General features: G+C 68.2%; 59 protein-coding genes and 2 pseudogenes. 28 read left to right on the forward strand and 33 right to left on the reverse strand.

The window, feature by feature from the left end; translation table 11 throughout:
• A pseudogene (locus tag A5681_RS27755) lies at positions 1 to 68 on the forward strand (hypothetical protein); the annotation flags it as partial.
• Here A5681_RS27755 and A5681_RS14990 read toward each other — a convergent pair.
• The 5 genes and pseudogenes from A5681_RS14990 to A5681_RS15010 all read right to left on the reverse strand — a co-directional run.
• A pseudogene (locus A5681_RS14990) lies at positions 66 to 302 on the reverse strand (lipoprotein LpqH); the annotation flags it as partial. The pseudogenes A5681_RS27755 and A5681_RS14990 overlap by 3 nt on opposite strands.
• Before the next feature lie 13 nt (positions 303 to 315).
• Positions 316 to 1,149, reverse strand: a complete 834-nt coding sequence (locus tag A5681_RS14995; protein ID WP_067276061.1) for an SDR family oxidoreductase — start codon at positions 1,147 to 1,149, stop codon at positions 316 to 318.
• 6 nt (positions 1,150 to 1,155) lie between these two features.
• A complete protein-coding gene (locus tag A5681_RS15000; RefSeq protein ID WP_197498611.1) occupies positions 1,156 to 1,629 on the reverse strand; it encodes an SRPBCC family protein in 474 nt (157 codons plus the stop codon).
• Between the two features lie 38 nt (positions 1,630 to 1,667).
• The gene (gene rpfC, locus A5681_RS15005; protein WP_197498608.1) at positions 1,668 to 2,078 is read right to left on the reverse strand and encodes a resuscitation-promoting factor RpfC; all 411 of its coding nucleotides are present in this window, start codon (positions 2,076 to 2,078) and stop codon (positions 1,668 to 1,670) included.
• A gap of 132 nt (positions 2,079 to 2,210) precedes the next feature.
• Positions 2,211 to 2,786: a chorismate mutase gene (locus A5681_RS15010; protein WP_156737994.1), complete on the reverse strand. Its 576-nt coding sequence runs from the start codon at positions 2,784 to 2,786 to the stop codon at positions 2,211 to 2,213.
• On the opposite strand from A5681_RS15010, the gene A5681_RS15015 reads away from it, so the two are divergent.
• The gene (locus A5681_RS15015) at positions 2,785 to 3,465 is read left to right on the forward strand and encodes a hypothetical protein (protein WP_231996318.1); all 681 of its coding nucleotides are present in this window, start codon (positions 2,785 to 2,787) and stop codon (positions 3,463 to 3,465) included. The two genes, A5681_RS15010 and A5681_RS15015, sit on opposite strands and share 2 nt — an antisense overlap.
• A gap of 73 nt (positions 3,466 to 3,538) precedes the next feature.
• Here the strand turns inward: A5681_RS15015 and ag85B are convergent, their stop codons facing one another.
• The gene (gene ag85B / locus A5681_RS15020; RefSeq protein ID WP_067276075.1) at positions 3,539 to 4,531 is read right to left on the reverse strand and encodes a diacylglycerol acyltransferase/mycolyltransferase Ag85B; all 993 of its coding nucleotides are present in this window, start codon (positions 4,529 to 4,531) and stop codon (positions 3,539 to 3,541) included.
• A gap of 613 nt (positions 4,532 to 5,144) precedes the next feature.
• Here ag85B and A5681_RS15025 point away from each other — a divergent pair.
• Positions 5,145 to 6,248 (forward strand): DUF7159 family protein, encoded by a 1,104-nt coding sequence (locus A5681_RS15025; RefSeq protein ID WP_067276078.1) that lies wholly within the window; start codon positions 5,145 to 5,147, stop codon positions 6,246 to 6,248.
• An 11-nt stretch (positions 6,249 to 6,259) separates the two neighbouring features.
• Here the strand turns inward: A5681_RS15025 and A5681_RS15030 are convergent, their stop codons facing one another.
• Genes A5681_RS15030 through A5681_RS15040 form a run of 3 tightly spaced genes read right to left on the reverse strand, consistent with a single transcriptional unit; the run spans position 6,260 to position 9,129 of the window.
• Complete coding sequence (locus tag A5681_RS15030) at positions 6,260 to 6,808, reverse strand: YceI family protein (RefSeq protein WP_067276082.1); 549 nt, start codon at positions 6,806 to 6,808, stop codon at positions 6,260 to 6,262.
• Between the two features lie 13 nt (positions 6,809 to 6,821).
• Positions 6,822 to 7,835, reverse strand: a complete 1,014-nt coding sequence (locus A5681_RS15035) for an alcohol dehydrogenase (protein ID WP_067276085.1) — start codon at positions 7,833 to 7,835, stop codon at positions 6,822 to 6,824.
• Positions 7,836 to 7,845: 10 nt separating this feature from the next.
• Entirely contained in the window at positions 7,846 to 9,129 is a 1,284-nt protein-coding gene (locus A5681_RS15040) for a cytochrome P450 (protein ID WP_067276087.1), read from the reverse strand.
• A 211-nt stretch (positions 9,130 to 9,340) separates the two neighbouring features.
• On the opposite strand from A5681_RS15040, the gene A5681_RS15045 reads away from it, so the two are divergent.
• Genes A5681_RS15045 through A5681_RS15055 form a run of 3 tightly spaced genes read left to right on the forward strand, consistent with a single transcriptional unit; the run spans position 9,341 to position 10,322 of the window.
• Positions 9,341 to 9,739, forward strand: a complete 399-nt coding sequence (locus tag A5681_RS15045; RefSeq protein WP_067276090.1) for a hypothetical protein — start codon at positions 9,341 to 9,343, stop codon at positions 9,737 to 9,739.
• A gap of 11 nt (positions 9,740 to 9,750) precedes the next feature.
• Positions 9,751 to 10,041 (forward strand): hypothetical protein, encoded by a 291-nt coding sequence (locus tag A5681_RS15050; protein ID WP_067276093.1) that lies wholly within the window; start codon positions 9,751 to 9,753, stop codon positions 10,039 to 10,041.
• A 56-nt stretch (positions 10,042 to 10,097) separates the two neighbouring features.
• Positions 10,098 to 10,322, forward strand: a complete 225-nt coding sequence (locus tag A5681_RS15055) for a hypothetical protein (RefSeq protein ID WP_067276097.1) — start codon at positions 10,098 to 10,100, stop codon at positions 10,320 to 10,322.
• Between the two features lie 8 nt (positions 10,323 to 10,330).
• Here A5681_RS15055 and A5681_RS15060 read toward each other — a convergent pair whose 3' ends face one another.
• Both A5681_RS15060 and A5681_RS15065 read right to left on the reverse strand, forming a co-directional pair.
• A complete protein-coding gene (locus A5681_RS15060) occupies positions 10,331 to 11,461 on the reverse strand; it encodes a nitronate monooxygenase (RefSeq protein WP_067276101.1) in 1,131 nt (376 codons plus the stop codon).
• A gap of 138 nt (positions 11,462 to 11,599) precedes the next feature.
• Complete coding sequence (locus A5681_RS15065; protein ID WP_067276104.1) at positions 11,600 to 12,064, reverse strand: hypothetical protein; 465 nt, start codon at positions 12,062 to 12,064, stop codon at positions 11,600 to 11,602.
• 149 nt (positions 12,065 to 12,213) lie between these two features.
• Between A5681_RS15065 and A5681_RS15070 the strand changes: the two genes are divergently transcribed.
• The 3 genes from A5681_RS15070 (at position 12,214) to A5681_RS15080 (ending at position 16,658) form a co-directional block, all read left to right on the forward strand.
• Positions 12,214 to 13,581, forward strand: a complete 1,368-nt coding sequence (locus A5681_RS15070; RefSeq protein ID WP_067276108.1) for an HNH endonuclease signature motif containing protein — start codon at positions 12,214 to 12,216, stop codon at positions 13,579 to 13,581.
• Positions 13,582 to 13,690: 109 nt separating this feature from the next.
• On the forward strand, positions 13,691 to 15,622 hold the full coding sequence (locus tag A5681_RS15075; RefSeq protein ID WP_067276111.1) for a flavin-containing monooxygenase: 1,932 nt from the start codon (positions 13,691 to 13,693) through the stop codon (positions 15,620 to 15,622).
• A 10-nt stretch (positions 15,623 to 15,632) separates the two neighbouring features.
• Positions 15,633 to 16,658, forward strand: a complete 1,026-nt coding sequence (locus tag A5681_RS15080) for an alcohol dehydrogenase catalytic domain-containing protein (RefSeq protein ID WP_067276114.1) — start codon at positions 15,633 to 15,635, stop codon at positions 16,656 to 16,658.
• Here the strand turns inward: A5681_RS15080 and A5681_RS15085 are convergent.
• Together A5681_RS15085 and dtd are read right to left on the reverse strand one after the other, a co-directional pair.
• Positions 16,655 to 17,566 carry a class I SAM-dependent methyltransferase gene (locus A5681_RS15085; protein ID WP_067276116.1) on the reverse strand — a complete coding sequence of 304 codons (912 nt, stop codon included), beginning with the start codon at positions 17,564 to 17,566 and terminating at the stop codon, positions 16,655 to 16,657. The genes A5681_RS15080 and A5681_RS15085 overlap by 4 nt on opposite strands.
• Before the next feature lie 61 nt (positions 17,567 to 17,627).
• Positions 17,628 to 18,059, reverse strand: coding sequence for a D-aminoacyl-tRNA deacylase (gene dtd / locus A5681_RS15090; RefSeq protein WP_067276120.1), 432 nt, complete (start codon positions 18,057 to 18,059; stop codon positions 17,628 to 17,630).
• A gap of 52 nt (positions 18,060 to 18,111) precedes the next feature.
• On the opposite strand from dtd, the gene A5681_RS15095 reads away from it, so the two are divergent.
• Complete coding sequence (locus A5681_RS15095; protein ID WP_067276123.1) at positions 18,112 to 18,417, forward strand: MTH1187 family thiamine-binding protein; 306 nt, start codon at positions 18,112 to 18,114, stop codon at positions 18,415 to 18,417.
• Positions 18,418 to 18,557: 140 nt separating this feature from the next.
• Entirely contained in the window at positions 18,558 to 19,829 is a 1,272-nt protein-coding gene (locus tag A5681_RS15100) for a competence/damage-inducible protein A (RefSeq protein WP_067276127.1), read from the forward strand.
• 22 nt (positions 19,830 to 19,851) lie between these two features.
• Here the strand turns inward: A5681_RS15100 and A5681_RS15105 are convergent, their stop codons facing one another.
• Positions 19,852 to 21,135: a sialate:H+ symport family MFS transporter gene (locus A5681_RS15105; protein WP_156737996.1), complete on the reverse strand. Its 1,284-nt coding sequence runs from the start codon at positions 21,133 to 21,135 to the stop codon at positions 19,852 to 19,854.
• Positions 21,136 to 21,397: 262 nt separating this feature from the next.
• On the opposite strand from A5681_RS15105, the gene A5681_RS15110 reads away from it, so the two are divergent.
• The 3 genes from A5681_RS15110 (at position 21,398) to A5681_RS15120 (ending at position 23,302) form a co-directional block, all read left to right on the forward strand.
• On the forward strand, positions 21,398 to 22,465 hold the full coding sequence (locus tag A5681_RS15110; protein WP_067276130.1) for an amidohydrolase family protein: 1,068 nt from the start codon (positions 21,398 to 21,400) through the stop codon (positions 22,463 to 22,465).
• 141 nt (positions 22,466 to 22,606) lie between these two features.
• On the forward strand, positions 22,607 to 22,846 hold the full coding sequence (locus A5681_RS15115; RefSeq protein ID WP_067276134.1) for a hypothetical protein: 240 nt from the start codon (positions 22,607 to 22,609) through the stop codon (positions 22,844 to 22,846).
• A gap of 57 nt (positions 22,847 to 22,903) precedes the next feature.
• Positions 22,904 to 23,302, forward strand: coding sequence for a phage holin family protein (locus A5681_RS15120; RefSeq protein ID WP_067276138.1), 399 nt, complete (start codon positions 22,904 to 22,906; stop codon positions 23,300 to 23,302).
• 4 nt (positions 23,303 to 23,306) lie between these two features.
• Here the strand turns inward: A5681_RS15120 and A5681_RS15125 are convergent, their stop codons facing one another.
• From A5681_RS15125 to A5681_RS15160, 8 genes are all read right to left on the reverse strand, one after another.
• Positions 23,307 to 24,089 (reverse strand): enoyl-CoA hydratase/isomerase family protein, encoded by a 783-nt coding sequence (locus A5681_RS15125; RefSeq protein ID WP_067276141.1) that lies wholly within the window; start codon positions 24,087 to 24,089, stop codon positions 23,307 to 23,309.
• Entirely contained in the window at positions 24,086 to 25,069 is a 984-nt protein-coding gene (locus A5681_RS15130) for an FAD-dependent oxidoreductase (protein ID WP_067276145.1), read from the reverse strand. Before A5681_RS15130 ends, A5681_RS15125 begins: the two co-directional genes overlap by 4 nt.
• Before the next feature lie 43 nt (positions 25,070 to 25,112).
• Positions 25,113 to 25,718, reverse strand: coding sequence for a hypothetical protein (locus tag A5681_RS15135; RefSeq protein ID WP_067308849.1), 606 nt, complete (start codon positions 25,716 to 25,718; stop codon positions 25,113 to 25,115).
• Positions 25,719 to 25,811: 93 nt separating this feature from the next.
• A complete protein-coding gene (locus A5681_RS15140) occupies positions 25,812 to 26,306 on the reverse strand; it encodes an SRPBCC family protein (protein WP_067276148.1) in 495 nt (164 codons plus the stop codon).
• Positions 26,306 to 26,935, reverse strand: a complete 630-nt coding sequence (locus A5681_RS15145; RefSeq protein ID WP_067276151.1) for a nitroreductase family protein — start codon at positions 26,933 to 26,935, stop codon at positions 26,306 to 26,308. The genes A5681_RS15140 and A5681_RS15145 overlap by 1 nt, the downstream gene beginning before the upstream one ends.
• Before the next feature lie 13 nt (positions 26,936 to 26,948).
• Positions 26,949 to 27,431: a carboxymuconolactone decarboxylase family protein gene (locus tag A5681_RS15150; RefSeq protein ID WP_067276153.1), complete on the reverse strand. Its 483-nt coding sequence runs from the start codon at positions 27,429 to 27,431 to the stop codon at positions 26,949 to 26,951.
• Between the two features lie 132 nt (positions 27,432 to 27,563).
• A complete protein-coding gene (locus A5681_RS15155) occupies positions 27,564 to 28,541 on the reverse strand; it encodes an NAD(P)H-dependent flavin oxidoreductase (protein WP_067276155.1) in 978 nt (325 codons plus the stop codon).
• A complete protein-coding gene (locus tag A5681_RS15160; protein WP_067276157.1) occupies positions 28,538 to 28,930 on the reverse strand; it encodes a tautomerase family protein in 393 nt (130 codons plus the stop codon). Before A5681_RS15160 ends, A5681_RS15155 begins: the two co-directional genes overlap by 4 nt.
• 94 nt (positions 28,931 to 29,024) lie before the next feature.
• On the opposite strand from A5681_RS15160, the gene A5681_RS15165 reads away from it, so the two are divergent.
• Positions 29,025 to 29,894: a LysR family transcriptional regulator gene (locus tag A5681_RS15165; protein ID WP_067276160.1), complete on the forward strand. Its 870-nt coding sequence runs from the start codon at positions 29,025 to 29,027 to the stop codon at positions 29,892 to 29,894.
• Positions 29,895 to 29,973: 79 nt separating this feature from the next.
• On the opposite strand, the gene A5681_RS15170 is transcribed toward A5681_RS15165, so the two are convergent.
• Positions 29,974 to 30,573 (reverse strand): TetR/AcrR family transcriptional regulator, encoded by a 600-nt coding sequence (locus A5681_RS15170; protein ID WP_067276163.1) that lies wholly within the window; start codon positions 30,571 to 30,573, stop codon positions 29,974 to 29,976.
• Positions 30,574 to 30,679: 106 nt separating this feature from the next.
• Between A5681_RS15170 and A5681_RS15175 the strand changes: the two genes are divergently transcribed.
• Complete coding sequence (locus A5681_RS15175; protein WP_067276164.1) at positions 30,680 to 32,242, forward strand: phytoene desaturase family protein; 1,563 nt, start codon at positions 30,680 to 30,682, stop codon at positions 32,240 to 32,242.
• Between the two features lie 3 nt (positions 32,243 to 32,245).
• Here the strand turns inward: A5681_RS15175 and A5681_RS15180 are convergent, their stop codons facing one another.
• From A5681_RS15180 to A5681_RS15200, 5 genes are read right to left on the reverse strand one after another with little or no spacing between them, the layout of a single operon-like run.
• Positions 32,246 to 32,842, reverse strand: coding sequence for a YbhB/YbcL family Raf kinase inhibitor-like protein (locus tag A5681_RS15180; RefSeq protein WP_067276168.1), 597 nt, complete (start codon positions 32,840 to 32,842; stop codon positions 32,246 to 32,248).
• A gap of 50 nt (positions 32,843 to 32,892) precedes the next feature.
• Complete coding sequence (locus A5681_RS15185) at positions 32,893 to 33,339, reverse strand: SRPBCC family protein (RefSeq protein WP_067276174.1); 447 nt, start codon at positions 33,337 to 33,339, stop codon at positions 32,893 to 32,895.
• A 35-nt stretch (positions 33,340 to 33,374) separates the two neighbouring features.
• Entirely contained in the window at positions 33,375 to 34,379 is a 1,005-nt protein-coding gene (locus A5681_RS15190) for a synaptic vesicle VAT-1 family membrane protein (protein WP_067276179.1), read from the reverse strand.
• Positions 34,380 to 34,397: 18 nt separating this feature from the next.
• Positions 34,398 to 34,808 (reverse strand): SRPBCC family protein, encoded by a 411-nt coding sequence (locus A5681_RS15195; protein ID WP_067276183.1) that lies wholly within the window; start codon positions 34,806 to 34,808, stop codon positions 34,398 to 34,400.
• Positions 34,805 to 35,119, reverse strand: coding sequence for an ArsR/SmtB family transcription factor (locus A5681_RS15200; RefSeq protein WP_197498610.1), 315 nt, complete (start codon positions 35,117 to 35,119; stop codon positions 34,805 to 34,807). The genes A5681_RS15195 and A5681_RS15200 overlap by 4 nt, the downstream gene beginning before the upstream one ends.
• Before the next feature lie 89 nt (positions 35,120 to 35,208).
• Between A5681_RS15200 and A5681_RS15205 the strand changes: the two genes are divergently transcribed.
• Positions 35,209 to 35,931 (forward strand): MBL fold metallo-hydrolase, encoded by a 723-nt coding sequence (locus A5681_RS15205; RefSeq protein WP_067276185.1) that lies wholly within the window; start codon positions 35,209 to 35,211, stop codon positions 35,929 to 35,931.
• Here A5681_RS15205 and A5681_RS15210 read toward each other — a convergent pair.
• On the reverse strand, positions 35,928 to 36,302 hold the full coding sequence (locus A5681_RS15210) for a hypothetical protein (protein ID WP_067276188.1): 375 nt from the start codon (positions 36,300 to 36,302) through the stop codon (positions 35,928 to 35,930). The genes A5681_RS15205 and A5681_RS15210 overlap by 4 nt on opposite strands.
• A 323-nt stretch (positions 36,303 to 36,625) precedes the next feature.
• Between A5681_RS15210 and aceA the strand changes: the two genes are divergently transcribed.
• The 5 genes from aceA to A5681_RS15235 all read left to right on the forward strand — a co-directional run bounded on the left by aceA (position 36,626) and on the right by A5681_RS15235 (position 41,842).
• Positions 36,626 to 38,917 (forward strand): isocitrate lyase ICL2, encoded by a 2,292-nt coding sequence (gene aceA / locus A5681_RS15215; RefSeq protein WP_067276191.1) that lies wholly within the window; start codon positions 36,626 to 36,628, stop codon positions 38,915 to 38,917.
• A 405-nt stretch (positions 38,918 to 39,322) separates the two neighbouring features.
• Positions 39,323 to 39,526, forward strand: coding sequence for a hypothetical protein (locus A5681_RS27150; protein WP_156737997.1), 204 nt, complete (start codon positions 39,323 to 39,325; stop codon positions 39,524 to 39,526).
• Between the two features lie 154 nt (positions 39,527 to 39,680).
• Complete coding sequence (locus A5681_RS27155; protein ID WP_067276261.1) at positions 39,681 to 40,082, forward strand: hypothetical protein; 402 nt, start codon at positions 39,681 to 39,683, stop codon at positions 40,080 to 40,082.
• Between the two features lie 184 nt (positions 40,083 to 40,266).
• The gene (locus A5681_RS15230) at positions 40,267 to 41,430 is read left to right on the forward strand and encodes an LLM class flavin-dependent oxidoreductase (protein WP_067276198.1); all 1,164 of its coding nucleotides are present in this window, start codon (positions 40,267 to 40,269) and stop codon (positions 41,428 to 41,430) included.
• A 73-nt stretch (positions 41,431 to 41,503) separates the two neighbouring features.
• The gene (locus tag A5681_RS15235; protein ID WP_156737998.1) at positions 41,504 to 41,842 is read left to right on the forward strand and encodes a hypothetical protein; all 339 of its coding nucleotides are present in this window, start codon (positions 41,504 to 41,506) and stop codon (positions 41,840 to 41,842) included.
• Between the two features lie 12 nt (positions 41,843 to 41,854).
• Here A5681_RS15235 and A5681_RS15240 read toward each other — a convergent pair whose 3' ends face one another.
• Positions 41,855 to 42,322: an SRPBCC family protein gene (locus A5681_RS15240; RefSeq protein WP_067276203.1), complete on the reverse strand. Its 468-nt coding sequence runs from the start codon at positions 42,320 to 42,322 to the stop codon at positions 41,855 to 41,857.
• A gap of 155 nt (positions 42,323 to 42,477) precedes the next feature.
• Between A5681_RS15240 and A5681_RS15245 the strand changes: the two genes are divergently transcribed.
• The 5 genes from A5681_RS15245 to A5681_RS15265 all read left to right on the forward strand — a co-directional run bounded on the left by A5681_RS15245 (position 42,478) and on the right by A5681_RS15265 (position 48,245).
• A complete protein-coding gene (locus A5681_RS15245) occupies positions 42,478 to 43,548 on the forward strand; it encodes a serine hydrolase domain-containing protein (protein ID WP_067276208.1) in 1,071 nt (356 codons plus the stop codon).
• 102 nt (positions 43,549 to 43,650) lie between these two features.
• Positions 43,651 to 45,486, forward strand: a complete 1,836-nt coding sequence (locus tag A5681_RS15250; protein ID WP_067276210.1) for a fatty acyl-AMP ligase — start codon at positions 43,651 to 43,653, stop codon at positions 45,484 to 45,486.
• A gap of 69 nt (positions 45,487 to 45,555) precedes the next feature.
• The gene (locus tag A5681_RS15255; protein ID WP_067276211.1) at positions 45,556 to 46,788 is read left to right on the forward strand and encodes a serine hydrolase domain-containing protein; all 1,233 of its coding nucleotides are present in this window, start codon (positions 45,556 to 45,558) and stop codon (positions 46,786 to 46,788) included.
• 27 nt (positions 46,789 to 46,815) lie between these two features.
• Positions 46,816 to 47,475, forward strand: coding sequence for a hypothetical protein (locus A5681_RS15260; protein ID WP_067276224.1), 660 nt, complete (start codon positions 46,816 to 46,818; stop codon positions 47,473 to 47,475).
• Positions 47,472 to 48,245: a YqjF family protein gene (locus A5681_RS15265; RefSeq protein WP_067276226.1), complete on the forward strand. Its 774-nt coding sequence runs from the start codon at positions 47,472 to 47,474 to the stop codon at positions 48,243 to 48,245. Before A5681_RS15260 ends, A5681_RS15265 begins: the two co-directional genes overlap by 4 nt.
• 1 nt (position 48,246) lies before the next feature.
• On the opposite strand, the gene A5681_RS15270 is transcribed toward A5681_RS15265, so the two are convergent.
• On the reverse strand, positions 48,247 to 49,017 hold the full coding sequence (locus A5681_RS15270) for an SDR family oxidoreductase (protein WP_067276228.1): 771 nt from the start codon (positions 49,015 to 49,017) through the stop codon (positions 48,247 to 48,249).
• A gap of 58 nt (positions 49,018 to 49,075) precedes the next feature.
• Between A5681_RS15270 and A5681_RS15275 the strand changes: the two genes are divergently transcribed.
• Positions 49,076 to 49,552, forward strand: coding sequence for a nuclear transport factor 2 family protein (locus A5681_RS15275; protein ID WP_067276231.1), 477 nt, complete (start codon positions 49,076 to 49,078; stop codon positions 49,550 to 49,552).
• 24 nt (positions 49,553 to 49,576) lie between these two features.
• Here A5681_RS15275 and A5681_RS15280 read toward each other — a convergent pair whose 3' ends face one another.
• The gene (locus tag A5681_RS15280) at positions 49,577 to 50,314 is read right to left on the reverse strand and encodes a DJ-1/PfpI family protein (protein WP_067276236.1); all 738 of its coding nucleotides are present in this window, start codon (positions 50,312 to 50,314) and stop codon (positions 49,577 to 49,579) included.
• Positions 50,315 to 50,343: 29 nt separating this feature from the next.
• Positions 50,344 to 50,637 (reverse strand): helix-turn-helix domain-containing protein (locus tag A5681_RS15285; RefSeq protein WP_231996319.1); only part of this gene is annotated, 294 nt, incomplete at its 5' end.

A 50,637-nucleotide genomic window follows, 5' to 3' on the forward strand; every position in this document is an offset into this window, starting at 1 on the left:
TGCCCGAGCGAGACCGGCCCCGCGTGCTGGAGTTCGGTGAACTCGCCGCACCGAGCCTCGACATCGGGCATGACCCGGTAACCGCTGGTGAGCATCACGGCCTCGACGGCGCCGTCGCGATCCTTGATGTCGATGGTCCGGTACTGCTGGTTCTGGCTGCACGACGGCGGCCGGGTGCTGTGCGTGGCGCCGTCGATGGTCAGGCGGGCCGCTTTGCGCGGCGTGGTCTGGGCCTGGCCGCACCCCGCGAGGCCGACGCCGGCGATCACGAGGAAGACAACCGCGAGTAACCGGTTTCGCACCGGTTCACCTCCTTCACTGCCGATCCGGCATCATCCTGGGCAGGGACTTGACGATGCTGCGTCGCACGAACTCCGGACTCAGGCCCTTGAACAAATCGATCAACCGAATGCCCTTGGGCACATACCAATGCAACCGCTTCGGGTTGTGGTAAGCCTGCCATGCGGTGTCCGCGACGCTGCTTGCCGGCATCAACCGGAGGATGCCCTTCTTGGGCGCGGTGGCGCGCAACTGCTCCGCGGTCATCGGCGCCCGGCCGTCGTTGGAGTGGTTCGTCGTCGTGGTCAGGATGGCGGTGTCGATCAGACCGGGCAGCACGTCGGCGACGCGGACCCCGTGTCGCTGCCACTCGACGCTGAGCGCCTCGGTCAGGCCCTTGACCGCGTGCTTGGTCGACGAATAGACGGCGAGGCGCGGCATGCCGTAGGTCGCGGACGAGGACGACGTCGAAAACATCAGGCTGCCCGGCGTTTTCTTCAAATACGGCAACGACGCGTAGGCGCCGGTCAGCACGGCCTTGTAGTTGATGTCCACGACGCGCATGGCGGCCTCGTAGGGCACGTCCTCGAACCACCCGGATTCGCCGATGCCGGCGTTGTTCCACATCATGTCGAGCCCGCCGCCGGTGTTGCCGGCGCAGAAATCGGCCAGGGCGCCCTCCAAGGCGGCCTTGTCCGTCACGTCGACGCGGCGCGTCCACAGCCGGTCGGCGCCCAGTTCGTCGCGCAGCGTGGCCAAGCCGTCCTCGTTGCGGTCCACGGCACCGACCCGCCAGCCCTTGGCGTGGAAGAGCTTTGCGCCCTCGCGGCCCATGCCGCTGCCCGCGCCGGTGATGAAGACCGATTTCACGGCGCGTCAGCCCGTCTCGACCACATCTTTGATGCGGTTCAGCGTCTTGGTCATGTCGCGGACGTTGCGGCGCTTGCGCAGGAAGCCACCGAACAGCCAGTAGAGGCCGAGCCACGGCGCGGGGCTGAGCCGAAACGACTCGGTCACGTCCGTGCCGCCGCCGCTGGGCGCCAACCGGTAGTGCCAGTTGTTGACCGCCCGATCACCGAGCAGCACCGCGAAACCGAATTCACGGCCGGGTTCGCACGCGGTAACTTCACACGTCGTCCAATACACCGGTCCGACCTCGTTGCGCCTGACGTGCCCGCGGAATTTGGCGCCGAGGGCCGGGCCGCTTGCGTCGCCCAGCCACTCGGCTTCGAACACTTCCGGGGAGAACCGTCCGATATTGCGAACGTTCGCGATGAGATCCCAGATCTTGTCCGCGGACGCCGCCATATGAACAGTGGCCGAACCTTCCATGCGCTGATCCAAACACAGCTTCCCGCTCGGTCATAGACCGCGACGGTGGTTGATCGTCAGTGCGGAGCCGCCGCCTGGATCAGCCCGTTGATGATCTCCTTGATGCCCTGCGCGGGGTGCGAGTACCAACCGATCGGCAGGCCCGACTGCGCGCCGCACTTCGGCCACGCTTCCACGCCTTGGTCCGCGAAAACCCGGTTGGCCACGGCGATTTGCTGCTCCCTGGTCGCGGCCGCCGGGTTGCCGACACCGCCGTATGCGGCCCAGGTGGCCGGCTTGAATTGGAGTCCGCCGTACTCACCGTTGCCGGTGTTGGCGTGCCAGTTGCCGCCGGACTCGCACTGGGCGACCGCGTCCCAGTTGGGCGTCGGGGCGGACGTGGCGATACCGGTGGACGAAGCTATCGACGCTGCAACGAACCCGCCGACCGCCAGGGACTTGACGAGAGGCTTGCAGAGAATTTTCATGTGATGGATTTCGGCCGCTGTGGCCAAAGCGTTACCTATTCGAAAATGGTGCGAGATATGCCTTCCAGCTGCGGAAATGCCCTTATTGCGGCACGCGAAGAAAGTGTTAGAAACCGATGAGGAAAAAATAAATTATTGCTGGCAATATGACTGAGTGGCTAACGCCAGCGCACGTTGATACAGGGGGTCCAGCCCGCGCGTGCGCACGACGCCGCCGCGGGCGAGGTCGAGCTGCGCGGGGCAGGCCGGCGAATGCAGCAGATCCCAGTCGGCCACCATTTGGTTCAGCATCGTGTGGTTGAGGTCGTCGATTGCCGACCGGGACGCCGCCAGGTCCGCCGACTGGGTCGGCGCGCCCGCGGGATCGAGCTTCCAATCCGCGAAACGGCTGTATTCGATGCCCTCGGTGGCGCGGATCTGGTCGCCGAACACCTTCGTGACGTAGTCGGGGTCGACCCGTTGGGAGGACGCCTCGGTGGCCAACTTCGCGAGTTCTTGCCGGACGCGGTCGGGGTCTTCGATAGGCCCGTGCGCGTGCCACTTGAACGCGGCCACCGGCTCGGCGATCTGTAACCGCTGCGCGGCGGCGTCGACCAACCCGGTCAGCGCGCCGGAGTCGTCCGCCGCCACCGGCGACGCGACCAGTACCGCCACCGCGCCGACGACGCCCCCGCAGCGCACGGTCAGCGTGATGCGGCGGCCGGTCATGCCCATGATTCTGCGGCAGTCCCGGGCGCGCGGGCACCTCGGAGTTAGCCTGAAAGTGCTGATGTCGTCGATGATGGGCAGCCGCGGCCCGCAGCGCATAGCCGGGGATCGCGGAAAGTCGTTGCGTTCGAAGCGGATTCGGGCGCTGATCGCGGCTGCACTGGCCGTCCCGCTGTTGCTGGGTGCGGCGATCCTGATGCTCGACCGCCTGCATTCGACGCCCGCCGACGCGCTCGAGCATCCAGCCAGCCCGGTGAGTGACGACCAGTCGAGGGCTCAGGTCGTTCAGTCGGCGCAGGACGTCGTCGCCGCGGCGGCCCTGCGGACGTCGTCGGCCGGCTACTCGCTGATGTCCTGCAAAAACCGCGACGACCCGCCGTATCAGGGCGCGGTCTACCTGACCTTCTCGGTGCCCGCCGCGACCCGGGCCGACACCTACTTCGCCCAAATCGCCGCAACGCTGACCGACCACGGCTGGACCGCGGGCCTACCGCCCAACAACCACGCCTTCGCCACGACGCTTACCAAGGACGCCGTCACGGTGATCGTTTACCGGCACGACGACGAGCCCAACGTGGGCGTGCTGCGCGTCTACGGCCAATGCCGGAACATGACCGATCACCGCGCGGACGCGACGGCCTGGACCGATATCACCGGCGAGTTCGCCCGGCCGGGCTGATCGGGCCGATAACGCACTACTGCGCCCGACGGCGTCGTCGTCGGGCGCAGTAGCGACCTCGGGGCAGGTGAGGCTATCCACCGCCGCCGGGCGTGGCACCCAGGGTGCCCTGCAGGTCCGGCTTCATGGCGTTGAGCTGAGCTCCCCAGTACTCCCAGCTGTGCGTGCCATTGGCGTTGAAGTTGAACACCGCGTTGTGGCCACCGGCCGCGTTGTACTGGTCCTGGAACTTCAGGTTGCTGCTGCGCACGAAGTTCTCCAGGAACTCGGCGGGCATGTTGGCCCCGCCCAGCTCGGACGGCGTGCCGTTACCGCAGTAGATCCACAGGCGGGTGTTGTTACCCACCAGCTTGGGGATCTGCAGCGTGGGGTCGTTGCGCTGCCACGCGGGGTCGCTCGAGGGCCCCCACATGTCGCTGGCCTTGTAACCGCCGGCGTCACCCATTGCGAGGCCGATCAGGGACGGGCCCATGCCCTGCGACGGGTCCATCAAGGCCGACAGCGAACCGGCGTAGATGAACTGGTTGGGGTGGTAGGCGGCCAGGATCAGTGCCGACGAACCGGCCATCGAGATGCCGACCGCGGCGCCGCCCGTGGACTTGACGCTCTTGTTGGAGGCCAGGTACTGGGGAAGCTCACTGGTCAGGAAGGTTTCCCATTTATAGGTGGAGCAGCCCGCCTTGCCGCAAGCCGGGCTGTACCAGTCGCTGTAGAAGCTGGACTGACCACCGACGGGCATGACGATCGACAGGCCCGACTGGTAGTACCACTCGAACGCGGGCGTGTTGATGTCCCAGCCGTTGTAGTCGTCCTGGGCCCGCAACCCGTCGAGCAGGTAGACCGCGGGGGAGCCGTTGCCGCCGCTTTGGAACTGGACCTTGATGTTGCGGCCCATACCCGCCGATGGCACCTGCAGGTATTCGACGGGCAGACCCGGTCGCGAAAACGCTCCCGCGGTCGGCGCGCCGCCGGCAAGACCGATCAGGCCCGGCAGCGTCACAGCCGCTGCCGCACCGACTAATAGCCGGCGCCCCCAGGCCCGGACCTTCTCGCTCAGTTCTGTCATACCTGCCCCTTGTCGTATGTGATGGCGGTCTCAGCAGGAATTTACCGGGTGAATAGGCCGAATGTCGATCGGGACGCGGGGACATCTCGATTTGGTATCGCTTTTCTTGCACCAATTTCGTGGCAGGGATAAGCGCACCGCCCACGTGCTGCCGGTGCTTCGTCACCCCGGACCACCACTCTCGGGCCGAAAACGCCTGGCAGCGGCGCCGGGCCCGGGTACAAAGCAAAGCACAAAGCCGCAATTTTCGGCCCAGCCAGGACGACAACCCGTTCCGCGGCGCCGAACCGCCGCCGGAAAAGCCGATTCCGTACCGAAGACCTTTATCGCCGCGTGAACGTGCGGTGGTTTCCCGGCGCCCGCGACTCATCGCTCATCGCTCATCAGCGCTTCCCGCGCAGTATCGGTGGTTCTCGGCCCGGGCGGGTGTCCGGGCGAAGCCGAACCGGCGCAGCCGGACTTGCGCCGACCGCGTAGGCTCTCACGGAGCAAGCCGATGGAGACCACGTTTTCCCGGTCCGTTCCGGCCTTCACGAACCACCTCACCAGGGGATTTACTGGTGCGCGTCGGTGCGGGTGAGGGTGTCGGAGGTCCGGGACCGATTGGGGAGTTTTGGACACGGTACTTGGGCTATCAGTGACGCCGACCGCCATTGGCTGGGTCCTCGCTGAGGGACACGGCGCGGACGGCACCATCCTGGACCACCGGGAGCTCACGCTGGACCCCGGCCGCGGGGTGCGCGCCCTCAGTACCGCGGAGCAAGTGGCCGACGAGGTTTTGCGGGTGGAAGCGCAGGCCGCCGCCAGCGAGCACCGGCTGCGGGTCGTCGGAGTGACCTGGAACGACGACGCGTCCGCGCAGGCAGCGCTGGTGCTGGAGGCGCTGACCAACGCGGGGCTCGACAACGTCGTGCCGGTCCGCGCACTCGACGCGATCGAAACCCTGGCGCAGGCCATCGCGCCGGTCATCGGCTACGAGCAGACCGCCGTCTGTCTCCTCGAACGTGAGGGGACCACCGTTGTCATGGTCGACACTCACCACGGGGAGACGCAGACAGCCACCAAGCAGGTGGGCGGCGGCCTCGACGGCCTGACCCGATGGCTGAGCGGCATGTTCGACCGCAATGGCTGGCAGCCGGGCGGGGTGGTCGTTGTCGGCGCGCATAGCGACGTCGACGGTTTCTCTTGGCAACTCGAAAAGACGCTTCCCGTACCGGTTTTCGTGCAAAACATGGCGCAGGTGACCATCGCGCGTGGTGCGGCGCTGACCGCCGCCCGAAGCACCGAGTTCACCGACGAGCAGTTGGTGACGCACGACAGCGCACCGCCCGCGACGCCCGCCGCACCGCGAAAGCTGTCGTACGCCGGTGCGGTCACCACGCTTGCCGCTGGTGTGGTCACGTTCGTCTCCTCGTTATCGCTCGCCGTGGGCATTCAGCTGGCCCCGGTCAGCAAGCCGGCCCCGCGGCACGCGGTCCAGCCGCCCACGCCACAAATCGCCGAAGCCGTGGCGCCGCCCCCGGTCGTCGCGCCGCTGACCCCGCAGGCGAAGATTCCCGCCGCCGAACCGATCACAGAAGCCGCCCCGGAGGTCCAGCAGCCCGACCCCGGCACCCGGCAGCCTTACCTGACAAGGGTTCTCGAGCACATACCGGCCGACGCCGGTGAGCCGACCGGCGACTCGGCGCCGCAGGCGCCCGCGCAGCCGCAGCCCTGACGCCGAGCCGCTCAGGAGCCCTTCGGGTGAGTCGCGGTGAAGGACAACGCCACGTCGTCGGCGACCTGGAGCGAACCCATCAGCAATGAGTAGGGCTTGACGCCATAGTCGGTCTGCCGGACCGTGGACTCGGCGGTCATGCGCCACTCGTCCCCGAGATCGTCTGTGCGCAACTCGATTTCGTGGGCCCGCGTCTTTCCCCGCACGGTGAGCTCGCCGCTGAGCCGATACCCGTCATCGGTCTTGTCGACGGCCCGTGCGACGAAGCGGATCTCGGGAAACCGGTTGGCGTCCAACGACTTCAGGGCGTTGGACCGGACCAACGCCTTCTCGGGCGCGGACAGTCCCTTGACGCCGCCCTCACCGCGCAGCACCTCCAGCGAATCCGTCTCGACCACAAGCTCCACGGCGGCCGGTTCGGAACCGGCCCAGCTCACGGTGGCATGCCACCGGGTCATCGCGATCGTGAGACGGTGACCCATCCTGGCGGCGCGGCCCTGGACTCCGGTGGCAAGCAGCAGTTCGCCGTCGGATGCGTCCAAGCTCCATTCGTCGGTCATAGGCCGACTGTAATCACATCGTCAGGACCGTGCGGTAGTGCGCGCGTCCTTGCTCCAACGCCGCATAGCCCTCGGCCGCCTGCGACAGCGGCATTTCCTCGATCCACGCCCGCACCCCGGACAGGACGGCGAAATGCATGGTGTCTTCAACGTCTTTCGCCGTGCCGGAGGGATGACCGACGATACTGATCCCTGGCGTGATGAGCTGAATGGGGCTGATCGGCAACGGTTCTGGCGTCACGCCGATCGTGACGAGCTCGCCCTGTGGCGATATCCCGCCGACGGTTGCCGCCATCGCCGGCGAGTTTCCGGCGGTCGCCAGCACGACCGCCGCCCCGCCCAGGGCCTTGAGGGCTTCCGCGGGATCGCTGGCGGTGGAGTCAATGTAGTGGTGGGCGCCCAACTTCCGGGCGTCCTCCTCTTTGCCGCTGCCGCGGGCGATGGCGATGGTCTCGAAACCCATGGCACGGGCGAACTGCACACCGAGGTGGCCGAGGCCGCCGACACCGAGGATGGCGACCCGGTCGCCGGGCAGAGCCTTGGTATGGCGCAACGCGTTGTAGGTGGTGACGCCGGCGCAGCCCATCGGCGCGGCTTCCGCGTCCGAGAGCCCTTCCGGTATGCGGGCGAGCGCGCTCCCGGGGACAGTGACCGATTCCGCATATCCGCCCGGATACTGGTAACTCGGCACCTTCCCGTTCTCGCAATGAATGAAGTGGCCTTTGCGACATTCATCGCAGTGGTAGCAGCACCCGCCGAACCACCCGACCGCGACGCGATCGCCGACGGCGAAACCCTCCACACCAGGACCGAGTTCGGCGATCGTCCCGGCGATTTCGTGCCCTGGAGTCAACGGCCACGTCATGCCAGGGAAGCCCCCAGCGACAAAGTGCGCGTCCGTGCCGCAGATTCCACACGCGGTGACGTTTATCCGCGCCTCGCCACGCCCTGGGGTCTCGGTTTCGACATCGACCAGTTCTAACGGTGCACCGGCCGACTTCACGTGAACTGCTCGATGGGTTGCCATGCAGTTGATGCTACTGTGCGGCAGCGGATTTCGCGCCGTCGGTGTGGTAGTCGACCTGCCAGTGCTTGATCCCGTTCAACCAGCCGGACCTCAGCCGTTCGGGCTTCCCCATCGATTCCAGGTTCGGGATTCCGTCGGCGATGGCGTTGAACATCAGGTCGATGGTCATCCGCGCGAGGTTCGCCCCGATGCAGTAATGCGCACCGGTGCCACCGAAACCCACGTGCGGATTCGGGTCGCGCAGGATGTTGAAGGTGAACGGGTCGTCGAAGACGTCCTCGTCGAAATTGGCTGAGCGGTAGACCATTACCACCCGCTGGCCCCTCTTGATCTGCACGCCGGACAGCTCGTAGTCCTCGAGCGCGGTCCGCTGGAATGACGTCACCGGGGTGGCCCACCGTACGATCTCGTCGGCCGCGGTGGCGGGGCGCTCCCTCTTGAACAGCTCCCACTGATCCGGAAAGTCGGTGAAGGCCATCATGCCCTGCGTGATGGAGTTGCGGGTTGTCTCGTTGCCGGCCACGGCCAGCAGGATGACGAAGAAGCCGAACTCGTCGTCGGACAGCTTGTGGCCGTCGATGTCGGCCTGGACCAACTTGGTGACGAGGTCCTCGCCCGGATTGTTCGTCCGGTCGGCGGCCATCTGCATGCCGTACATGATGAGTTCGACGGAAGCGGTGATGGCGTCGTTGTTGGCGAACTCCGGATCCTGGTCGCCGACCATCTCGTTGGACCAGTGGAAGAGTTTCTTGCGGTCTTCCTGCGGCACCCCCATCAGCCCGGCGATGGCCTGCAACGGCAACTCGCACGAGACCTGCTCGACGAAGTCGCCGCGTCCCTCGGCGGCCGCTTCGGCGACGATGCGCCGGGCCCGCTCGGCGAGGTCGTCGCGCAGGCGCTCGATGGCCCGAGGGGTGAAGGCCCGCGAGATGATCTTGCGCAGCCGAGTGTGTTGCGGCGCATCCATGTTCAGCAGCACGAACTTGCCGCGTTCGACCTGCTCGCCGACAGTTCCGTCCTTATAGCGCGGCAGCGCGGTGTTTTTCAGGCTGGAGAACACGTCGCTGCGCAGCGAGACCTCTTTGACGTCCTTGTGCTTGGACACCACCCAGAAGCCACCGTCGTCGAATCCGCCGGCTCCGATCGGCTGTTCGTTCCACCAGATCGGCGCGGTCCGCCGCAGTTCCGCCAGTTCCTCCACCGGCAACCGCTCGGCGTGGATGTCGGGGTCGGTGAAGTCGAATCCGGGGGGAAGGTTGGGGACCGGCTTGGCGGTTGGCTCGACGGTTGGCATGGCCCGCTCCTCGATGACGAAGTGGTCTAGTCGTCTTTGTGCAAATAAACCATTGCCGCACCACGGATGGGAAGCATTGACGGAAGATCGCCGGGCACAAATTGGAACGTGTTCCTCGTTCGCAGACCGCGCGGCCGATACGGTCTTGTGGCCGGCGCCTCGATGGATATGCTTTGGTGCAGGTCACCGGCGACGACAGGCGGGGTGGAACATGATTCGGGAACTGCTCAGCGCCGCTTCGATAGCGGGCATCGCGATTGGCATGGCGCCGTGCGCGGCGGCCGGGTACGACGGCGACGTCCCGGGCATGAACTATCAGGCGTCGTTGGGCGCGCCGTGCGACAACTACGAACGCTTCATCTTCGGTCGGGGCCCCAGTGGCCAGGCCGAGGCGTGCCACTTCCCTCCGCCGAACCAGTTCCCGGCGGCCACCACCGGGTATTGGGTCATCTCCTACCCCCTGTACGGGGTGCAGCAGGCCGGCGCGAAGTGCCCGGGGCCGCAGGCGGCGGCGCAGTCGGATCGCGGGCTGCCGATGCTGTGCCTGGGGGCGCAGGGCTGGCAAGAGGGTTGGTTCACCGGGGCGGGATTCTTCCCTCCGGCCGGATGAGCGGCTGAATCATGAACGACGGCCGGCCCGGCGAGACCCTCGTCCCGCGTTGGCTGCGGTTCGTCCTGGCGTCCGATCGTGCCGGCTCGGCGTGGTACATCGGGACGGGATTCTTTTTCGCACCGGTCCTCGCAGTGCTGTCGCCGTGGCCCGCGGTCACCGCCGTGCTGTGGGGGATCATCGGGGTGGCCGGGCTGTGGCTCGGCCTGCTGGGTATCGCGATGGCGGTCGGCCTGGCCCGAATCTTGCGCTCCGGGACGGAAATCCCCGAGGACTACTGGCGCACTCTGGTGAACTACTAGCCCGGCGCGACCGGGCTAGAGTCATAGCAACCGTCCTGCGACTAGAGGAGATCGAGATGGGCTTCACCCCGAAGGATGCGGTCGACGCGGCCAGGGACATCGCGACCAACGCGGTCGAAAAGGCCTCCGACATCGTCGAACACGCCAGCGACATCATCCGCGGTGACATTTCCGGCGGCGCCAGCGGGATCGTTCAGAACTCGATCGACATCGGCACGTACGCGGTGGACCGGACGCGGGAGATGTTCAGCGGCCGCGACGAGCCCGAAGACGAGGTGTAGGTCCGCCGTCAGACGGAGGCGGCCTCGTTGAGCTCGTCCAGCCGGTTGGTGGCTTCCAGGTACTCCTGGACCCAGCGCTCGATGACCGTGGCCGTCTTCTCGACCTTGGTGAACTGACCGACGACCTGACCGACCGGGTTGAACGCGACGTCCACGCTCTCGTTCGGGTACCTGTTGGTGGCCCGCACCGCCATGCCGGAGACCATGTACTGCAACGGCATACCGAGCGGCTTCGGGTTGTCCGGCTGCTCCCACGCCTCGGTCCAGTCGTTGCGCAGCATCCGCGCCGGCTTACCGGTGAACGACCGGCTGCGGACGGTGTCGCGGCTTCCCGCCTTGACGTACGCCTGCTGCTGAACCGGCGTGTTCGAGGACTCCTCGACCATCAGCCACTGCGAGCCGGTCCATGCCCCTTGGGCGCCGAGCGCCAACGCGGCCGCGATCTGCTGGCCGCTGCCGATACCACCGGCCGCCAGCACCGGCACCGGGGCGACTTCCTTGACCACCTGCGGCCACAACACGATTGAGCCCACCTCGCCGCAGTGGCCGCCGGCCTCGCCGCCCTGGGCGATGATGATGTCGACACCAGCGTCGGCGTGCTTGCGGGCCTGCGACGGCGAGCCGCACAGCGCCGCCACCTTGAGCCCGGCGTCGTGAATGTGCTTGATCATGTCGGCCGGGGGAGTGCCGAGCGCGTTGGCGATCATCTTCACCTTCGGGTGCTTGAGCGCCACCTCGACCTGGGGCGTGGCGGTCGCCTCGGTCCACCCGAGCAGCTGCAGGCTGTCGCCGTCGCTGTCCTCGATCGGCACGCCGTGGTCGGCGAGGATCTTCTTGCCGAAGTCGAGGTGTTCCTGGGGCACCATCTTGCGCAGCGTCTCGGCGAGTTCCTCGGCCGAGAGGTGCGAGTCCATGCCCTCGTACTTGTTCGGGATGACGATGTCGACGCCGTACGGGTGGTCGCCGATGTTCTCGTCAATCCAGTTGAGTTCGATCTCCAGCTGCTCGGGCGTGAAACCGACGGCGCCGAGGACGCCGAACCCCCCGGCCTTGCTGACCGCGACCACGACATCACGGCAGTGGGTGAACGCGAAGATCGGAAACTCAATACCAAGCTCATCGCAGATGGCGGTGTGCATGCCTACTCCTGGGGCGCGGAACCGATGCCAACAAATTGAAACGTGTTCTAGTTTAGTACGGACGGCATTGACGTGGCCAGCGGGTCCTGACCTGCGTTTTGTCACTACGACCCGTCACCGCGGGCGCCCACAGGCCGGTCAGACCACGGCGCTGTACACCACCCACAGCATCACGAACGCGAACATGCAGCCCGCGCAGACCAGATGATCCCGGCAGACGGAGCGCGCCAGGCGCGCCTGCTCGGGCGGACCGTCCGCGCGCCGGCCCAGCCGCACCGCGTCGGGGACCGTCTGCGTCAACGCCAGAATGATCGGAAGCACGGCGAGGACGGCCGACAGCACCAGCAGCCACCACGGTTCCGGCCCCCGCGCGGACTCGTAGGTCAACGCCACCAACAAAATCACCATCACGGCGGCGATCAGCCGGCCCATCGGGGCAGACGTGGTGGTCGCGCGATGGTAGTAAGCCGCGATGGAAGCGAGCACCGATTCGGGCAGATCGCTTGGCGCAGAACGGAATCGGAGTACCTGCACATCGAAGATCAAATCCATCCACAAGACGGCGAACAGGAATCCGGCGCAGGCCGTGAGTAACGAGGCCATGGCGCTCCTCCATCTCCGGCTCACCGCCATTTCCGGCCCACTGCGGGCACGCGTCGACGTGGACCCATTGTTTCCCGGCGCCGCGTCGAATTGGAGTCATTTCCGCTGGGCCGGTGGGACTTGTCGGTGGCCCGGCATACTATTCGAACATGCGTTCGAATAGTCGTGAGGAGATCGCCGCGGATTATGCCGCGCTGAGCGACGCCGTCTCCCGCGTTCTCGGCCACTCCTACGATGCGCTGACCACCCCGGAACGCTTCGCCCACCTCGAACTGCTCGAACGCGAGATGCGGCGGCTGCCCGTGGCAGGCCACCAGCTGATCAACCAAATCGACTGCCAGGCCACCCCGGCCGAACTCGGCGGCAAGTTCGCGCACGTGTTGGCCGACCGGCTGCGCATCACTCGCGGGGAAGCCAACCGCCGGATCACCGACGCCCGCGCCCTGGGCACGCGGCGGGCGCTGACCGGGGAGCCGTTGGCGCCGCGGTATCCGGCCGCCGCGGCCGCGCAGCGCGCCGGCCATATCGGCGCGTCCCACCTCACGGTCATCCACCGCTTCTTCGACGAGCTGCCCGGCTGGGTCGACGCGCCCACCCGCGAGGCCGCCGAGGCCGACCTCGCTCGCTGGGCCGGCGCTCACCGCCCCGAAAGTCTGCGCAAAGTCGCCGAGCGCATCACCTGCTACCTCAACCCCGACGGACAGTTCACCGACCAGGACCGCGCGCGGCGCCGCGGATTGACCCTGGGAACCCAAGACAGCGACGGCATGTCACGCCTCAGCGGCTGGCTGACCCCCGAGGCCCGCGCCACATGGGAAGCGGTGCTGGCCAAACTCGCCGCGCCTGGCATGTGCAACCCCGAGGACGACGCCCCGGTGGTCGACGGGCCGCCCAGCGAGGAAGCCGTGCAGCGCGACGCCCGCACCGGGCCCCAACGGAACCACGACGGCCTCAATGCCGCGCTGAGAGCAACGCTGGCGAGCGGCAGCCTCGGACAGCACAACGGCCTGCCTGCGGCCATCGTCGTGACCACCACGCTCGCGGAGCTCGAAGCCGCCGCGGGCAAGGGGTTGACCGGCGGGGGCACGATCTTGCCGATGTCCGACGTGATCCGCCTGGCCCGCCACGCACACCATTATCTGGCGATCTTCGACAAGGGCAAAGCGGTCGCGCTGTATCAGGCCAAACGGCTGGCCTCGGCGGGGCAGCGAATTGTCTTGTACGCCAAGGACCGTGGCTGCTCGGCGCCCGGCTGCGACGTCGCCGGCTACTACTGCGAAGTCCACCACGTCGAAGAGTGGGCCGCCACGCATCGAACCGACATCGACCAACTCACGCTGGCGTGCGGACCCCACCACCGGCTTCTCGAAAAGGGCTGGACCACCCGGAAACGCGCCAACGGCGACACCGAATGGATTCCGCCACCCCATCTCGAACGCGGCCAGCCCCGCACCAACGCCTTCCACCACCCCGAAAAGCTGATGTCGGACAACGACGAGGACGACGACCCGCCGTAGCGTTCACGCTATTGATCCGCTCCGTGGCCAGCGAGTAGCGTAGTGCTGCCAATTACGACACGGCACGTCGCGTAATTGGGGAGCCCCGTTCACCGAGAGGATCGGCTCGATGCGCAGCGCCTATGCCGGCCAACCCTTCACCACGTCCACGGCGGAGATTGAGGCCGCCTTAGCGGACGTCAGCATCCCGACGCTGTTGCTGTCGCTGGTGCACATCACCGGCGATCCGCGGTTCATCCGCGACTTCAAGCAGATGGGGGTCTTCCTCAACGAGATTCAGGGATTCATGTCCGAGGAGGACAAGGCGCGGGCCCGCGCGGCGGCCCTGCCCGTGATCGTCGACTATCGGGACCGCGGTTGCCCCGAGCCAAAGCCGCTGAGCCTCGACCTCATTCGGGAGATGATGGACTGGGCGGCCTGCGAGCATGTGACCGACGACTACCTGCAGCTGATTTTGGAAGAGATGGACCTCGACGGCGCCGATCCCCGTCGCCCGCATGCCCTGTCGGCCGAGAGCGCGGCGGACATCCCGGTCCTCATCGTCGGCTGCGGCGAATCGGGCATCCTTGCGGGGATCCGGCTCAAGCAGGCCAACATTCCGTTCACCATCGTGGAGAAGAACGCCGGCCCGGGCGGAACCTGGTGGGAGAACAGCTATCCCGGGGCCCGCGTCGACGTGGCCAACCACTTCTATTGCTACAGCTTCGAACCCAACAACGACTGGACGCATTTCTTCGCCGAGCAACACGAGCTCCAGGACTACTTCACCAAGGTCATGGCGAAGCACGACCTGGCCGAGCACGTCCTGTGGAATACCGAGGTGCTGGCCGCCGAGTGGATCGACGACGACGCCACCTGGAGCATCCGGCTGCGCGGCGCCGAGGGCCGGACCAGCACCGTGCGAGCGCGAGCCTTGATCACCGCCGTCGGCCAGCTGAATCGGCCGAACATTCCCCCCTTCGACGGCGCCGACAGCTTCGCCGGACCTGCGTTCCACTCCGCCGCCTGGGACCACTCCGTCGACGTGCGCGGCAAGCGGGTCGCGCTGATTGGCGCCGGCGCCAGCGGTTTTCAGATCGCCCCCGCCATCGCCCCGGAGGTCGAGCACCTCACCGTGTTTCAGCGGACCGCGCAGTGGATGTTCCCCAATCCGATGTATCACGACGAGGTCGGCGAGGGCATGCGGTGGGCGATGCGGCACCTGCCGTTCTACGGACGGTGGTACCGCTTCCTGGTCCTTTGGCCCGGGTCCGACAAGGGCCTGGACGCGGCGGAAAGCGACCCGGACTACGCCGACCAGGACCACGCCGTCAGCGACATCAACGCCGCCGCCCAGATGATGTTCGCCCAGTGGATCACCAGCCAGGTCGGCGAAGGGGACGAGCTGCTGAGCAAGGTGATGCCCGACTATCCCGCCTGTGGCAAACGGACCCTGCAGGACAACGGCAGCTGGCTGCAGACGCTGCAGCGCGACAACGTCGAACTGGTACGCACACCCATCCGGCGGATCACCCCGCGCGGCATCGTCACCGAAGACGGTGAGACGCATGACGTCGACATCATCGTGTACGCCACGGGATTCCGGCACACCGACGTGTTGTGGCCGCTGAAGATCACCGGCCGCGACGGGGTCGACCTGCGTGAGATGTGGGGGAGCCGCCCGTACGCCTACCTCGGCATTACGGTCCCGAAGTTCCCCAACTTGTTCATCATCTACGGGCCCGGGACCCACCTCGCCCACGGGGGCAGCCTGATCTTCCAGTCCGAGCTGCAGATGCGTTACATCGACCAGTGCCTGGCGCGGCTGGCCGAGGCGGACGTGCATTCGCTGGAGCCCAAGGCCGAAGCGGCCGCCGCGTGGCACGAGCGGACGCAGACCCAGATCAAGAAGATGGTGTGGGCGCACCCCGCGGTCAAACACTCCTACTTCAAGAACGCTGACGGCGAAATCCACACCGTCAGCCCGTGGCGCCTCAACGAGTACTGGGCCGCGGTACGTGAGCCCGACTGGTCCGATTTCGTGGTGCGGCAAGGGAAGTGAGCACGAAAATATGCGTACGGTAGTCGTCGACGGGCCCCACAGCATCCGGGTCGACACCCGGCCCGATCCCACCCTTCCCGGTCCCGATGGGGCGATCGTCGAGGTCACCGCCGCCGGAATCTGCGGGTCGGACTTGCATTTCTACGAGGCCGATTTCCCGATGCCCGAACCGATTGCGCTGGGGCATGAAGCGATCGGCACCGTCATCGAGGCGGGACCGCAAGTGCGCACCGTCAAGGTGGGTGACCTTGTCATGGTGTCGTCGGTGACGGGGTGCGGCGCCTGCGCCGGATGCGCCACCCGGGATCCGGTCATGTGCCACAACGGCTTCCAGATCTTCGGCGGGGGTCTGCTCGGTGGGGCGCAGGCCGATCTGCTGGCCGTGCCCGCCGCCGACTTCCAGCTGCTGAAGATGCCGGACGCGATCAGCACCGAACAGGCGCTGCTGCTCACCGACAACCTCGCCACCGGCTGGGCGGCGGCGCAACGCGCCGACATCCCGTTCGGCGGCACCGTGGCGGTCATCGGCTTGGGCGCTGTCGGGTTATGTTCGTTGCGCAGCGCGCTGTTCCAGGGCGCCGCAACGGTTTTCGCGGTCGATCAGGTGGACGGAAGGCTGGACCGCGCCGCCAAGTGGGGGGCGACGCCGCTCAAGGCGCCCGCCGTCGAGGCCATCCTCGACGCTACCGGGGGCCGGGGCGCGGACGCGGTGATCGACGCCGTCGCCACGGACGCGTCCCTGACGGACGCGCTGAACGCGGTGCGGCCCGGCGGCACCGTATCGGTTGTCGGTGTGCACGACATGAATCCGTTTCCGCTGAACGCCCTGGGCTGCCTGATCCGCAGCATCACCCTGCGCATGACGACCGCCCCGGTGCAGCGCACCTGGCCCGAATTGATCCCGCTGCTGCAGTCGGGGCGACTGGACGTCGACGGGATCTTCACGACCACACTGCCGTTGGAAGAAGCGGCGAAGGGCTACGCGACCGCCGCGTCGCGGTCGGGTGACGACGTGAAAATCCTGCTCACGCCCTAGCGCGTCGCCGTTATGTACTGGGACCGCATGAAACTGTCGATCTTGACGTCGACGTCCGGCGGCGTCATCCCGTAACCGGCCTGGAGATCGAGCGTGTTGCGGACGGGGTCGACCGACCAACCGTGGGAGGCCAGCCGTTCCGCCGGATCCGACAGTGGCTCGTAGGTCAGGGCGGAGAAGTCGACGTCGCCGGACAAGTTGACGCCGGGATGGGCCGTCTCCAGCGCCTCGAGTTGATCGTGGTCCAGGCGGGAACCGAGCGCGCCGATGGCGATTCGGCTGCCGGGCGCGCTGAGTCCGCTGATCCGGGTGAAGAGCGCGTTCTGGGCCTCGTCGGTCAGGTAGGGCAGCACTCCCTCCACCGACCAGGCGCTGGGTCGCTCCACGTCGAAGCCGGCGTCCTCCAGCGCTCTGGACCAGTCTGAGCGCAGGTCGGCGGCGACCTCGACCCGGGGCGCCTTGGGCTTGGCGCCGTGCCGGGCGAGCACGTCGGCCTTGAATTCCAGCACCTTCGGCAGGTCGACTTCGAAAATCCTTGTGCCCTGGACCCATTCGAGCCGATAGGCGCGGGAGTCCAGCCCGGCGGCGACGATCACCGCCTGGCGGATGCCCGCGGCGCCGGCCTCGACGAAGAAGTCGTCGAAAAACCGCGTCTGCACGCCGTAGAGGCGAGGAAAGGCCAGTTCGTCGTCGGAGGTTCCCGGGTTGGCAAGCTTGGCCGCCAGATACGGGTCGCGCGACGCTTCGATGAAAAGCTTGGCGTAGTCGTCCCGGACCAGCGGCTGCGGGCTCACCGCGTGAAGCGCGCGCCATCCGGCAACCAGCAACGCGGTGTAACCCACGCTGCTGACGATGTCCCAATGGTCGTCGTCGGAACGGAGCGACCCAAACTCGGGCGTCGGGCTCATGATCGCCCCTCCCATCAAACAATCGGCTGCGACAAGCGACGTGTCCAACCTACCTGTCGGTTCAGAGTTCGAGGAGCACGGTGACGGGACCATCGTTGACCAGTTCCACCTGCATGTTCGCGCCGAACACCCCGGTCTGGACGTCGGCGCCCAGCAGCTGCAGCGCGTCGGCGAACGCCGCGACCATCGGCTCGGCGACCGCACCGGGCGCGGCCGCGTTCCACGACGGGCGCCGGCCTTTGGCGGTGTCGGCGTACAGGGTGAACTGGCTGACTACCAAGATGGGCGCGTTGTCGTCGGCGGCCGACCGTTCACCATCGAGAATCCGCAAATACCAGAGCTTTTCGGCAAGCCGCCGAGCCTTGTCCAGGTCATCGCTGTGGGTGACGCCCACCAGGGCCAGCAGGCCCTGACCGTCCGGCCGGATGGCCCCCACGACTTCTCCGTCGACGGACACGGCCGCCGACGTCACCCGCTGCACCAGAACCCGCATGGGCCTTGATGCTGCCAGGCCGGGCCCGAACGGCTTGGGTAGGCTCGTTTGGGTGTCTGTGCTCGTCGCGTTCTCCGTCACCCCGATGGGGGTGGGCGAGGGCGTCGGCGAGATCGTCGCCGAAGCGGTTCGGGTGGTTCGCGATTCCGGCCTACCCAACCGGACTGACTCGATGTTCACCGTCATCGAGGGCGAAACCTGGGCAGAGGTGATGGCGGTCGTGCAGCGCGCCGTGGAGGCGGTCGCGGCCCGAGCGCCCCGGGTCAGCACGGTGATCAAGGCGGACTGGCGGGCCGGGGTCAGCGACGCGATGACGCAAAAGGTCGCCACCGTCGAGCGGTACCTCGAAGGCGGCTAGCCCCGAACGTCTCCCGGCCGCGTCGCCGTGGACGGCGCACCTCTGGCAGCCGGCCTCGAAAGTGGGCGTTGCGTCGCGCGTACAACTCGCCCAGGAGGCGGCCCGCCGCGGCTGATCCGGTCCGGCCGGTGCGTAGGCTCATGGCGGTGAGCGCTCGTGCAGGCATCGTCGTCACCGGAACCGAAGTCCTCACCGGGCGCGTCCAGGATGCGAACGGCCCCTGGATCGCCGATCGCCTCCTGGAGCTGGGCGTCGAGCTGGCGCACATCACGATCTGCGGCGACCGCGCGAAAGACATCGAGGCGCAGCTGCGTTTCATGGCGGAGCAAGGCATGGACCTGATCGTCACCAGCGGCGGCCTGGGTCCGACGGCCGACGACATGACGGTCGAGGTGGTGGCGCGGTTCTGCGGGCGCGACTTGGTGCTGGACGACGAGACCGAGAACAAGATCGCGAACATCCTCAAGAAGCTGATGGCCCGCTACGAGGGCGTCGACTTCGAAGCGGTGCGGGCCGCCAACCGCAAGCAGGCGATGATTCCCGCCGGAGCGCAGGTGCTGGACCCGGTGGGTACCGCGCCCGGTGTGGTCGTCCCCGGCAAGCCCACGGTCATCGTGCTGCCGGGGCCGCCGCGCGAGCTGCAGCCGATGTGGAGCCGGGCCATCGAGACGCCCGCGGCGCAGCAGGCGATCGCCGGGCGAACGCTCTATCGGCAGGAGACCGCGCGAATGTTCGGGCTGCCCGAATCGGGTCTGGCCGAGACGCTGCGGGAGGCCGAGGCGTCGGTGCCGGGCTTCGAGTCGCTCGAGATCACCACCTGCCTACGGCGGGGCGAGGTCGAGATGGTGACCCGCTACGAGCCGGACGCCGCAGCCAGCTACGCGAAACTCATGCAGCTGATGCGCGACCGGCACTCTCAGCAGCTCTTCTCCGAAGACGGCTCCACGGTCGACGACCTGGTGGCCCGCGCGCTGGCCGGTCGCCGCATCGCAACGGCCGAATCCTGCACCGCCGGGCTGCTGGCCGCGCGGCTGACCGACCGGCCCGGATCCTCGGACTACGTCGCCGGGGGAGTGGTGTCCTACTCGAACGATGCCAAGGCGGAGTTGCTCGGCGTCGACCCGGCGCTGATCGAGGCGCACGGAGCGGTGTCCGAGCCGGTGGCCGAGGCGATGGCGGCCGGCGCCATCGACCGCTTCGGCGCCGACACCGCCGTCGCGATCACCGGCATCGCCGGCCCCGGCGGAGGCACACCCGAAAAGCCCGTCGGGACGGTCTGTTTCACCGTGACCCTCGCCGACGGCCGCAAGGACACCCGCACGTTGCGGCTGCCCGGCAACCGCTCCGACATCCGGGAGCGCTCCACGACCGTCGCGATGCACCTGCTGCTGCGCCTGCTGAGCGGCACCTGACCCGGAGCCGTTTGGTCCGCGGTTACTTCGCTTCGGTTGGCAGGAAAGCGCTTTCGGCCGTGCCGAAGCGAATGCCGGTGGCGTCCTTGCCGATCAGCGTCAGGAACGCGACCGCTATCAGCACCGGCACGATCGTCGCCGCCAGAGCGAACGGATAACCGTGCGACTCCGCCAGGCGCTCCTGAATCGGTAGGTTGAACGCCGCCAACAGGTTTCCCAACTGGTAGGTGACGCCCGGGTAGAGGCCGCGGATGGCGTCCGGCGACATCTCGGTCAGGTGAGCGGGGATCACGCCCCACGCGCCCTGCACGAACAGCTGCATCAGGAACGAACCCAGACACAGCATCGCCGCCGTGCGCGAGTATGCGAACAGCGGCACGATCGGCAGACCGAGCAGCGCGCAGAAGATGATGGTGTAGCGGCGGCTGAACCGCTGTGACAGCGTCCCGAAGACAAGGCCGCCGATGATGGCGCCCACGTTGTAGACGATCACGATCCACTTGACGGTCGCGCTGGACAGGGCGGCGCCGTGATTGGCCGTCGAGGTCAAAAACGTCGGATAGACATCCTGCGTTCCGTGGCTCATCCAGTTGAACGCCGTCATCAGCAGCACCAGGTAGAAGAAGCGGCGGATGATCGCCCCGTCCCGCAGCACGTCGCGAATCCTGGTGCTGGTCAGTTTCATCTGGTCCTGCGCGGCTTCCCAGACCTCGGACTCTTCCACCCGGTAGCGGATGATCAGGCTGACCAGCGCGGGAACGATGCTCAACGCGAACAGCCACCGCCACGACAACCCGAGCCAGTTCATCACCACCAGCGAGGCAACGCTGGCCAACAGGTAGCCGAACGCGTAGCCCTCCTGCAGCAACCCGGAGAAGAACCCGCGTCGCTCGACGGGAACCTTCTCCATCGCGAGCGCGGCGCCCAGGCCCCACTCACCGCCCATGCCGATGCCGTACAGCAGCCGCAGGATCACCAGCACGGTGAAGTTCGGCGCGAACGCGCACAGGAAGCCGACTACGGAGTAGAACATCACGTCCACCATCAGTGGGAGCCGGCGCCCGACACGGTCGGCCCACAACCCGAACAGCAGCGCCCCGACGGGACGCATGATCAGCGTTGCGGTGGTGACGAATGCGACCTCGGCCTTGCTGTGGTGGAACGTCTTGGCGATGTCGGCGTAGACGAGTACGACGATGAAGTAGTCGAAGGCGTCCATCGTCCAGCCCAGCAACGCCGCGACGAACGAGTTCCGCTGATCGGCAGTCAGCTTGTTCCGAGGACTTTGTGTTGTCACGTTGAGCATCGTGGCCTACCGGGCGCACGATGGCGAGTCTTTCTGCCCGCGCGCCACGCGGCAGGTCGTCCCGCGCTCATCCCACCCACCTTTGCAGCCCTTGCCGGTAGGCGTAGAGGCCGTGGCGCCAGGTGGCACCGAGACCCTGTAGATCGCGGCGCCGGCAAGCTCGCAGGGGCCGCGCGGTCGCAGCGCGAAGGGGTGGGAATAGTTCACCACGCGGTAGCAGAGCCGTTTCAACATGCCATCCGCGAGAGTAAGTTCCGGATACATGCGCATCATCGACGCCGACGGACACGTCGCCGAGAATCCTTCGCTGGCGATCGAAGCGATCAAACGCTGGCCGCAGTACGTCAAGCCCAGCACCGACGGGCGGATGCGGTTGACCTTCGAGGGCCGCAACTACCCGGAGGACCAGGGCCCAGGGGCGGGGTGTCCACCGGAGCATGGCATCAGCAAGGCACCCGACATCAACTGCCGATCGACCGAGGGCGTGCTGGGCGATGCCGACCGCGACCACATCGACACGATGGTGTTGTATCCGAGCCTCGGCCTGTGCGCGCCCACCCTCGAGGATCCCGAGTTCGCGGCCGGGTTCGCCCGGCTCTACAACCAGTGGATCGCGGATTACTGCGCCCCGTCGGGCGGGCGGTTACGGGGCGTCGCGGTGACCCCGATCGAGCACGGCCAGGCGGCGATCGACGTCATGACCGAAGCGAAAGACCTTGGGCTGGTGGCGACCCTGGTCCCGCCGGCGCTCAAGACGCGTAATCTCGACCACCCGGACCTCGACCCGTTCTACGCCGCGGCGGTCGACCTGGAGATGCCGCTGGGCATCCACGGCGCCCCGGGCATTCACCTGCCGAAGATCGGGGTCGACCGCTTCACCAATTACATTCAGGTGCACTGCATCAGCTTCCCGTTCGACCAGATGACGGCGATGACGGCCTTGGTGTCCGGCGGCGTCTTCGAGCGTCACCCGCAATTGCGGGTCGCCTTCCTCGAGGCGGGCGCGGGTTGGGTTCCGTTCTTCATGGATCGCCTGCACGAGCATTACGAGAAGCGGGGCGATTGGGTCGAACGCGGCTGGCGCCGGGATCCGCACGACTACCTGGCCGCGGGCAACATCTGGGTGACCTGTGAACCCGAGGAACCCATCCTGCCCGGGGTGATCGACGTGCTGGGCGCCGACTTCATCATGTTCGCCAGCGACTACCCGCACTGGGACGGCGAATGGCCGGAAAGCACCAAGCACCTGAGGACCCGTCCGGATATCAGCGAAGAGGCCCGGGAAAAAATCGGGGGATTGAACGCCCAGCGCTTCTACAACCTGAATTAGGTTGTCCTGGCCGGCGACTGGTCGCGCCACCGAAGTCGACTCAATAAGCCCGCCAATGCGTCGCCTCCCGCGCTAAAGCTCGCGCAAACGACCCGATAACCTCGTCAGATACGGCAATTTTTCTTCGAGACGAGGATCTGCATGGCTGACAAATGGTTCTCCGACATCAGTGCGCCGGGACAATTGACGCTCGCGGACGTGTGCGACCAAATCGAGGAGAAGATTCACCTCAACGCGGACAACCAGAAACCTCCTCAGGATTTTCCCGACTGGCAGTCGTGTGTAGCGGACCGCGACGCCACCATCGCCAAGTTGAGCGCCGCCGTGGTCAACCTCTGCCAGATGGTGAAGCACTTGGCGTCGCAGCGCGGCGACGCGTAGCTCGCGGTGAGCTGAACGGGCTGCCCTTAGCGCGTCGGTGGTGGGAGGATCGTCGGCATGGGCCCCTTTCTGCTCCGCGCCGCACTGACCGGTTTCGCGCTGTGGCTGGTGACGAAGTTCGTCCACGGGATCACGTTCGTCGGCGGTGACACGAGGCTGGAGCGGATCGGCATCATCTTCGTCGTCGCCGTCATCTTCGGTCTGGTCAACGCGTTCATCAAGCCGATCGTGCAGATCCTGTCGATCCCGCTCTACATCCTCACGCTGGGGTTGTTCCACATCGTCGTCAACGCGCTGATGTTGTGGCTCACGGCGCGGATCACCGAGCACACCACGCACTGGGGTCTGCAGATCGACCACTTCTGGTGGACGGCGATCTGGGCGGCGATCGTGCTGTCCATCGTGAGCTGGTTGCTGTCGCTGGTGATCCGCGACGTCGGCCGCCGCCGGGCCTGACGGCTCAGCGGCCCTGCCAGCGCGGCGGTCGTTTCTCGGCGAAGGCGCGCGGCCCCTCCTTGGCGTCCTGCGTCTCGAAAATGCGGTCGCTGTGCCGGGTTTCGTTGTCGTACGCCGACTCGAGGTCGAGCGCCAACCCCTCGACGGCGGACTGCTTGGTCGCGAACACCGCCAACGGCGCATTGGCCGCGATGCGCTCGGCGTAGTCGTACGCGGTATCCATCAGCCGCTCCGGTGGCACCACCCGATTGATCAGCCCCATCGCCAGGGCGCGGTCCGCGTCCACCATGTCTGCGGTCAGCAGCAGCTCCATCGCCAGCGGGTAGGGCATCTGGCGCGGCAGCCGCACCGTGCTCCCGCCGCCGGCGAAGAGGCCGCGCTTGGGTTCCATCACCGCGAAGCGCGCGGCGGGTACGGCGACGCGGATGTCGGTGGAGCTCAACATCTCGAAGCCGCCCGCCACGCAGGTGCCGTTGATCGCCGCGACGATCGGCTTGTAGACGGGGAAGCGGTGCAAAACGGCGTGGATGGCGTCTTCCTTGTTCCAGCCCTCCGGCTGCGGTAGGTCGCCCGTGAGTTCGGGGATGAATTTCTTCAGGTCGGCGCCCGTGCAAAAGTCATGTCCCACACCGGTAATCACCGCCACCCACGCGTCGGCGTCGTCGCGGAACGCCTCCCACGCGTGGGCCAGGTCGCGGAAATGCGCCATGTCCAGCGAGTTGCGCGTCTCGGGACGGTTGATCGTGATGGTGGCGATGTGGGCGTCGCGCGCGTAGTCGATGCTCATCGCGCAGACCCCTGACCGGCAAGCCGGACCACGTCGCGCGCGCAACCCCACGACAACGTCACGCCGTTGCCGCCGTGGCCGTAGTTATGAATGCACAAAGCCGCTCCGGAGGCCCGATCCAGCGGTTCACTCTCGACCCGCACCGTGGGACGGTCGGGCCGCAGCCCGGTGATGATCTCAACCACCTCGGCGTCGGCGAGCCTGGGCTCGATCTGCCTGCAGCGCTGCAGGATTCGTTCGGTCACGTCGGGATCCGCGGCGGTGTCCCAGCGGCCGGCGACGCTGATGCCGCCGCACACGACCCGTTGGGGATGGGGGAAGTAGCAGGTCCATTCCGGGCCGCCGTTGATCTCCAAGAGCAGTTGGCGCAGACCGGGATTGGTGAGCACGACGTGCTGGCCGAACAGCGGACGCACGGTGTCGTCGCCGGTCAGCTGTCCCGCGGCGAGGCCGGTGCAGTTGACGACGATCGGTGCGGCGTCGGCGGCCTCGGCCAGCGACCGCACCGGATGCACTTCGATGTCGCCGCCGGCCGCGGCCAGTCGCCGGGTCAGGTAGTCGAGATAGTGCGGCATGTCGATCATCGGCAGTGTGGCGCGGAACCCGTTGCCGAAGCCGTCCGGGAGGTCGCCCGGATCGGCCGGCCGCAAGTCGGGGATCAGCTCCGCCGCCGACGACATCGCCTCGGTGGCGGTCAATTCACCGACGGCCACAGCCGGCGCCAGTTGAACGCCGGAGTCGGGATCGTCGGCGAGTTCACCGAAGACCCGCAGCGAATGCTCGGTCCAAGCCAGCGTGTCGCTGGCCCGCTCGGCGGGCCGCGGCGGCAACCACACCGCACCCGCCACTTTCGACGTCGTCTGCCGGGGCATCGCGGCCGTCCAGACGCGCACCGGCCAGCCGGCCTCGGCCAGGCACACGGCTGACGTCAGCCCGCTGACTCCAGCACCCACGACGACGACCCGCTGCGCGTTGGCCACGGCGCCACCGTAACGAAACCGGGCGAAATCCCGTCAGCCCCCGTCAGGAATGGGGAGGCTGCTGCCCGCCCTGACCGCCCAGCAACCCGTTGAGGATCCCGAGCGTGCCCTGCACGCTGCCGGGCGATGCGGTGGGGGGCAGGGCGGCGTCCGGGGTCAGCTGCCAGGGCTGACAACCCGAGGTCTTGAACGCCTTGTCGGTGGGGTCGATCTGCACCACCTGCGGCTTCTTGCTCATCGCGTTGTCGATGATGTTGCCGTCGGGATTGCCCGTCCGCTTCCAGTAGCAGGTGCCGTTGTTGACGGGCCCACCCGAGCTGTAGATGCCGGGGGCGATGTCGGAGCCGACGTTGTAAATGCCGTCCTTGTCGATCGTCGTCTTCGGTCCCGGCGCCGGTGAGGCGGCCGGTGAGGCTCCAGGCGAGGCCGCGGGTGAGGGCGCCGACGATGCAGCCGGTGAGGGCGCCGGCGAAGCGGACGACGGTGGCGGGCCAGGCGGCGGACCCTGCGAGGCCGCCGGCGACGGTGACGGTGCCGGCGTCTGGTCCGGGTCGGCCCCCGCGAAGCCCGCCGAGGCGGTCCAACCCGCGATCATCAGTCCCGCGACGGCCAACCGTGTCGCGGTAGGAACACCAGCCTCAAACCCCATAGCACGCCAGCGTACCGGGGCGAGCACCGTAAATCACACAACGCGGCATACGCCGGCCGATCTCCCGGGACGCGTAAGCCCTGGTCGAGGAGTCTAAGTCAGGCGCTGCACGCGCCCGGCGTAGCCGAGCGCGTGCTCGTACGTCTTGAGGTTGTCGCGGGAGATCCTGGCGTGCACGGGCCGTTCGAGAAGAAACCGCAGCACCGGGTTGTAGGCGTGGTAGGTCTCGTGGAAGGTCAGCACGGTGGTCCCGTCCGGCTGCTCCTCGAGGCGGTGGTAGCCCTCGGCCCGGGACCAGAGCGGCGCGCCGACCGCCACGTAGCGCGACAGCTTGTTCTTCTCGGCCTCCGTGACGGTCTCCCACGACCGTGCCCGGCCGCCCGACAACAGGTACTTGGGCACCTCGTAGACGCAGGTGCGCACGAGACCCTCGCCCGCCTCGTTGCCCTCGTTGAGGATCTCCATGCTGCCGCCGGGCCATTCGAGGACGCGCGGCCGCGGCGCGTCCGGCGGCGCGGGCGGATGCAGCACCCGCCACACCTTCGCCGGTGGCGCGTCGACGTGGAAGCGCACGGTGTAGGACTGCATCAGCCGTCTCCCCAGCTATCCCAGAATGTGACGGTCTCGGCGGGCGGCCGCGCGGCGGGCCGGAAGTCGGTGCCGACGGTGTAGGCCACCGGGAACAGCGCGGCCTGGGTGACCGTCTCGGGGATGCCGAGCAATTCGGCCACCTCCCGCTCCTTGGCCAGGTGCATCGTCGTCCACACCGACCCCAGCCCCCGCGACCGCAGGGCGAGCAGGAAGCTCCAGCCCGCCGGGATGATCGACGCCCAGGCCGACGCGGCGACCAACAGGTTGGAGTTGTCGATGCGGTTCGCCAGGCAGGGGATCACATGCACGGGAACCTTGCCCAGCGTGTCGGTCAGGGCGAACGCGCTGGCGTACACCCGCCGGGTCTGCGGGTCCGACGCCTCCTTGGCGGCGTGGGCCAGATATTCGGCGCCGACGCCGCGGTAGATCTCGGCGAGCGCAGCGCGCTTGTCGGCATCGGTGATCACCAGCCACCGCCAGTCCTGCGTATTGCTGGCGGTGGGGGCCTGCATCGCCAGCCGGATGCACTCCAAGATCACGTCGCGGCCGACCGGGCGGTCGAGGTCGAGGCGCTTTCGCACCGACCGCGTCGTCGTCAGCAGTTCGTCGACCGTGGCCAGGTCCATCCGGTGTTCCTCACTAGAGATCGATTGCGCAGGACTGATCGACACCCAACACGGTCAACGAGCGGCCCAGGCCGAGAAACACCGCGACGCACAGCGTCAGGTCGAGGATTTCGGGGTCGGAGAACGACTTCCGCATCCGCTCGAAGAAGGCGTCGTCCAGGGAATGGTGGTCGGTGGCGAACCGCTCGGCGAATTCGATGGCGAGCCGCTGGCGCGGCGTGTAGCCCGGGTAGCTGGCGTACGCGGCGACGTTGTCGTAGAGCTCCGGTGCGACACCGGCGTCCAGGACGGACTGCGCCCGGAATCCGGAGCAGGCGACGCAGTCGTTGATCTGCGCGATGCGCATCCTGGCCAGCTCGCGCTCGTCGGCGGGCAGGACGCTCTGCTGGTAGGCGCCGCGGATCATCCGCTCCACCATGTCGCCGAGTTGGGGCCGCAGGGTCCAGATCATCGCGGCTTCGCCGCCGGGGCCAGCCGGCACGGTGAGACGGGCCATCGGCGACTCCTGCCCGGTGGGGTAATTACTGAGTCGAGCAAACCAGTTCGCCCCCCGGGCTGTCCAGGGCGCCGCAAAACCGCCCACGGACACGGCAAGTGGCAGAGTCGCCTGCTGCGGACGTCGGACTGCTCACCGCTGTACTGAGGCCGTTCGGTTGAGGATCCTGGCGGCCTGCTCGACCATCTCGGCCAGGATGTCGGCCGCAGGCCGCACCCGCCGGAGCAGGCCCACCCCTTCACCGACGAGAATGGCCGCGGTATCGAAATCCTCTGCGGCGACGGCGTTTTCGTAGTCGGCCACCGCCTCGGTGAGCGACTCCGCCAACCCCTCCTGATTGCCGTGCCACGTGTCGAGGAACGGGTTGCCGAGCGCCCGCGCGTTGTATTCGGGCGGCCAATCCAGCCCTCGCACCAGGTCGTATGCGCGCGTGCGAACGGTCTGGTCACCGGAGGCCGTCAACGCCCGCTCGTGGGCGCGCGGCGACACCAGCGCCTCCGGCGTCGCCCAGAATCGGGTGCCCACCAGCGCCCCGTCGGCGCCCAGCGCCAGCGCGGCGGCCAGGCCGCGCCCGTCGGTGACCCCGCCCGCGGCCAGCACCGGGGTGCCGGGTGAACGTTCGGCGGCCAGGTCGACGACGTCGGGCACCAGCGTGAAGGTGGACCGGGCGGTCATCCCGTGCCCGCCCGCCTCGCCGCCCTGCGCCACCACGACATCGGCGCCCGCGTCGAGGGCCCGGCGCGCGTGGTCGAGCGTCTGCGCCTGCGCGATGAGCGGGACTCCCGCCGCGCGAATGCGATCCGCGAACGGCTGCAGCTCGCCGAACGACAACATGATCGCGGCGGGCCGCCGCTGAAGGGCCGCGTCGAGCAGCTCGGGGTGGCGGGCTAGGCTCCAGGTGATGAAACCGCAGCCGACGGATGCCCCCTCAGCCAGGTCGAATTCGCGCCGCAGCCATTCCGCGTCGCCGTAGCCGCCGCCGACCAAACCGAGGCCACCCGCCGACGTCACCGCCGACGCCAGCCGGCCCCCGGAGATCCACGCCATCGGGGCGAGCACGACGGGGTGTTCAATGCCGAAGAATCTCGTGAGTCGAGTGTCGAGGCTCATCTGAGCTCCCCGGTGAGAAACTGTGCCCGGCCGTGGCCGAAAGACCAATCCTCGTCGCCGTTTTCGGTGATCGAGACGATCAGGTCGGCCGCGTCCACCCCGCACCGCTCCGCCAAGTTGGTCGCCAGCAGCTCGTAGAACTTCTCCTTCATCGCCCGGGTGCGCCGCCGGCTCACCACGTGGACGATCACCTGTTGCGCCGAGCGGGTGATGCCGAGACCCGTGTCCAACGCGATGATTTCGTGGGCGGGATGGCTGCGCACCACCTGGTAACGGTCGCGCGGCGGCACGCCGAACGCGTCGACGACCGACTCGTGGACGGCGTCGAGCAGAGTCCGTAGCTCCGATGGGGTGCGGCCCTCGATGAGGTCGATGTACAGCAGCGGCATGGTGTCTCCTTACGTTCTTTGTCCTGGCTATGACGTTAGGTCCGCCCGGATCGGGTGTGAAATGCCTGCTGTAATCGATCTATGCTTGTCAGGCATGGGCGCATGGGACGGTGGCCGAGTCGAATTGCGCCACTTGCGGGCGTTCGAGGCGGTGGCGCGACTGGCGTCGTTCACCCAGGCCGCCGACGAGCTCCGCATCACCCAGCCGGCGCTGAGCAGGACCATCCGGCAGCTCGAAGACGCGCTCGGCGTGACGCTGGTGGACCGCAGTTCGCGGCACGTGGAGACGACTCGGGCCGGACGGACGTTCCTCGAGCACGTCGAGCGGGTGCTCGCTGAATTGGAGCGGGCGTTCGGGGCCGTGCGTCGGCAGGCCAGCATCGGCCTCGGATTCAGCTGGCTACTTCCCGACCCGTGGGCGCAGGACACCGTCGCCCGGTTCGAGCGGGCCACCGGGACGACGGTCAGGCTGGTCCGCACCGACGATGCGCTGGGCGCCGTGCAGCAGGGCCGGGTCGACGTCGCCGTGGTCCGTGGGCAGGTGACGTCGACCGCCGTGCGGGTGGTGCATCTGTTCGACGAGAACCGGGTGGCCGTGTGTTCCGTGCACTCGCCGCTGGCGTCCCGATCGGCGCTGGACTGGGCCGAAGTCCCGCAGTGGCCGCTGGTCGTCAACACCGCCAGCGGGACCACCGGGCCATGGAGTTGGCCGCCGGGGGAGGGACCGGAAACCATCGTGGAGACAACCAATTTCGACGAATGGCTCGAGTCCGTCGCGGCCGATCGCGGCATCGGCGTGATTCCCGACGTCGCCGTTCGCCGCAACATTCATCCGGGCGTCCGGTTCGTCACGCTGCGCGGGGCCCCCGAAAGCCCGGTCGCCCTGGCGTTTCTGCCGCGCGCCCGCAACGCCGTGCTGCGCCGCTTCGTCGAGGCCGCGGTCGAGAGCGCGCAGAACGTTTGAGTGTGCACTGACAGCTTCGGGGGTGCGCCCACGGCGGCATCGCTCGGCGTGTCGTCGCCGGGGGCGCACGCTCGACGGGTCAGGCGAGGGGCGCCAAGCCCGAGCGCAGCAGATCCAGGCTGGACGCCACCAGTTCGCCGAGATCACCGGTGCAGCCGTTGCGGCCCCAGTTCTCCACCGCCACAACGAGGGCGGCGGCCAGGGCCGAGCCCGTGACCTCGGCGAGCAGGTCGATGTTGGCCACTGCGGGGTTGCGGCCCTTGACGAAATCGGTCAGCACCCGCGCGAACGACGCTTGCACCACCCGCAGATGACCGGCGATGCGTTCCGCGCTGATCAACTCCGCGCGGGCCGTCGCGGCCTGGCGGACCACTTCGAGGTCGTGCGGGAAAGCCGCGACGCTTGCCAGCACCGCGTCGAAGAGCGACTCGGCGGCCGGGCGCCCCGCGAGCGCCTCGGCCAGCCACTCCAGCTGTGTCTCGTAGTCCTGGAAGAGCACCGCCTCCTTGGTGGGAAAGTGCCGAAAGAAGGTCCGTTCGGTGACGCCGGCCTCTGCGGCCAGCTCGCTCACCGTGACGTTGGCAAACCCTTTGCGGGCAAAGCTTTTCAACGCCGCTTGGCGCAGTGCCTCGTGCGTCGACCGTCGGCGTAGCTCGTGGCGGTTCGTCGGCGCGCTCATCCCACCGAGATGGTATCCCAGCCGTCCGTAACTCGTCAGTACTGACATCTTCCAATTATGTCAGTACTGACATATTCTTGTCACGCGCCGACCGAGGGAGGAAGCCATGCCGGACTATGACGCGATCGTGGTGGGAGCCGGGCACAACGGGTTGACCGCGGCCGCGGTGTTGCAGCGCGCGGGCCTGCGCACGCTGTGCCTGGAGGCCAACACCTATGCGGGCGGCATGGCGGCCACCGTGGAATTGATCGACGGGTTCCGCTACGAGATCGCCGGTTCGGTGCAGTTTCCCACCGCGAGCCAGATCACCAAGGACCTGGGGCTCGACACGCTGCCCACGGTGGAGCCGGAGGTGATGTCCACCAACATCGGCGACCACGGCGAGGAGCCGATGATCTTCTACCGCGACCCGATGCAACTGATGACGCACCTGGCCGACAAGCACGGCATCGAAGCCGTGACCGGCATGGCGGAGCTAATCGGGTGGAGTCAAGGGCCGGCAAAGGCGTTGGGCCGCTTCGACGTCCGCACACCGCCCAAGACTCTCGACGAGATGTATGCCTGCGCGGCCAACGACGCGGAGCGCCGGGCCATTCACGAGATGCTGTTCGGGTCGGCGATGGACGTCATCGACCGCTATCTGCCGGACAAGGACAGGCACGCGGTGATGCGGGGGATGCTGGCGTTCCTGGCCGTCAATTCCACCTATCGGGGGCCGTACACGCCGGGCAGCGCGACCTGCCTGGCTTTCGCGCTGGCGGTGCCCGACGATTCCACCGCGATGATGACCAAGCTCAAGGGCGGCATCGGCGCGCTCACCGAACACCTGCGAGAGCTGTTCGTCTCCCACGGCGGTGAGATCCGCTTCCGCAGCAAGGTGGACCAGATCAGCGTCGAGCACGGCGCGGTGACCGGGGTGCGGCTGCGCGACGGATCCACCGTCACCGCCCCGATCGTGATCTCCAACCTCGCGCCCGACGTCACGCTCACCGAGCTGATCGACTCCGAACACGTTCCACCGGAGCTGGTTTCGCGGTTGTCCGGCCGCGACCACCGGGCCTCGTTCGTGCAGATCCACTTCGCCCTCGATGGACTGCCCGAGTTCGCCGCACCGTATGAGTTCTTGAACGAAGAAGGTATGCAGCAATCGGTCGGGATCTTCGGCGATCCCGAAGAACAACAGCTGCACTGGGAGAACTGCCGTCGGGGCATCGTCCCGGACAACCCGTCGATGGGGATGCAGATACCGTCCGTGCATGATCCGGGGATGGCGCCGCCGGGCAAGCACGCCGCCAGCGCCTACGCGTACGCGTTCCCGGTCGACGTCGACCGCCAGGACCATGGGCGACTCAAAAACGTGATGGCCCAACGTGTTATCGACAAGATCACCAGGCTGGCCCCGAATTTCAGGGACATTGTGATCCGCCACATCACGTTCGCGCCCTACCACATGAACACGATGTTCGGCGCGCCCGCCGGCGACTTCTGCCACGGCCTGCTGCATCCGGACCTGATGGGCCCGAACAGGCCCGGCCCCAAGGGATTCCTCGACTTCCCGATCCCGATCGACGGTCTCTATCTCGGCGGCGCGGGATGCCATGGCGGCCCGGGCATCACGTTCACGCCCGGCTACAACGCCGGGTATCAAGCGCTCGACGACATGGCCTGACGATCAGCCCGCGAACGTTCCGGTCAGCCGCGCCTGGGCGGTTGCCGCGCCGCCGATCGTTTGCGCCGCCCGCACGCCGGCGAGGCCAGCGGGGAGCTGGTAGTCGTTGGGCAGCTGGTAGAGGGTGAACCGGTAGTGATGCGTGCCGGTGCCCGGAGGCGGGCACGGACCCTTGTACGCGGGCTGCCCGGCCGTGTTCGGCAGCGTGGCCGCACCGGCGGGCGTCTGACCGTCGGCGGTGCTGCCCGATCCCGGGGCGATGCCGATCACGACCCAGTGCACGTACAGCCCGTTGACGGCGTCCGGGTCGTCGACCACCAGCGCCGCCCCCAACGGCGCCGACCACACCAGCGGCGGCGCGATGTCGGCCCCTTTGCAGGTGTACTGCACGGGAATCGGGACGCCGTCGCCGAACGCCGGGCTGCTGATGGTCAACGGCGCCCCGGCGGGCGCCGCCGGGACCGTGCGGCCCAGGGTGGTCACCTTCGGCGTCGACGGCGACGTCACTCGGGTGTCCCCGTGGCCGCCGCAGCCGGCCAGCGCGGCGATGATCGCGAGCGCGCCGACGATCGATGCCGTGCGCGGCGCTGTCGATTCCATAAGGGACAGTGTGGACCGGGCGGCGGCCGTCCGGTAGGGCCAGAGCGCCGTTAGGAGTCGCGCTTCTTCACTTCGAGCACGCGCTTGCGCAGCCCCTTGGTCGCGGTGTCCATCAGGCTCTTGGACCCGCGCTTGATCAGGAAGCCGGGCACCGGCATCAACAGGTCGACGGTCAGATCGAAGCTGACCCGGGTGGAGTCACCGTCGGGCGTCAGCGTGTAGCGGCCGTCCTGCGCGCGCTGCTGTTTGGCGCTGACCAGAGTCCAGCTGACCCCGTCGTCGTGAACGGTGTACGCGAGTTCCTGCTCGTCGCTGACACCGACCAGCTTGACCACCTGCTTGGATCTGGTGGGGTGGCCCCCATCGTCCCGCTCGAGAACCTCCACCTTCTGGTGAACCGACGACCACTCGGGCAGCGATTCGATGTCGAACAGCACATCCAGGATCTCATCCGGTGTCGCTTCGATGACGACCTCGCGGGATTCGGTGACAGCCATGGGGGATAGATAACCACTGCGGCGCCACTGAAAACTCACGGCACCAGGACCACCTTGCCGACGTTCTCTCGCGCAGCCAGGATGCGGTGCGCCTCCGGCGCTTCGTCGAACGGCACCGCCGCGTGAACGATGGGAGCGATCGTCTGGTCCTCGAGCGCCTTGGTCAACGGGGTGATCCACAGCTCGAGCGTGCCCCGGTCGTCCCACAGTCGCAGCATGTTGAGGCCGATCACGGCCTTGGAGTCTGAGAGTTGGTCGATCAGGTTGAACCCGCGCAGCATCGCCAGCGCGTGCGGTGCCGCCGCCCGCAGCGAGCGTTTCTCGCCGTGCTGCAGATTCGAAACCCCGTAGCCCACAAGCCTTCCCCCGGGCCGCAGCAGCGCGTAGGACCGCCGCAGCGATGTTCCGCCCAGTGCGTCGAGCACCAGATCGTACGGATCCAGGCCCTCCCACCAGCCGTCGCGGCGGTAGTCGATCGCCCGGTCCACCCCCAGTTCGGCCAGCTTCGCATGCTTCGCCGGCGATGCGGTGCCATGCACTTCGGCCCCGGCGGCCTTCGCGAACTGGACGGCCGCGATGCCGACCCCGCCGGCGGCGGCGTGCACCAGCACCCGCTCACCGGCGCGCAGCGACCCGTATCCGTGCAGCGCGGCCCAGGCGGTCGCGTAGTTGACCGGGACCGCGGCGCCCTGCTCGAAGCTCATCCCGGCCGGCAGCGGCACGGAGTCGCGCGCCGCAACGTTGACGAGCTCGGCATAGCCACCGAACCGCGTCCCCGCCAGGACTCGTTCACCCACGCGGCGGGAATCGACACCCTCACCGACGGCCTCGACCGTTCCGGCGACCTCGTAGCCGACCACCGCCGGCAGTTTCGGCGCATCGGGGTACAGGCCCACGCGGGCGAGGTGGTCGGCGAAGTTGACCCCCGCCGCCCGCACCGCGACCCGCAACTGCCCGGGCGCGGGTGGCGGCGGATCGGGCCGCTGCTGGACCCGCAGCACCGATGGATCGCCACGCTTGGTGATGACGACTGCGCGCATCTGGATTGTCCTCCCCGCTCAGGCCCGGCTCACGGCGTCGGCCAGGCGGGGGAGGACGGCGCCGGACCAGCCGGGCCCCATGCGGCGGAAGGCCTCGGCCATCCTCTTGTCGTCCAAGTCAAAACCGCTGTGCTCCAAGAAAACCCGGGTACCGTCACCCTCCGGCTCGAGGCGCCAGGTGAGCGTCCAGACGGGGGTGAACGTGTACACGAACCGGCGCGGGGGATCGACCTCGAGCACCGTGCAGGGCTGCTTGCCATAGCCCGGCATGTCGAGGGTGAACTGGTGGCCGACCACCGCGGCCACATCGCCATCGGCCCACCACAGCCGCAGGAGGCCGGGCTCGGTCAACAAGCGCCAGACCTTGGCCGGTGGGGCCGCCACAAATTGATCCACCCGGATCGTCGCGGGCGTCGACGTCTCTGTCATTGCAACTCCTCCGCCGTCTCGGCGAGTTTGGCCAGTCGCGCCCGCCAGAACTTTTCGAACGGATGCAGCCACTCGCGGAGCTCCGCCAACGGTTCCGCGGTCAGGTGATAGATGCGGTGGCGACCCTGCGGCCGATCGGCCACCAGCCCGGCGTCGCGCAGCACCTTGAGATGCTCGGCGACCGCGGGGCGGCTGAGGTTGAACCGCTCGCAGAGTTTTCCGGCCGGCAGTGGCTGGCGGGACAGGATTTCCAGCAGTTCCCGACGCACCGGATTGGCCAACGCGAGAAAGACGCGGTCGGTGCCAGCCACGCCCGCAATATATGTCGGGAATTTCCGACATGTCAACCATTCCCGGCGACCGCCGACGGCGCGCCGCGGTGGCCGCTATCTTCCCGGTTATGCATTTCGCGTGGGAGCGGCTGACGTCCGGTGTGCACCGCTGCCGGCTGGCGTTCTGCGACGTCACCGTCGGGCTGGTGCGCGGGCGCACCGGGGCACTGCTCGTCGACACCGGCACCACGCTGGTCGAAGCGGACGCGATCGCCGCCGATGCCCGCGAGCTCGCGGGGCGGCCGGTCACGCATGTGGTGTTGACGCACAAGCACTTCGACCACGTCCTGGGTTCCTCGGCATTCGGTGGAGCCGAAATCCTCTGCGCCCCAGAAGTTGTCGAGTATTTGTCGTCCGCCGCCGATCACCTTCGCGCGCACGCCGTGAGTTATGGCGCCGACGCCGCGGAGGTCGACCGCGCCATCGCGGCATTGCAGCCACCGCAGCGCGGTGTCTACGACAGCGTTGTCGAACTGGGCGACCGCACCGTATCGATCGCCCACCTGGGCCGGGGACACACCACCGCAGACCTGGTCGTCATCGCGCCGGGCGTCGAGGGTGAAGCCGACCCGGTCGTCATCTTCACCGGCGATCTGGTGGAGGAGTCCGCCGACCCCTATATCGACGCCGATTCCGATCTGGCGGCATGGCCGTCCACGCTCGACCGGATGCTCGCGGTAGGCGGACCCGAGGCCGTCTACGTGCCGGGACACGGACGCGTCGTCGACGCCGAATTCATCCGTCGCCAGCGGGATTGGCTGGCCCGGCGCGCCGGGGCCGACCCGGGTTAGACGCGCGGACCGGTGCAGGCGGCAATCAGGGCATCCGGATCGGTGACACTGACCCACAACTCGCGCAGCGAAATCGACCGGCCCACGGCTCTCGCGTTTACCGGTGGCTCAATCGTCAACGCCACCAGACCCTTACCCGACCCGTTCACGAGCCAGCGCCCACCCGAGTAGTGCACCCCCAGGGTGAGGACCCGGTCGTCCGCCCGCTCGGCACGGGTGATCGACGCCAACGGAACGCGAGCGTCGAAGGCCCAGCCCATTTTCACGTGCAGGGCGCCGGCGTCCACCCTGAGCCAACTGCGCTTGGGCCCCAGTCCGACAGGAACCGCAAGCGGTAGATACCACCGGTCGTAGCGCAATTCCGTTTGCACGGCACTGACCTTACCTCTTGTTTGCTGGATCCGCCGGATTTTCGGATTTTCGCTCGGGCGGTCGGCTGAGGAACATGCTCGCTGATACCGAAAGATGCTGTCGCACAGAGGATCCCATGAAATACGGAAGCTCGGCGCTCGTTCGTGGCCGCCCGGCGATACCGGCGGTCTTGTGTGCCCGTCGGGCTGGGGCGGCGGACGCGACCTGGAGTAGGGCGGTTGACAACAGTTTTGGCACGGGTCTTTCGACCCCTGATTCAACCGCCACCCCCGGGGATAGACTCACGTTCAAGGGAATCGTGCCGAACAGGAAGCGTAGGGCCATGGCCATCATTGACTCGGACACTGAAGTCCGGACCTCGTACGAAGACGACATCGCCGCCACGCAGCGGTACATGGACGGCCCGCGATTCGCCGGAATCACACGTCTTTACACGGCTCGCCAGGTCGTGGAACAACGCGGCACCATCCCCACCGACTACATCGTGGCGCGCGAAGCGGCGGGAGCCTTCTACGACCGGCTCCGCGAGTTGTTCGCCAACAAGAAGAGCATCACCACGTTCGGGCCGTACTCGCCGGGCCAGGCCGTGGCCATGAAGCGGATGGGCATCGAGGGCATCTACCTCGGCGGCTGGGCAACCTCGGCCAAGGGCTCCACCACCGAGGACCCCGGCCCGGACCTGGCGAGCTACCCCCTGAGCCAGGTGCCCGACGACGCCGCGGTCCTGGTGCGCGCCCTGCTGACCGCCGACCGCAACCAGCAGTACCAGCGCCTGAACATGAGCGAGGCGCAGCGAGCCAGCACCCCGGCCTACGACTACCGCCCGTTCATCATCGCCGACGCGGACACCGGCCACGGCGGTGATCCGCACGTGCGCAACCTTGTCCGCCGCTTCGTCGAGGTGGGCGTCGCGGGCTACCACATCGAGGACCAGCGCCCCGGCACCAAGAAGTGCGGCCATCAGGGCGGCAAGGTCCTGGTGCCCTCCGACGAGCAGATCAAGCGGCTCAACGCCGCTCGCTTCCAGCTCGACATCATGCGGGTGCCGGGGATCATCGTCGCCCGCACCGACGCGGAGGCGGCCAACCTGATCGACAGCCGCGCCGACGAGCGGGACCAGCCGTTCCTGCTCGGCGCCACCAACCTCAACATCCCGTCGTACAAAGCCTGCTTCCTGGCGCTGCTCCGGCGTTTCTACGAGCTGGGCGTCAAGGAACTCAACGGCCACCTCCTCTACGCCCTGGCCGATTCGGAGTACGCGGCGGCCGCCGCCTGGCTCGAGCGCCAGGGCATTCAGGGCCTGATCTCCGAGGCCGTCAACGCCCGTCGCGAAGACGGGCAGGGGTCGATCGACGACCTCTTCGACCAGGTGGAGTCGCGGTTCGTCGCCGCCTGGGAGGACGACGCCGGCCTGATGACCTACGGCGAGGCCGTCGCCGAGGTGCTCGAATTCAGCGAGAGCGAAGAGGACGAGCCTGTCGGGATGAGCCCGGCGGAGTGGCGGCAATTCGCCCAGCGCGCTTCTCTTTACGCCGCCCGGGAGAAGGCCAAGCAGCTGGGCGTCGACCCGCCGTGGGACTGCGAGCTGGCGAAGACGCCGGAGGGGTACTACCAGATCCGCGGCGGCATTCCCTACGCGATCGCCAAGTCGCTGGCCGCGGCGCCGTTCGCCGACATCCTCTGGATGGAGACCAAGACGGCCGACCTCGCCGACGCCCGGCAGTTCGCGGAGGCGATCCACGCCGAGTTCCCCGACCAGATGCTGGCCTACAACTTGTCCCCGTCGTTCAACTGGGACACCACCGGCATGACCGACGAGGAGATGAAGCGCTTCCCCGAGGAGCTCGGCAAGATGGGCTTCGTCTTCAACTTCATCACCTACGGCGGCCACCAGATCGACGGCGTCGCCGCCGAGGAGTTCGCGGCCTCCCTGAAACAGGACGGCATGCTGGCGCTGGCTCGCCTGCAGCGCAAGATGCGCCTGGTCGAGTCGCCTTATCGCACCCCACAGACGCTCGTCGGCGGCCCGCGCAGCGACGCGGCGCTGCAGGCGTCCTCCGGACGGACGGCGACCACGAAGGCCATGGGCAAGGGCTCGACCCAGCACCAGCATCTCGTGCAGACCGAGGTGCCCAAGAAGTTGCTGGAGGAGTGGCTGGCGCTGTGGAGCGAGCACTACCAGCTCGGCGAGAAGCTGCGCGTGCAGCTGCGGCCGCGGCGCCCCGGCTCGGACGTGCTGGTGCTCGGCATCCACGGCAACGGGGACGAGCAGCTGGCCAACGTCGTGTTCGACCCGATCAAGGATCGGCACGGCCGCAGCATCCTCACGGTGCGCGACCAGAACACGTTCGCCGAGAAGCTGCGCCAGAAGCGGTTGATGACGCTGATCCACCTGTGGCTGGTGCACCGCTTCAAGGCCGACGCGGTGTACTACGTGACGCCGACCGAGGACAACCAGTATCAGACGTCGAAGATGAAGTCGCACGGCATTTTCAGCGAGGTGAACCAGGAGGTCGGCGAGATCATCGTCGCCGAGGTGAACCGCCCGCGCATCGAGGAGCTGCTGAAGCCCGACCGCGTGGCGCTGCGGAAGCTGATCACCAAGGAAGACTAAGGAGCGGCCCTCGAGCGAACCCCGGTTCGCTCGAGTTCCGCCGACGCCACCGCTTCGAGCGGGACGTTCTGACGCACCACGGGCGGACTATCCAATTTACGAATAAGAAAATTTCTTACCGCGGCGTCCGCAGAATCCCGCATAGCAACAGTTGTCCGCGGATACGATTTGACTCGCCGATGGTCCATTAGCCCGAGATGGGCCATCGGCTCCAAACGCGCCCGGCTCCGCGGGCGCCGCTCTTTCCATCAACTCCCTTGCACCCGTGTCGGTGCCGTGCCGATGACGTGGCGCGCCCTGCGCCCGGCGATAAAAAACTATCTTGGTGCAACAGTTGCACAGGTGTAGAATGGGCGTATGGACGCGCGGCACCCCCCGACGCGCGACGACAGGAAGGATCGGCTGATGAAGGCGCAAATGAGGACGGCGGTTGCACTGTTCGGCGGAATGGCCGCGGTGGCGTTGGCGATCGGATTCGGCGCGTTGGGCGTATCCCCGGCCGGGGCCGCGGCGACGCACTCGCCGTCCGGCATCACGCCGGCGCCCGCGGTTGCGTCCGGTGTCCACCCGGCGACCCTGGCCGGCTGCGTGTCCGGTCTCGACTGCTAGCCCCACCGTTTCCCGATGGCCCATCCCGGTGATGGGCCATCGGCGTTTCCGCGGCTGGAAGTCCCCGGGCCGCACTCGTTTGCCCGGGCGTGCACCGGGGTAAGGAGAAGTGGACCAGTTGCACGTGGTGCGAGTGGGGATTGGGGACTTCCAGATGAGATCGGCAGCCAGAAACTCGGTCGCGCTCTTCGGCGGCGCGGCCATGCTCGTGTTCGCGGTCGGATGCGGCGGCGGCAACAAGGGCCCGAACAGCAGCACCACCACCACACCCACGACCACGCCGTCGTCCAGCGTGGCCCCGTCCACTCCGGGCGGGGGCGGCGGCGTCCCCGGCGGTCCCACGGGTGGCGGCGGACCCGGCGGCGGTGGCGGCGGCGTCCCCGGCGGACCCACCGGCGGTGGCGGCCCGGGTGGTGGCGGCGGCGGCGTCCCCGGCGGACCCACTGGTGGCGGCGGACCCGGCGGCGGTAGCGGCAGCATTCCCGGTGTCGGGGGTGGCGGCGGCGGGCCGGGTGGCGGCGGAGGCTGCGTCGGCAACGTCTGCGGCGGCTACTGACATCTCGCCGAACCGGCGCTAACGCACCACAACACAGGCTTGCTCCCCTAGTCGGCGGGGCTGGGATGACCCGGCCCCGCCGGCTGAAAACTCCTCGCCTTCCGAGCGTTCTGGTGTGACGGCCTAGGCCGGACACCGCATTCGAGTTATGGTTCTGGCCAACTCGGCTGCAAGGGGACCTTCGATGGCGAAGCTCAGGTTTGGATACTTCATCGCGCCGTTCCATCGGGCCGGCACGAACCCCACGCTCGCGCTGCAGCGTGACCTCGCCTTCATCGAGCACCTCGACGCCCTCGGCTTCGACGAAGTGTGGCTGGGCGAACACCACTCGGCGGGCAGCGAGATCATCAGTTCGCCGGAGATCTTCATCGCCGCGGCGGCCGAGCGCGCCAAGCGCATTCGCTTTGGCACAGGGGTCATTTCGCTGTCGTACCACAACCCGCTCTGGGTCGCCGACCGGCTGATGCTGCTCGACCACCTCACCCACGGCAGGATCATCGGCGGTGTGGGTCCCGGCTCCCTGCCCAGCGACTCGTCGATGATCGGGCTCACCCCGACCGACACCCGCGAGCTGCTCGAAACGAACCTCGACATCGTCGTCCGCCTACTCGCGGGCGAAACCGTCAGCGCCAAGACGGCCACGCACCAACTGTTCGACGCCAAGTTGCAGCTGGCTCCCTATTCCGACGGCGGCATCCCGCTGTCGGTGGCCGCGGTCGCCTCACCGACCGGCGCGCGGCTGGCCGGCAAGCATGGCATCGGCCTGCTGTCCATCGGGGCGACGCTGACCGTCGAGGGTTTCAACGCGCTGTCCTATCACTGGGGCATCGTCGAGGAGCGCGCGGCGACCTTCGGCACGCAGGTCGACCGCACGAACTGGAGCCTGGTCGGCCTGTTCCACCTCGCCGAAACGGAGAAGCAGGCGCGCGAGGAGGTCAAGTTCGGTATCGAGCCGTGGTTCCGGTACTTCCAGAAGGTGGCCGCCTTCCCACAGATGACCATGCCCGGTGAACAACTCGACGAGATGATCGACGTCATCAATGACAACGGGGCCGGCGTGATCGGCACCCCGGAGCGGGCGCGCGAACAGGTCCAGCGGTTGTGGGATCAATCCGGCGGATTCGGCTGCATGCTGCAGATGGGCCACGAGTGGGCGAACCCGGCCGCCACCAGGCGGTCCGCCGAATTGTTCGCCGCCGAGGTCATGCCGCATTTCCAGGGACAGGCGCAGCCGACGCTGGACGCCGCCGCGCGTGCCGGACAGGCCCGGGAGAGCCTCGCGCAATCCCAGCTGGATGCCGTCGCGCACATGACGAAGAAGTACCAGGACGAGGTCGACTCGAAGTAGCGGACCGAGGCTTCATATCGCCGCGACAGCCGCCTCCCAGCCGGCAGCTAGGGTCTCGGCGCACAACTAGGGGATGACCACCACCCCTCACCACCCCAGGCACCGGATTGCGCGGCTGGTCTGTGCGGCAGCCGCGGCCGTCGCCATGCTGACCCTCTTCGACGCGGCGCAGGCATCCGCGCGCCCGACCGACGCGGCGGCCTTCCAACAGGCACCGCCCAACCTTTCCGGCGGACGCGGTTTCGCCGCCGATGACGGCGACGACGAGGCCCAACTGCAGCAGCAGCTCGCCCAGCAGCAGCTGCAACAGTCCATGCAGCAGGCCGAACAGCAAAACGAACAGGCTCAGCAGCAGTTCGAACAGAGCATGCAGCAGGCTCAGCTCACCGAGCAGCAGGCCAACAACCCGTAGCGAAGCGGGCGGCTAGCGCTGCGGGTTCGACTCGCGCTCGGCCGTCTCAACCAACCGGCGCGCGAAGAACCGGACCGCACCACCCATCGCGGCCCGCATCACCGGACCCGTCCCGCGGACGCCCTCGACGAACGAGCCCGTCCAGCGCAGGTCGGTGCCGCCGGACGGGTTCGGCGTCAGGACCACCTCGCTGACGTAATCCTTGACCGGGTTCGACGGGGCGATGAGCTTGTAGACGTGCCGCCGGTCCGGCTCGTATTCGACGGTTTCCTCCTGCACGAGCACCGGCCACATGCCGAGCTTGCGGACCGCCCCGATCCCGCCCGGCGCCGGGTCACCCTGCCGCGCCCAACTCGAGTGCACGACGATGGGCTTGGCCCACTTCGACCAGTTCGCGCCGTCGGTCACCAGGCGGAACAGCGTCGCGGCGGGCGCGGTGCTGGTACGGGTGACCTCGAACGAATACGTCCTGCCTGACATGACCCACTCCCCGGGAAATCCTCGCCGGCCCTGCCGGCCGCTCGCGCGTAGGCTACCGCCCACAACGCGTCCCCGAGGGGCGGGGTGCGGGGCCCGACCGCTGGCCCCGCGGCGAAAGCCCCGGTCTCCGGTCCGGGGCTACCTACAATCGGCGAATGCGACGGCCGCTGTTGATGTTTGCCGTCACGGTGCTGCTCGGCGCATGTGGCGGCGGGCATGACGGCGCCCGCGCCACCTCCACCACCGGACGCGCCGATGCCCAGGTCCGCAGTCAACGGGTGCTCGACGACGCTATCGGCGCACGCGATCCGGGCTGCTCGGCCGCCGTGGGCCTCGAGGGCAAAGTTGCCTGGACGGGTGTGCGCGGCGTTGCGGACGTCTCGACCCACGAAGCCATCACGCCCGACACCGTGTTCGACATCGCCTCGGTGTCCAAGCAATTCACCGCCAGCGCACTGCTGCTGCTGGTCGACGGCGGTGCGCTGACGCTGGGCGACCCAGTTTCCCGGCACCTGCCCGAGCTGCCGGGGTGGGCGAGCACCGTCACCCTCGACCAGCTGATGCACCAGACGAGCGGAATCCCCGACTACGTCGGCTTGCTCGAGGCGCAGGGGTTCCAGGCCGGTGACCGCACGACCGAGGATCAGGCCCTGCGGGCGCTGGCCGGCGTCGACCAGCTCGAGTACGAACCCGGCTCGCGATTCGAGTACTCCAACTCCAATTACCTGCTGCTCGGCGAGATCGTTCACCGCACCGCGCGGGAACCGTTGCCGGAATACCTCGCCGGCCAGTTCTTTCGACCCCTCGGGTTGAACATGGTCGTTGAGCCCACCGGGTCGATTCTCGGCAAGGCCGTCGGCTACGACAAGGACGGCAAAGCGGTCGCGTCCGGCTGGGAGCAGGTCGGGGACGGCGGCATTCAGACCACCCCCAGCCAGCTCGTCCGCTGGGCGGACAATTACCGCACCGGCCGCGTGGGCGGTCCCACGCTGCTGCGTGCGCAGCTGGCCGGGGCGGTGCCGACCGAGCCGGGCGGGGGCGATCGCTACGGCGCCGGGATCTACCTGCTCGCAACGGGAGCGCTCGATCACGACGGGTCATGGGGCGGGTTCGTCACGGCTTTCCGGGTCAGCAAGGACCGGGCGACGTCGCTGGCGATCAGCTGTAACACCGACAAGCAAGATCCGGAGGCCCTCGCGGAGGCGCTGGGGCGGCTCTGGATGTAGCTCTCGGATTCGGTTCGCGGACAACGCCCTTCGCGTGCGGCGTGCCGATGATCACGTTCACGGCGCGACGGGTTGCCGCGTCGCCGTGCCTACAGTGGGTCCATGGAGTTCGCTTCCGGGCAGCGCGCCCAACGTGTCCCCGGCATGCTCGAGATCGAAGACTGCCTGGACGCCGACGGCAACATCATGCCGCCGCCGGACGTCACGCTGATCTCCCTCATCGACCGCAACATCGCGAACGTCGGTGACGCCGTGGCGTACCGCTTCCTCGACTACAACCGCTCGGCCGACGGCGTGGCCGAAGAGGTGACGTGGAACCAGTTCGGCGTCCGGCTGGAAGCGATCGGCGCGCGCATCCAGGAGGCCGCAGGCCGCGGCGAGCGGGTCGCCGTCCTGGCGCCGCAGAGCCTGGACTACGTCATGGGCTTCTACGCGGCGGTCAAGGCCGGGACCATCGCGGTGCCACTGTTCGCGCCCGAGTTGCCCGGCCACGCCGAACGTCTGGACACGGCGCTGCGCGATTCGCGGCCGACGGCCGTGTTGACGACGGCGGCGGCCAGGGGAGCGGTCGAGGACTTTCTGAGCACGCTGCCGCAGCCGCAGCGGCCGCGGGTCATCGTCATCGACGAGATCCCCGACTCGGCGCGGGAATCGTTCACCCCCACCGAGCTTCGCCACGACGACGTCTCCCACCTGCAGTACACGTCGGGTTCGACGCGGCCTCCGGTCGGCGTGGAGATCACGCACCGGGCGGTGGGCACCAACCTCGTGCAGATGATCCTGTCGATCGACCTGCTGGACCGCAACACCCACGGCGTGAGCTGGCTGCCGCTGTATCACGACATGGGCCTGTCAATGATCGGCTTCCCGGCGGTGTACGGGGGACACTCCACGTTGATGTCGCCCGCGGCCTTCGTGCGCAGGCCGCAGCGCTGGATCAAGGCCCTGTCGGCCGAGGCGGGGCGGGCGGTCACCGCGGCGCCCAACTTCGCCTACGAATGGGCCGCCCAACGGGGGCTGCCCGCGCCGGGCGACGCTGTCGACCTGAGCAACGTGGTGCTGATCATCGGATCCGAACCGGTCAGCATCGACGCGATCGGCGCCTTCAACAAGGCGTTCGCCCCGTACGGTCTGCCGCCGACGGCCTTCAAGCCGTCCTACGGCATCGCGGAGGCAACGCTGTTCGTCGCGACCATCGCGCCCGAAGCAGAGGCGACGCCGGCCTACTTCGACCGCGAGGAGCTGGGCGCCGGTCGCGCGGTGCGGGTGGCGGCCGACGACCCGGATGCCGTCGCGCAGGTGTCCTGCGGCCAGGTCGGCCGCAGCGAATGGGCCGTCATCGTCGACCCGGACAGCGGTGCCGAACTGCCCGACGGTCGCGTCGGCGAGATATGGGTGCAGGGCAACAACGTCGGCCGCGGCTACTGGAGGCTGCCCGAGGACACCCGCCGGGCATTCGGCGGCCGGCTGCACTCGACGTTGCCCGAGGGCAGTCACGCGGCGGCCTCGGCCGTCGACCGCGCGTGGCTGCGGACCGGGGACCTGGGCACCTATCTGGACGGCGAGCTCTACGTGACCGGCCGGATCGCCGACATGGTCACCGTCGCCGGCCGCAGCCACTACCCGCAGCACATCGAGGCGACCGTCGCCGAAGCGTCCCCGATCGTCCGGCGCGGATACGTGACGGCTTTCGCCGTGCCCGCCGGGGATTCCGATCAACAGCTGGTGATCGTCGCCGAGCGGGCGACGGGCACCAGCCGGGCCGACCCGCAGCCGGCCATCGAGGCCATCCGCGCCGCCGTTTCCCGCCGCCACGGGCTGCCGGTCGCCGACGTGTGTTTCCTGCCGGCCGGTGCCATCCCGCGCACCACCAGCGGCAAGCTGGCTCGCCGCGCCTGCCGCGCCCAGTACCTGAGCGGCGGCCTGGGCGCGCGCTGACCGGCCGGACGGCCCGAAACACGACCTGGCCGACGCGGTCTGACTTAGTCTCCCTTCGGAGGCGAGACGATGGTGTTCAAGGTTGCGGTGTCGGCGGACCTGATCGGCGGCGACGTGGATGCCGGCTACGGAAAGGTCGCCGACGCCTTTCGCGCCAGTTTCCGCGACGGCGTGGAGGTGGGCGCCGCCGTCGCCGTGTACCGCGGCGGGGTCAAGGTCGTCGACCTGTGGGGCGGCTACGCCAACGGGTCGGCGAAGCAGCCGTGGCGGCCGGACACGATGGTCAACATGTTCTCCACGACCAAGGGGGTCGCCGCCCTCGTCGTGGCGGCCGCGGTCTCCCGCGGGCTCTTGTCCTACGACGCGAGGGTGACCGACTACTGGCCGGAGTTCGCGCAGGCGGGCAAGGGCGATGTGACGGTCCGCCAACTCCTGGGGCATCAGGCCGGGCTGTGCGCGCTCAAGCCGAGGCCGACGCTGGCCGACGTCGCCGACCCGGCCAGACTCTCGCCGATCCTGGCGGCCCAGGCACCCGCGTGGCGCCCGGGTTCGCGGCACGGCTATCACGCGATCACCCTGGGCTGGTACAAATCCGAACTGATCCGCCGGACCGACCCCGCCGGCCGTACGCTGGGCCGATTCATGGCCGACGAGATCGCCCGCCCGCTGGGTCTCGATCTGCACATCGGGCTGCCGGATTCGATCGAGCGCGACCGGGTCGCGCACGTCCACAACTGGGCGCGCGCGGAAACGCTGCTGCACCTGAACGTGATGCCGGCCGGGTTCGTGGGCGCCTCGCTCAACCCGGTGGGCCTGACGGCGCGCGCCGTCGGTGTCCCGCGCGGCGTGAATGCGTTCAACGGCGACTACAACCGCGACGATGTGCGGGCGGTCGAGATCCCGTCCGCCAACGGCATCGGCACGGCCCGGTCGGTGGCGCGCATGTACGGCAGTGCCGCCACCGGGGGAGCCGAGCTCGGCCTAAACGGCGACACCCTCGAGGCGCTGGCCGCTCCGGCGCTTCCGCCCAGCCAGGGCGTCCGCGACAAGGTGCTGAACGTGGACGTGGCGTATTCACTCGGCTTCTGCAAACCGGTGCCCCACTTCGACTTCGGTTCCTCGGGCAGGGCCTTCGGGACGCCCGGCTTCGGCGGGTCGTTCGGCTGCGCCGACCCCGACACCGGCGTCGGGTTCGCCTACGTGATGAACCGGCTGGGCTTTCACCTCTGGAGCGACCCGCGCGAACTGGCGTTGCGGCAGGCGCTGTTTCGCGACGTCCTCGGCGTGCGACCACAGACGTGACGACGAGTGTGGTGGCATCCTGGCCGTGTGGGTTTGCTCATTCGGCTGGCGGAGCTGTTGATCGTGATCCTGCCGCTGGTGGGCGCCGCCGTCGCCGTGGTCCGCTCGTTCGGCGCCAACCGGCGCGCGGCCGGGCAGCCGCCGGTCCCCGAGGTGGCGGAACCGCGGCCGGACGCCGGCGACAATCACGTCGCGCAGTGGCGGTCGCTGCGCCGGGTTGTCGAGGAGCACAGCCGCACCGACACGCGATGGCTCGACTATGAGCTCGACGTCGCCAAGCTCCTGGATTTCCCGCTCATGACCGACATGCGCGATCCCCTGACCGTCGCGTTCCACAAGGCCAAGCTGCGGGCCGACTTCCTGCGCCCGGTCAAGGCCGAAGACCTCCTCGACGACCGGGACGCCGCCGCGCAATACCGGGCCGCCGTCGAGGATTACGTGACCGCGTTCAACACCGCGGAGGCCGAGGCGATGCGCAGGCGGCGCAGCGACTTCTCCCGCGAAGATCAGCAGCGGATCGCGCGCGCGCAGAACCTGCTGCGAGTGGCGTCCGACCCCGCCGCGGCACCGCAGGAACGCCGGCGCGCCTACGAGGTGGCGCGTCAGGAACTCGAGGGCCTCGTCGTCTTGCCGGCCACCACGCAAGCCGGCATCGAGCGGAGGGTGTTCGGGGAGCTGGAGGGATGACCGCGACGCCCGACCCGCCGGTGGCCGAACCCGGCGGGAACCCGGATCTCGCGGGGTTCCTGGTCACACCGCCGCCGCTTCGCGGCCCCGTCACGTTCGACCAGCGGTGGCGTGACCTGACCTTCATCCATTGGCCGGTCCGGCCCGACGCCGTCGCGGCGATGTATCCGCCCGGCACCCGTCCCGACGTCTTCGCCGACGGGATGACCTACGTCGGGCTGGTCCCCTTCGTCATGGACAGCACCAAAGTCGGCTCCTCCCTTGCGCTTCCGTACTTCGGCAGCTTTCCGGAGACCAACGTGCGGCTGTATTCCGTTGACGATTCGGGCCGGCACGGGGTGCTGTTCCGGTCGCTGGAAACGGCTCGGCTGGCGGTCGTGCCGGTCGTTCGGGCCGGTCTCGGCGTGCCCTACACGTGGGCGCGGATGCGGACGAGCCGGCGCGGCGACCGCGTCACGTACCACAGCGTGCGGCGGTGGCCGCGGCGCGGCCTGCGCAGCAGCGTCGAGATCACCGTCGGCGCCCCGGTGGAGCCGACCCCGCTGGAGGTATGGCTCACCGCCCGGTGGGGCGCGCACACCCGCAAGGCCGGCCGAACCTGGTGGATACCGAACGAGCACGAACCCTGGCCGTTGCGCGCGGCGGACATCGTCGAGCTGGACGACGAGCTGGTGGCGGCCAGCTCGGTCCGGCCCGCCGGCGAGCGCCTGCGCGCGCTGTTCTCGCCGGGCGTGCGCACCCGCTTCGGCCGGCGCGTCGCCGTCGCATGAACTACGGGCAGGTGTAGCCGCCGTCGATCACGAGGTCGGAACCGGTCATGTAGCTGGATGCCTCGCCGGCCAGGTAGAGGTAGAGCCCGGTGAGTTCCTCGGGGCGGCCGATCCGGCCGAGCGGAATCTTCGGCTCCCACAGGCGGTGATAGTCCGTCATCGGCTCCACGAGCTCGGTGAGGATGTAACCGGGGCTGACGCTGTTGACCCGGATATTGTGGGGCGCCAACTCGACGGCCATGGCCTTGGTCAGGTGGATCACCGCCGCTTTCGACGTGCAGTAGTGACCCACCTGCTGCGGGACGTTGATGATGTGGCCGGACATCGAGGCGGTGGTGATGATGCTGCCGCCGTGACCCTGCCGGACCATCGCCCTAGCGGCCGCCTGGGCGGTGAGGAAAACGCCTGTGACATTGGTGCTTTGGATGCGTTCGAATTCTTCCGGGGACATGTCGAGCACCGGAGTCACGGTGATGATGCCGGCGTTGCAGACGGCGATGTCGATCCCGCCCAGTTCCGCGGTAACCCGGTCCAGTAGCGCGGTCACCTGGTCTGGCCGGGTCACGTCGCAGGGGATGGGCACCACCCTGCCGTCACCGTCGTCGGCGATCTCGCGGGCGACCTGTTCCAACGCCTCGGCACGCCGCGCCGCGATGGCCACGTCGGCGCCGGCCTGCAGATACGCCTGCGCCACCTTCTTGCCGATGCCGCTGGATGCCCCGGTGACCAGCGCGCGTTTGCCGCGTAGATCGAACAACTCCAAGACGTTCATGCGAGATCCCTATTCAGACGAGCGACCTATGACCGAAACACGTTCTAGTGTGTCCGCCATGGGCAAATTCACCAGGGCAGAAATCGAGCAAGCGGTCGAGAACTACACGCAGGTGGTGGAGGGGTGCAGCGCCTCGGGCGACTGGCGACCGTTCGCCGATCTCTTCACCGAGGATGTCGTCTACACCGAACATCACTACGGAGTGTTTCACGGCCGCGAGGCGGTGCGGGACTGGATCGTCGCCGTCATGGCGCCGTTCCCGCACATGCGATTTCCGTCCGACTGGACTGCCTACGACGAGGACAACGACGCCGTCGTGGTGATGATCAAGAACCTGCTCGACCACCCGACGGATCCCAAGGGCGAGCCCTTCTGGTTTCCGAACTGGACCCGGCTGGTCTACGCGGGCGACGGCCTGTTCTCCAGCGAGGAGGACATCTACAACCCCAACCGGGACGCCCCCGGGGTCGTGACCGCCTGGCTGCAGGCCGGGGGACAGCTCGCCTCGGAGGAGATCCTGCAGCCGGGGGCGTAGGCCGCCGTCGGGGTCACTAAGGGGCTAACTCGTCACCGGGTGCCGCACCCGTCGCCGCGACCGGACGGCCGCCAGCGCCTGTTCCCACGCCAGCATCGTGGCGGCCTTCATGTTGGCCGGCTTCACGCTGTCCCGGGACAGCAGCGCGGTGGCCGCCGCCTTGGTGGTCGCCGACGCCTTCGACAGATGGCCGGAGTCGAAGGGCGGTTGCGGGTCGTATTCGATCGCCAGCTGGATCGCCTTGGCGCGGCCCTCGCCGCCGATCTCCCCGGCGAGCCACAACGCCAGGTCGAGTCCCGCCGACACCCCCGCGCACGTGACGACGTTGCCCTGGTGCACGATTCGTTCGTCGCCCACCGGCACCGCGCCGAACGCCTTCAACGCGGGAACGGTCAGCCAGTGCGACGTCGCGCGGCGGCCCTCGAGGAGGCCGGCGGCCGCCAGGATGACCGACCCCGAGCACACCGACGTCATCCACGCGGCGTGTTGATGCGCCCGGCGTAACCAGTCCAGCAGCACCTCGTCGCGCGCGTGCACGGGCGTCGACGGGCCACCGGGGACGAGAACCACGTCGGGCGAGGGGGTTTCGGCCAGCGCGTGGGTGGCGCCGATGACCAGCACGCCGGAGTCGGCGGTGATCGGCCCCGCCTCGTGCCACACGAACCGCACCTCGGCGTCCGGCAGGTTGCGCAGCACCTCGTACGGGCCGATCATGTCGAGCGCGGTGAAGCCCGGATAGGTCACGATCGCGATTTGGGTCATGGTGGGTCCTTTCCTTAATTGGTGTCTTGTCAGGCGAACGCCTTGCGGTATTGGTCCGGCGGAATGCCGACCCGACGAAGGAAGTTGCGCCGCATGGTTTCCGCGGTGCCGAAGCCGCAGCGGGTGGCGATGGCGACGACGGTGTCGTCGGTCTCCTCCAATTGCCGGCGCGCGGCCTCCGTGCGGATCCGCTCGACGTATTGACCGGGCGCCTCGCCGACCTCGGCGGTGAACACTCGGGTGAAGTGCCGCGGGCCAAACGCCACTCGATCCGCGCCGTGCAGGAGGCGATCGAGGCCGAGCCCGGCGGCGAGCACAGCATC

The organism is Mycobacterium scrofulaceum (assembly GCF_001667885.1).
Classification (GTDB): Bacteria; Actinomycetota; Actinomycetes; order Mycobacteriales; family Mycobacteriaceae; genus Mycobacterium; species Mycobacterium scrofulaceum_C.

What these genes read in the sequence shown, in the direction of transcription:
- A5681_RS27155 (WP_067276261.1), top strand. Translation starts at nt 39,681, where the DNA reads ATGAGATCGGCAGCCAGAAACTCGGTCGCGCTCTTCGGCGGCGCGGCC.
- A5681_RS15170 (WP_067276163.1), bottom strand. Translation starts at nt 30,573, where the DNA reads ATGAGCGCGCCGACGAACCGCCACGAGCTACGCCGACGGTCGACGCAC.
- A5681_RS15240 (WP_067276203.1), bottom strand. Translation starts at nt 42,322, where the DNA reads ATGTCAGGCAGGACGTATTCGTTCGAGGTCACCCGTACCAGCACCGCG.
- A5681_RS15180 (WP_067276168.1), bottom strand. Translation starts at nt 32,842, where the DNA reads ATGGAATCGACAGCGCCGCGCACGGCATCGATCGTCGGCGCGCTCGCG.
- A5681_RS27150 (WP_156737997.1), top strand. Translation starts at nt 39,323, where the DNA reads ATGAAGGCGCAAATGAGGACGGCGGTTGCACTGTTCGGCGGAATGGCC.
- A5681_RS15050 (WP_067276093.1), top strand. Translation starts at nt 9,751, where the DNA reads ATGAACGACGGCCGGCCCGGCGAGACCCTCGTCCCGCGTTGGCTGCGG.
- A5681_RS15275 (WP_067276231.1), top strand. Translation starts at nt 49,076, where the DNA reads ATGGGCAAATTCACCAGGGCAGAAATCGAGCAAGCGGTCGAGAACTAC.
- rpfC (WP_197498608.1), bottom strand. Translation starts at nt 2,078, where the DNA reads ATGAAAATTCTCTGCAAGCCTCTCGTCAAGTCCCTGGCGGTCGGCGGG.
- A5681_RS15110 (WP_067276130.1), top strand. Translation starts at nt 21,398, where the DNA reads ATGCGCATCATCGACGCCGACGGACACGTCGCCGAGAATCCTTCGCTG.
- A5681_RS15145 (WP_067276151.1), bottom strand. Translation starts at nt 26,935, where the DNA reads ATGGACCTGGCCACGGTCGACGAACTGCTGACGACGACGCGGTCGGTG.
- A5681_RS15160 (WP_067276157.1), bottom strand. Translation starts at nt 28,930, where the DNA reads ATGCCGCTGCTGTACATCGACCTCATCGAGGGCCGCACCCCATCGGAG.
- A5681_RS15245 (WP_067276208.1), top strand. Translation starts at nt 42,478, where the DNA reads ATGCGACGGCCGCTGTTGATGTTTGCCGTCACGGTGCTGCTCGGCGCA.
- A5681_RS15015 (WP_231996318.1), top strand. Translation starts at nt 2,785, where the DNA reads ATGCCCATGATTCTGCGGCAGTCCCGGGCGCGCGGGCACCTCGGAGTT.
- A5681_RS15105 (WP_156737996.1), bottom strand. Translation starts at nt 21,135, where the DNA reads ATGCTCAACGTGACAACACAAAGTCCTCGGAACAAGCTGACTGCCGAT.
- A5681_RS15190 (WP_067276179.1), bottom strand. Translation starts at nt 34,379, where the DNA reads ATGCGCGCAGTCGTCATCACCAAGCGTGGCGATCCATCGGTGCTGCGG.
- A5681_RS15140 (WP_067276148.1), bottom strand. Translation starts at nt 26,306, where the DNA reads ATGCAGTCCTACACCGTGCGCTTCCACGTCGACGCGCCACCGGCGAAG.
- A5681_RS15155 (WP_067276155.1), bottom strand. Translation starts at nt 28,541, where the DNA reads ATGAGCCTCGACACTCGACTCACGAGATTCTTCGGCATTGAACACCCC.
- A5681_RS15175 (WP_067276164.1), top strand. Translation starts at nt 30,680, where the DNA reads ATGCCGGACTATGACGCGATCGTGGTGGGAGCCGGGCACAACGGGTTG.
- A5681_RS15125 (WP_067276141.1), bottom strand. Translation starts at nt 24,089, where the DNA reads ATGAGCATCGACTACGCGCGCGACGCCCACATCGCCACCATCACGATC.
- A5681_RS15120 (WP_067276138.1), top strand. Translation starts at nt 22,904, where the DNA reads ATGGGCCCCTTTCTGCTCCGCGCCGCACTGACCGGTTTCGCGCTGTGG.
- A5681_RS15195 (WP_067276183.1), bottom strand. Translation starts at nt 34,808, where the DNA reads ATGACAGAGACGTCGACGCCCGCGACGATCCGGGTGGATCAATTTGTG.
- A5681_RS15085 (WP_067276116.1), bottom strand. Translation starts at nt 17,566, where the DNA reads ATGAGCCCGACGCCCGAGTTTGGGTCGCTCCGTTCCGACGACGACCAT.
- A5681_RS15070 (WP_067276108.1), top strand. Translation starts at nt 12,214, where the DNA reads ATGCGTTCGAATAGTCGTGAGGAGATCGCCGCGGATTATGCCGCGCTG.
- A5681_RS15045 (WP_067276090.1), top strand. Translation starts at nt 9,341, where the DNA reads ATGATTCGGGAACTGCTCAGCGCCGCTTCGATAGCGGGCATCGCGATT.
- A5681_RS15250 (WP_067276210.1), top strand. Translation starts at nt 43,651, where the DNA reads ATGGAGTTCGCTTCCGGGCAGCGCGCCCAACGTGTCCCCGGCATGCTC.
- A5681_RS15280 (WP_067276236.1), bottom strand. Translation starts at nt 50,314, where the DNA reads ATGACCCAAATCGCGATCGTGACCTATCCGGGCTTCACCGCGCTCGAC.
- A5681_RS15205 (WP_067276185.1), top strand. Translation starts at nt 35,209, where the DNA reads ATGCATTTCGCGTGGGAGCGGCTGACGTCCGGTGTGCACCGCTGCCGG.
- ag85B (WP_067276075.1), bottom strand. Translation starts at nt 4,531, where the DNA reads ATGACAGAACTGAGCGAGAAGGTCCGGGCCTGGGGGCGCCGGCTATTA.
- A5681_RS15270 (WP_067276228.1), bottom strand. Translation starts at nt 49,017, where the DNA reads ATGAACGTCTTGGAGTTGTTCGATCTACGCGGCAAACGCGCGCTGGTC.
- A5681_RS15185 (WP_067276174.1), bottom strand. Translation starts at nt 33,339, where the DNA reads ATGGCTGTCACCGAATCCCGCGAGGTCGTCATCGAAGCGACACCGGAT.
- A5681_RS15150 (WP_067276153.1), bottom strand. Translation starts at nt 27,431, where the DNA reads ATGGCCCGTCTCACCGTGCCGGCTGGCCCCGGCGGCGAAGCCGCGATG.
- A5681_RS15035 (WP_067276085.1), bottom strand. Translation starts at nt 7,835, where the DNA reads ATGGCAACCCATCGAGCAGTTCACGTGAAGTCGGCCGGTGCACCGTTA.
- A5681_RS15100 (WP_067276127.1), top strand. Translation starts at nt 18,558, where the DNA reads ATGGCGGTGAGCGCTCGTGCAGGCATCGTCGTCACCGGAACCGAAGTC.
- A5681_RS15115 (WP_067276134.1), top strand. Translation starts at nt 22,607, where the DNA reads ATGGCTGACAAATGGTTCTCCGACATCAGTGCGCCGGGACAATTGACG.
- A5681_RS15065 (WP_067276104.1), bottom strand. Translation starts at nt 12,064, where the DNA reads ATGGCCTCGTTACTCACGGCCTGCGCCGGATTCCTGTTCGCCGTCTTG.
- A5681_RS15080 (WP_067276114.1), top strand. Translation starts at nt 15,633, where the DNA reads ATGCGTACGGTAGTCGTCGACGGGCCCCACAGCATCCGGGTCGACACC.
- A5681_RS15060 (WP_067276101.1), bottom strand. Translation starts at nt 11,461, where the DNA reads ATGCACACCGCCATCTGCGATGAGCTTGGTATTGAGTTTCCGATCTTC.
- A5681_RS15265 (WP_067276226.1), top strand. Translation starts at nt 47,472, where the DNA reads ATGACCGCGACGCCCGACCCGCCGGTGGCCGAACCCGGCGGGAACCCG.
- A5681_RS15235 (WP_156737998.1), top strand. Translation starts at nt 41,504, where the DNA reads ATGACCACCACCCCTCACCACCCCAGGCACCGGATTGCGCGGCTGGTC.
- A5681_RS15255 (WP_067276211.1), top strand. Translation starts at nt 45,556, where the DNA reads ATGGTGTTCAAGGTTGCGGTGTCGGCGGACCTGATCGGCGGCGACGTG.
- A5681_RS15010 (WP_156737994.1), bottom strand. Translation starts at nt 2,786, where the DNA reads ATGACCGGCCGCCGCATCACGCTGACCGTGCGCTGCGGGGGCGTCGTC.
- A5681_RS15135 (WP_067308849.1), bottom strand. Translation starts at nt 25,718, where the DNA reads ATGGGGTTTGAGGCTGGTGTTCCTACCGCGACACGGTTGGCCGTCGCG.
- A5681_RS15165 (WP_067276160.1), top strand. Translation starts at nt 29,025, where the DNA reads ATGGGCGCATGGGACGGTGGCCGAGTCGAATTGCGCCACTTGCGGGCG.
- dtd (WP_067276120.1), bottom strand. Translation starts at nt 18,059, where the DNA reads ATGCGGGTTCTGGTGCAGCGGGTGACGTCGGCGGCCGTGTCCGTCGAC.
- aceA (WP_067276191.1), top strand. Translation starts at nt 36,626, where the DNA reads ATGGCCATCATTGACTCGGACACTGAAGTCCGGACCTCGTACGAAGAC.
- A5681_RS15075 (WP_067276111.1), top strand. Translation starts at nt 13,691, where the DNA reads ATGCGCAGCGCCTATGCCGGCCAACCCTTCACCACGTCCACGGCGGAG.
- A5681_RS15230 (WP_067276198.1), top strand. Translation starts at nt 40,267, where the DNA reads ATGGCGAAGCTCAGGTTTGGATACTTCATCGCGCCGTTCCATCGGGCC.
- A5681_RS15055 (WP_067276097.1), top strand. Translation starts at nt 10,098, where the DNA reads ATGGGCTTCACCCCGAAGGATGCGGTCGACGCGGCCAGGGACATCGCG.
- A5681_RS15040 (WP_067276087.1), bottom strand. Translation starts at nt 9,129, where the DNA reads ATGCCAACCGTCGAGCCAACCGCCAAGCCGGTCCCCAACCTTCCCCCC.
- A5681_RS15030 (WP_067276082.1), bottom strand. Translation starts at nt 6,808, where the DNA reads ATGACCGACGAATGGAGCTTGGACGCATCCGACGGCGAACTGCTGCTT.